Genomic DNA, 57671 nt, shown 5'->3' on the forward strand with positions numbered 1-57671 from the left:
TGCTTTCCTGTATATTTCTGTGCGGTTTTATCCCAGCCAACAGCATTGTAAAGTTTTTGTATTTCGGCTGTATAAAACTCTTTGGAATACTCAACATAAACAGAATCTTTATCCCCCTGGAATTCAGAAATGTTTTTGTGGCAGTTCATACACACATTAAGCGACGGAATACCTGAAGCTTTACTCACCCTTGCAGAAGAGTGGCAATATTTACAGTCTATACCATTATCGCCTGCGTGTATTTTATGAGAGAAATGTATTGGTTGTATTGGCTCATAACCCTGGTCAACGCCAATCTGCATAAGGTAGCCGTAAACAAAATAAGCACCCGTCAGCAATAACACTATAACTGTCACAAGAACAAGGAACTGGTTTTTAGCATATGCTTTCCAAAGAGAGATTGAAGGCTCATCTTTTATAATTTCAATACCGTTTGCTGCAGCCACTCGTTTTAATGTCCTGTTAACCAAAACAAGCATCACAATAAGCACTGCAAGTACTAAAACCAAAGCACCAAGTATGAGGTTATTAGAAATACCGCCTTCATTAGCAGCAACCTGCTGAGCACCCCCTGCAGCAGCAGGAGCAGCAGCCTCTTTTGGCTGGGAGGTATATGCCAATATATTATCAATATCCTGGTTTGACAGTTGCGGGAAAGGCGTCATTACCGAATTATTATTTTCAGCAAATAACTTAACAGCAACCGGATCTCCGGCCTTAATCATTGCACTACTGTTCCTTATCCAGCTATATAGCCACTCCCTGTCATGCTTATCCGCAACCCCCCTTAAAGCAGGCCCGGTTGCCTTGGCATCAAGCTTATGGCAGGCAGCACAAAGGGAATTAAAGAGCTCTTTACCCTTTGCAGGATCGCCCTCCCCGGCAGCAGGCGCAGCAGCAGCTTCTTGAGCGGGTGCGGCGGCGGCATCAGCCTGGTCTTGTGCATAAGTAACAGATGAAAATGACAGTGATAAAGCCAGGCAGAACATTAAAATTCCTGAAATCGAAGTATGGTTACCCACTTTTTTCATATTAAAAATGATTATCGACAATTTTGGTACGATTTTTTCTTGTACACCTTATAAAAACAGTATACTTTTTAAAAAACTCCCACAAAAATACGACTTATGAATTATTCTCAAACCTTAAATAAATCTTAAGGCATAATTTATAACAATTCTAAATAAATTACATTTGCATGCAAAAATAATTAAATTGTACTTTTGTTATAAACTAGCTTCATTATGAGAATTTTAAAATCAGACTACCTTAAATATACCTTTTTTATAGCACTTGCCTTTGGCTCAAAATGCATTGCACAGCAACAGGATGTTACCGTTGTGCAGGATGACAGGTTTACACAGCTTTTAGCCGAGAAAAGAAAGCTTAATCCTTCAATTATAGTTAATGACCGTTATAAAATCCAGATTTTTTACGGTGATAACGACAAAGCACGAAGAACACTGTCGGAATTTAAGCGTGATTTCAGGAACATGGAAGGCACTATAGTATATGAAAACAATACTTACAAAGTGTGGGTTGGCAGTTTTGACACCCGTATTGAAGCTGAGAAGAATATAGCCGACATCCGAAAAAAATATCCGTATGCCTTAATGATAAGGCCAAACAAATAAAAAATGAACTATAAAAAAGAAGCCCGCTCATTGAGCGGGCTTCTTTTTTATAAACCTTGAAACTTATAGTTTCTTCTTAACTTCAACTTCCTGGTAGGCCTCAATAATATCAAGTTGTTGCAAATCGTTATAATTCTTAATCTGCATACCACAGTCATACCCTTTTGAAACCTCTTTAACATCGTCTTTAAAGCGTTTCAATGTAGCCAGTTCACCTGTATAAATTACTACGCCATCTCTTATGAGCCTTATTTTCGAGCTTCTATAAATTTTACCATCGGTAACCATACATCCGGCAATAGTACCTACTTTAGATATCTTGAATATTTCACGAACCTCTGCTGTTCCTGTAACTTCTTCTTTAAGTTCCGGCGAAAGCATACCTTCCATCGCATCCTTAACATCATCAATGGCATCATAAATAATTGAGTAGTTCCTGATGTCGATTTCTTCCCTCTCGGCAAGTTGTTTTGCATTACCCATCGGCCTTACGTTAAAGCCTATAATGATAGCATCGGATGCCGAAGCAAGCAATACATCAGACTCAGTAATAGCCCCTACCCCTTTATGTATGATATTTATCTGTATCTCCTCGGTAGATAGTTTAGAGAATGAATCTGACAATGCCTCTACCGAACCATCCACGTCACCTTTAAGGATAATATTCAGTTCTTTAAACTGACCCAATGCAATCCTTCTTCCAATTTCTGCAAGTGTAATGTGCCTTTGTGTACGTACAGACTGCTCACGCATTAACTGCATACGTTTGGCTGCAATTTGTTTTGCTTCCTTCTCATCTTCATAAACACTAAACTTGTCGCCCGCTGTTGGAGCACCGTCAAGGCCAAGTATTGATATTGGTGTTGAAGGGCCGGCCTCTTTTATGTTATGCCCACGCTCATCATGCATGGCCTTAACCTTGCCATGATGTTTACCTGCAAGCACATAATCACCTATCCTTAATGTACCACCCTGAACAAGTACTGTGGCTACATAACCACGGCCTTTATCAAGAAAAGCTTCCACTACGGTACCTACAGCCGGTTTATCCGGGTTTGCCTTAAGGTCTAATATTTCGGCTTCAAGAAGTACTTTTTCAAGCAGTTCGTTTACACCTAAACCTGTTTTAGCAGAAATGTCATGGGATTGTATTTTACCACCCCAGTCTTCTACCAATAGGTTCATACCCGCAAGCCTTTCCTTAATTTTATCAGGGTTGGCTGTCGGCTTATCTATTTTATTGATTGCAAATATAATTGGCACGCCTGCCGCCTGTGCATGGTTTATAGCCTCTTTTGTTTGTGGCATTATGTCATCATCAGCCGCAATAACAATAATAGCTATATCGGTTACCTGCGCACCACGTGCACGCATCGCGGTAAAGGCCTCGTGTCCCGGTGTATCAAGGAAAGTTATTTTTTGGCCGTTTTCCAATGTTACTCCATAGGCACCTATGTGCTGTGTTATACCACCCGATTCGCCGGCAATTACATTTTCTTCACGAATGTAGTCAAGTAACGATGTTTTACCGTGGTCAACGTGCCCCATTACAGTAACTATAGGAGCCCTGTGTTCAAGGTCTTCCTCCCTGTCCTCAACAACCTCTTTAGATTCCTCTATATCGGTAGTTATAAATTCTACTTCATATCCAAACTCGTCAGCAACAATACTTAATGTTTCCGCATCAAGGCGCTGGTTCATGGTTACCATGATACCTAACGACATACATACCGATATCACTTTGGTAATAGGCACATCCATCATGGTTGCTACTTCACCCACGGTAACAAATTCAGTAACCTTAAGCACTTTGCTTCCTTCTTCCATCATTCGCTGCTCATCATCAGTCCTTTGGCGATGGCTTTCACGCTTATCCCTCCTGTACTTGGCCGCTTTTGACTTGCTGCCTTTACCCTGAAGTTTTTCCAGCGTTTCACGAATCTGGTTTTTAACCTCTTCCTCGGTAGGCTCAACCTTGCTTACAATAGCCGGACGTTTACCTTTATTAAAGTCAGGCTTGCCGCCAAACTTGCCACCAGGCCTGTTACCTTGGTTGTTCTGTCCGCCGCCGCCGGGCTGTCCCTGAGGTTTTGCTGTAATCCTCTTTCTTTTATTTTTATTACCTGCCCCCTGGCCCTGCTGGCCGCCGGCATTGCCTTTGGCATCTTTTTTAGGTTCTTCCTTCTTCTTTTTAGCCCTTTCAAACTGCGAAAGGTCTATGGTTTGCCCCGTAAAAGTAGTGCCCGAAAGTTTTTGGTATTGTGTTTTAATTTTATCGTCTTCGGCCTGTTGCTGTGCAGGAGCCTCTTTTTTTTCCTGCTGCTGCTTAGGCTGCGCAGGGGTTATTTTAGGCTGTTTTGCAGGCTGCTCTTTTGGCTTTTCTGCCACCGGCTGCTCCTTTTCCTTTTTCTCTACCGGTTTTTCTTCTGCTTTAGGTGCAGCAACCTCTTCCTGTTTAGCCGCAGCCGGAGTGTCTGAAGATGGCTCCTGAGCTTTTTTAGGATTAAGGTCTATTTTACCTACCGCCACAGGACCGGACAATGAAGCTTTTGCTTTTATTACTTCCTGCCTTTGCCTTTCTTCCTCCTGCTTTCTTTTTTCTTCCAGTTCACGTTCCCTTTCAATCCTTAACGCCTCCTTCTCCTTCTTTTTCTCCTCACTCACCTCAAGCGAAGCGGCTTTCTTACCCTTATCGGCAGAAAACTGATTGTAAAGGGCATTATATTCCTCACCGGATATCTTTGCATTTGGCGTAGCATCAATATTGTGGCCCTTATCCTTAAGGAACTCCACAGCCCTGTCCAGTGAAATATTTAATTCCCTTAATACCTTATTAATTCTTATTGCTCTTTCTTCAGACATATAATGTTTTTAGTATTTTCTTTTGTTGTGTTGTATAACAATTTATTTATACTTACTCTTCAAATTCTTCTCTTAATATCTTCATCACCTCCTGTATGGTTTCCTCTTCCAGGTCTGTCCTCCTAACAAGGTCTTCAACGTCCTGGTTAAGCACACTGCGTGCGGTGTCAAGGCCTATTTTAGCAAACTCCTGGATTATCCATTCATCAATTTCATCCGAGAATTCGGTTAATTCAACATCCTCTTCCATAGGGCTTCCCTCACGGATTACATCAAGCTCATAACCTGTTAAAAAGCCTGCCAGCTTAATATTATGCCCACCGCGCCCAATGGCCTTGGAAACTTCGTCAAGCTTAAGGAAAACCTCAGCCCTTTTGGCCTCTTCATCTATTTTGATAGAAGAAACTTTTGCCGGGCTCAACGCCCTTGATATATACAATTGCGTATTGGTAGTATAGTTGATAACATCTATATTTTCATTACCCAGCTCGCGCACTATACCGTGAATACGGGAACCTTTCATACCAACACAGGCGCCTACAGGGTCTATCCTGTCATCATAAGAGTCAACCGCAACTTTAGCTTTTTCACCCGGTATCCTTACTACTTTTTTAACGGTAATAAGCCCGTCAAAAACCTCCGGTATTTCCTGCTCAAACAGTTTTTCAAGGAATTTTTCAGAAGTCCTGCTCATAACAATCTGTGGCTTGTTGCCTTTAAGCTCAACGCTTTCAATAATACCACGAACGTTATCTCCTTTCCTGAAAAAATCAGATGGGATTTGCTTTTCTTTAGGCAAAACTATCTCATTTCCTTCATCATCCACCAAAATTACAGCTTTTGGGCGAACATGGTGCACTTCAGCAGTATAAATATCACCTACAAGGTCTTTAAACTGCTTGTAAAGGTTGGTGTTATCATGCTCGTGTATTTTGGAAATAAGGTTTTGGCGCAGTGCCAGTATAGCCCTCCTGCCTAGTTGGATAAGCTTCACTTCTTCCGAAACATCTTCGCCTACCTCAAAGTCAGGCTCAATTTTCCTTGCTTCGGAAAGTGAAATTTCAGAGTTCGGGTCTTCTACCTCGCCATCGGCAACCACTACCCTGTTCCTCCATATCTCCATATCCCCTTTGTCGGGGTTTATAATTATATCAAAATTATCGTCAGAACCGTATTTCTTTTTCAGTGCATTCCTAAATACATCTTCAAGAATCGCCATCAACGTAACACGATCTATAAGCTTATCATCTTTAAACTCTGAAAACGAATCGATTAATGCAATATTTTCCATGCCAAACTTCTTTAATTTTTTTAAAATGTAATTACTACAACTGCTTCTATAATATCCTGATAAGGTATTTCAGCCTTTTTCAGTACGGTTTCTTTTCCTTTGCCAACCTTTTTAGGCTCCCTGGCCTTCCATTCCAGGGTTATAAAATTAGCACCTGCCGCGGTAAGCTCTGCCTCAATTTCTTCGGCAGCGGTTTTAACCTTCAGCTTGCGCCCGATATTCTTTTTATACTGTCTTTTGTCCTTTAAGGGGCTGGCAGCGCCTGCCGAAGCCACTTCAAGGGAAAAATCTTCCTCTTCCCTGTCAAGGTTATGCTCTATAGCCCTGCTCACATCAATACAGTCCTGCAATGTTACACCATTGTCGCCATCCAGCGTTACAATAATCTTGTTAGAACCTGTTATTGTAAAGTCGATAAGGAACAGCGAAGGACGTTCATTCAGTGCATCTTCAAGCAGCTGGCCTACTTTTTCTTTAAACGTCATAATGCTATAAAAAGAGGGGACTTCTGTCCCCTCATTATTTAGTTTTTATTAAATAACTGCGCAAATATACTAATATTTTTTATATATTGAAAATCATTGGATAATGTAAAATTAATTCCTACCTTTATTGTGTTAAATTTCCAACCAAATTTTTGTTAAATTTCACATCTAAACCATGAAAAAAATTCTAGTCCCTACCGACTTTTCTGAACATGCGGAATACGCCCTAAAGGTAGCTTCACAAATTGCACGTAAAAATAACAGCGAAATATACCTGCTGCACATGCTGGAGTTGCCGGTACAGATAAGCAATGACGGTATAGGCGAAAGCAACGCAGTAGGCGCAAGCAATGACATACCAGAAGTTATGTTCTTTATGGAAAAAACCCGCGAACGCTTTGAGGAAATTTTAAACGAACCATATCTTGAAGGCATTACCGTGATTGAAGCCATACAATTTGAGAGGGCTTTTGACGGTATTATAAAACACAGCAAGAAACACGGTATAGACCTTATTGTTATGGGTTCGCACGGTGCCAGCGGCTTTCAGGAAATGTTTATAGGCTCAAATGCAGAAAAGGTTGTAAGGACATCAGACATACCTGTACTGGTAATTAAAAAGGAAGAAGCCGAATTTAAAGCTGAGAACCTTATTTTCGCCTCTAATTTTGCAGATGAAATTAAAAAGCCTTTTGCCAAGGTAGTTGAATTTGCAAACAGCTTTAATGCACACCTGCACCTTGTGTTTATTAACACGCCAAATGATTTCAGGTCAACCCATTCTGCCGAGAAATTAATGCAGGAGTTTGCTGCTAAATTCAGCATCAATAACTACAGCACACATATATATAATGATGTAAATATAGAGAAAGGAATACTGCATTTTGCCAACAGCATCAATGCCGATATTATTGGCATGTGCACACACGGCAGGCAGGGCCTTGCCCACTTTTTTAACGGCAGCATAAGCGAAGACCTTGTAAACCACTCTGTAAGGCCGGTGGTAACTTTCAAAATATAACAACAACTTAAAAGAATAAAAAAACCTCTCCAAATGGAGAGGTTTTTTTGTTGGTCCACTAGGACTCGAACCTAGAATGACTGAACCAAAATCAGTAGTGTTACCATTACACCATGGACCAATCTTGTTCTTTGCGGGTGCAAATGTAGCATATAATTTTTTTAAAGCAAATTTTTTAAAACAAAAAATATTAAAAAAAGATTTTTCCCGTTGTGTAAGATATAAACCGCTTTCTTTGTAAGAAACCTAACCAATTATAAACCAATACATGAACAGTTTAAACTTTAAAAAATGGAATCTTATACTAGGCTGGACAGTTTTTGCAACAGCTTTTATTGTTTACAGCCTGACTGTAGAGCCCACTGTTAGTTTTTGGGATTGTGGCGAATATATATCTACTTCGTCCAAGTTAGAAGTTGGGCATCCGCCGGGCGCTCCGCTTTTCCAGATAATCGGTGCCTTTTTTGCCATGTTTGCCCCATCGGCAAGTAAAGTTGCCTTTGCTGTAAATATGGTTTCGGTAACTGCAGGTGCATTCACCATTTTGTTCATGTTCTGGTCGGTTACCTTGCTGCTACGTAGTTTCATTCCAGACGCAGTTAAGAGTAAAAGCAATGCTGTAATGGTATTGGGCAGTTCCTTTATTGCCTGCCTTGCCTTTACATTTTCTGACAGCTTTTGGTTTAACGCTACCGAAACCGAAGTATACTCTATGGCATCATTATTTATAGCGTTATTGTTTTGGGCAGGGTTGCGCTGGGGTGAAGACATGCAAAAACCCGGCGGCAATAAATGGGTTTTACTAATAAGCCTGCTTACAGGGCTTTCTTTCGGGGTGCATTTCCTGGCACTGCTGGCCATACCATCCATAGGCCTTATTTACTATTTTAAAAATTATAAAACTGTAACGCTTAAAAATTTTATAATAGCCAATATAGCCATAGTGGCATTGCTTCTTTTTGTTTTTAAGCTGCTTATGCCTTATACACTGGCTTTATTCGCTAAAACCGAAATTTTTATGGTTAACAGCATGGGGCTTCCCTTTAATTCGGGGATAGTTTTTGTAACCCTTGCACTGGCATCTTTTTTCTTTTTTTCATTACGTTACACAAGGCGAAAAGGCCTGGTTTTATACAATACCATAACATTATGCATATTGTTTTTATTTGCCGGATTTTCAGTTTGGGTTATGCTCCCTATCCGCTCCAATGCCAACGTGGTTATTAACGAAAGCCGGCCGGATGATGCTGCCGATGTACTTGCTTATTACAATATGGAGCAATATCCTGAACAAAAACTGGTATATGGCCCGCTTTATACATCTGCTTATGCAGGCCTTGATAAAAACAATCCTTATACCGACAGCAAGCCAAATTATGAAAGGGACTATAAAACAGGAAGGTATGTTATTGTAAATAATTACAGGCACGCCTACGAGAATACTGACGGTGCGCATAAATCATTTTTACCGAGAATGGCAAGCGAGAGGCACGCTGCCAACTATATGGCAATTTCAGGGCCTCCTAAATTCAGCATAAATTACAATTATCCATTCGAATCCGAACTTGCCGCTTACGGAATAGATATCAATCAAATTTCTCCTGAACAGGCTACCGACGCAGCAGGCCAGCTTAAAAATGAATTGCAAAACATTATAGTTGAATTTAAAACAGCATACAGTGCAGGCAAGCTTGACGAAAATAGCTATGACAGCTTCCTTAAAAATTATGGCAAATACTTAACCATTGAAAAGCCCTCATTTACCGACAATATGGCTTTTATGTTCAGCTACCAGTTCGGGTATATGTACTGGCGTTACTTTATGTGGAATTTTGCAGGAAGGCAAAGCGATGTGCAGGGTAAATACAATAACGAAGGCAACTGGCTTAGCGGTATTGATTTTATTGACGAAATGAGGCTTGGCCCTCAAAACAGCCTTACCGACGATATGCTGGGCAACAAAGGCAGAAACCTGTATTATTTCCTGCCACTTCTTTTGGGGCTTATCGGTATTTTATATCATGCAAAAAAAGACCTTAAAAGCTTTTATATACTGCTTGCCTTTTTCCTTTTTACCAGCCTTGCGGTAAAAGTATTTTTAAATGAAAAACCTTTTGAAGTTAGGGAGAGGGATTATGTACTGGTAGGCTCATTTTATGTATTTGCCATTTGGATAGCTTTTGGGGTGTATGCAATTTATGATGTACTGAAAAAATACACCGGCAAAAAATATACAGGCCCTGTAGTGCTTGCAGCATCACTGCTTGCAGCACCGTTTCTTATGGCAAATCAAAACTGGGACGACCATAACCGCTCAGGAAGGTACACTGCCCTTGCCATGGCAAAAGCCTACCTCGACTCCTGCGAGCCTAATGCCATATTGTTTACCGTAGGCGACAATGACACCTTCCCGTTATGGTATGCACAGGAAGTAGAGGGTTACCGTACCGATGTGCGTGTGGTATGCGGCACTTATCTCTCGGCTGACTGGTATATAGACCAGATGAAGCAGCAGGCTTATGACTCAATGCCGCTGCCGATATCCTTCCTGCATGACCAATATGTGGATGGCACCCGCGATTATATTATCCATAACCCAAAGACAGAAGCAAGGATGGACATCAAAGATTTTATTACTTTCACACAGCTCGATGATGAAAGGGCAACTGTTGAATTTGAAAACGGTCAGCATGTAAACTACTATCCCACCAACAAAATACGCATACCTGTAAACCGCAAACAGGTGCTATCCCAAAAGGTGGTTGGGAAGGATAAACATGATTCTATTGTTCCGTATATTGATATAGACTTGCCCAATGCGGTAGGCAAGCACCGGCTGATACAGCTCGACATAATAGCCAATAATAACTGGCAGCGCCCAATTTATTTTACAGGTGGCAGCTTTGAAGATGAGGAATATATCTGGATGAAGGATTACCTTCAGCTTACAGGCATGACATATAAACTTGTACCGGTTAAAACACCTTACAATGAGGACAGCTTTTTGGATTTAGGCTATGTGGATTCCGAAAAAATGTATGATACTGTAAAAAAATGGGATTGGGGTAACAGTGGCAGCCCTGATATTTATGTTGACCCGGAAACGAAAAGGAATAGCTTTAATTACCGTAAAAACCTTGCAAGGCTCACCGATACACTCATAAGCGAAGGAAAAACAGAAAAAGCAAGGGACATAATTAATCTTGCAATGGAAAATATGCCTATGGAATCTTACGGATTGTATTTTTTGTATGAGCCGTTTGCCGAAGGTTATTATAAAACAGGCGACAAAAATAATGCAAGGCAACTGCTGGAAAAGCTGGCCGGCAAGTACAGGCAAAAGCTAAGCTACTATAAATCCCTAGGTGATCCACGCCAAAACCAAGCCTATAATGATATTATAGGCGATATAGAACGCTACCGCAACCTGCTGATAATAATGAAGCAAAACCATGACAGTGAGCTTTATGAAAAACACAGGATTGACTTTAACCGGTATAATGCAATGTTTAAACGCTTTAAAAGGGAGGATGCATAAAAATGGCGTTACAACTAAACCTTTTTTAAATAAAAAAATAGTTTCTTTGCATAAGTTAACCAAGACTGTTCAATATAAATGATAACTTTCAACTTTAAAAAATGGAACACCATTCTTGGCTGGTCTGTTTTTGGCATTGCCCTTTTAGTTTATTCCTTAACTGTTGAACCCTCGCTTAGCTTTTGGGATTGCGGCGAATATATAGCAACTGCCGCCAAACTTGAGGTAGGCCACCCGCCGGGAGCACCGTTATTCCAAATGGTGGGCGCATTTTTTTCGATGTTTGCGTTCAGCCCCGATAAAGTAGCATTAATGGTTAACATGGTTTCGGTATTTTCCAGTGCCTTTACCATCCTGTTCATGTTTTGGTCGCTTACCATTATATTGAAAAATTTAATCGAAAAGTTTTCAGAGTTTAATAACAATAACGCTGTTGCCATTTTAGGCGCAGCATTTGTAGGCTCGCTGGCCTATACTTTTTCCGACAGCTTTTGGTTTAATGCTGTGGAAGCTGAGGTTTATGCTATGGCTTCGCTGTTTATTGCCCTGCTTTTATGGCTTGGGCTTCGCTGGGGAGAAGAAATGCATACCCCGCGCGGCAACAAATGGCTTCTGATAATATCATTTGTTATAGGTTTATCCTTCGGGGTGCACTTTATGGCATTACTGGCATTACCCTCAATAGGATTTATTTACTTCTTTAAGAACTATGAAAAAATAACGGTTAAAAGCTTTATCATAGCCAACGTTATTATTGTTGCCATACTGCTTTTTATATTTAAGCTTTTACTGCCATATACTATGGCGCTGTTCGGTAAAACAGAGATTTTCATGGTAAACAGCCTTGGTATGCCGTTTAACTCTGGTACTATATTTATTACACTTGTAATTATTGCGTTCTTTTACTTCGGGCTTAAATATACAAGGGTAAAGCAACTACCGCTATACAATACAATATTATTATGTGTGCTTTTTATATTTATAGGGTTTTCCGCATGGCTAATGCTGCCGATACGCGCCAATGCCAATGTGGTAATTAATGAAAACAAGCCTTCGGATGCTGCCGAGGTACTTGCTTATTATAACAGGGAGCAATATGGCGAGCAAAAGCTATTTTACGGCCCTATGTTTTCTGATATTTACGCCGGACTTGACCCAGATAACCCTTATAAAGATGAAAAACCGAATTACCAGCGGGATTATAAAACAGGTAAATATGTAATCGTAAATAATTACAAAAACGCAAAGCAAAATAGCGACGACAGCCACAAAGGGCTTATGCCGAGAATGTGGAGTACCGACCATGCTGTTAATTACATGAGGTTTACAAAGCCTTTGGATTTCAGGATAAATCCTTCCTACGATTTTGAAAGGGAACTGATGAAATACGGCTTGCCGATTGACCGGATGAGCGATGAAGAACTGGGCATGGCAATGGCACAGGTAAGGAATGAGCTTGAAGGTGTAATTAACGAATTTAAAACATCCTACCGCACAGGCCAGGCCGACCTTGAAGAATATGACAGCTTCCTAAAAACTTACGGGCAATACCTTATTATAGACAAGCCTTCGTTTATGGACAACATGCAGTATATGTTTGAATACCAGTTTGGCTATATGTACTGGAGGTACCTGATGTGGAACTTTACAGGAAGGCAAAATGATATACAGGGCAGGTATGACAACATGGATGGCAATTGGCTTAGCGGCATTAAGTTTATTGACGAAATGCATCTTGGCACTCAGGATAACCTCCCGTCAGACCAAAAAAACAATAAGGGACGAAATGTTTATTTTTTCCTTCCGTTTATATTGGGGCTTATAGGGTTATATTACCATGCCACTAAAGACAAAAAGAGCTTTTATGTATTGCTTTCATTATTCCTGTTTACAGGACTTGCATTAAAAATATACCTTAATGAAAGGCCTTTTGAGCCGCGAGAGAGGGATTATGCACTTGTAGGGTCATTTTATGTATTCGCCATGTGGATAGCCATAGGTGTATATGCCCTGTATGACGGTATTAAAACCAAGCTGCAGCCTAAACTGGCAGCACCTGTTGTAATAGGTGTAACATTGCTGGCGGCACCTGTGCTGATGGCTTCCCAAAATTGGGATGACCATAACCGCTCCGGCAGGTACACCGCACTTGCAATGGCAAAGGCGTATCTTTCATCGTGCGATAAAAATGCTATATTATTTACTATTGGAGATAATGATACTTTCCCGCTATGGTATGCACAGGAGGTTGAAGGTTACCGCACGGATGTAAGGATTGTAAATACCAGCCTTTTTATGACAGACTGGTATATTGACCAAATGAAAAGAAAGGCTTATGAAAGCGAGCCGCTCCCAATATCTTTTACCCATGACCAGTACGTGCAGGGAACAAGGGATTATATGCTTTATGTTCCCGAAAGGAAAGACCGCTGGGATATAAAAACGTTCCTTTCGGTGCTTGCTTCGGAAGATGAAAGGGCTAAAAAGGAATTGAATAACGGGCATGAAGTTAATTATTACCCCACTAACAAAATACGCATACCTGTAGATAAGGAAGCGGTTATAAAACATAAAATTGTATCCCCAAAATTGTATGATTCCATAGTTCCTTATATAGATGTGGATATTAAAGGGGATGCCTTATACAAAAACCGCTTAATGATGCTGGACGTTGTTGCGAATAACAACTGGGAACGCCCAATATATTTTACCGGTGGAAGTTTTGGTGATGATGATTACCTGTGGATGAAAAATTATCTGGAACTGGACGGCATGGTGTATAAACTGATACCTGTAAAAACTCCAATTCCGGAAAATGGAAGCCCTCTTGATATGGGTTATATTGATACTGATAAAATGTATGACATAGTTTTGGGCTGGGACTGGGGTAACAGCAACAGCCCGGATATTTACCATGATCCTGAAACCCGAAAAAACAGTATAACCTACCGCACCAACCTGGCGAGGCTTACCGAGTCGCTTTTAAATGAAGGCAAAAAGGATAAGGCTAAAAAGATTGTTGACCTTGCAATGGAAAAAATGCCGGTTGAATATTTTGGATATTATACCCTGCTTGAGCCATATGCATCGGCTTATTATGAGTTGGGTGAGCAGGCAAAAGCAAGGCAGCTGCTTGATAAGCTAATTAAAAAATACCAGGAGAACCTTACTTTTTATAAAGGGCTTAAATACTCCGGGCAGGATGCTGTTCATATAGATATTGTTACCAATATAGAACGTTACAGGAGCCTGTTACTTATAATGAAAGATAATGGTGACACCGAATATTATAATAAGGCAAAACAGCAGTTTAACACTTACAATAAGATGTTTGAACGCTATAAAAGGGAAAATGAATAATATATAAACAATAATATTCAGTAAATTTGAAGGAGCAGTAATTTATACTGCTCCTTCCTTTTTCAGATAATCAATTTATGAAGCTATACTGGGTTAAAACACGCTGGTTTATAAAAAGGATATTTAGTGGTTACGTGTGGGATAGGCCAAACAACGGGAATAAAATATACCTTACATTTGATGACGGCCCTACCCCGGAAGTTACAGAGTGGGTACTTGCTGTTTTACAAGAGCACGATATTAAAGCTACTTTTTTTTGCATAGGCAATAATATTGAAAAGCACCCTGAAATTTTCAATAAGGTTGTTGCAGGGGGCCATGCTATAGGCAACCATACATTTAATCATTTAAACGGATGGAAAACCGAAAATGATGCTTATTTGAAGAATATTAAAGATACTGAGCAGATAATAAATAATACTACGGCTGGGGCAGTAGGGACAAAATTATTCAGGCCACCGTATGGCAAAATAAAAAAATCACAGGCAGCGGTGGTTAAAAGGGAAGGCTATTCTATAATAATGTGGGATGTTTTAAGTGCTGATTTCGATACTTTAATCACTTCTGAAAGGTGCCTTAATAATGTTGTAGAAAATACCCGCAGCGGCAGTATCATAATTTTTCATGACAGTGTAAAAGCATATAAAAATCTTGAATATGCCTTACCTAAAGCCATACAACAATTAAAAGCTAAGGGATTTTATTTTGATAAGCTGGCTTAAAGCTGCTCCTGTACAAGCCCTATAATGGTATTGGCATCAAGCTCACCGCTTTGCCTCCATACCATTTGGCCGCCTTTATATATCATTAGGGTAGGCAGCCCTTTAATGCGAAGTGCATCGGCCAGTTCCTGGTTTTTGTCCACATCAATTTTTATCACCTTTGCCCTGTCCCCAAGCGCTGCGGCAACATCCCTTATTACCGGGTGCATTGCTACCGACGGCTCGTTCCACTCTGTATAAAAATCAATTAGCACAGGAACTGAGGAGTTAATAAGTTCTCCGAATTTTGACATAAAAGCTAATTTAAATTGACTTTAAACCTAAGTTATGAAATAAAAATCACACAAATATAATAATTTTACCAACTTAAGCTATTTTTTCGCCTTTTTTTAGTTCCAGCACCGTTATTTCAGGCCATATCCCTACCCTTCCCGGATAGGCATGAAAACCAAAACCCCTGTTTACATAAATATACCTTCCAAGGTTTTCATACAAGCCTGCCCATTGTTTGTACTGGTACTGCACAGGGCTCCATTTTATTACTCCCGGTATCTCAATACCAAATTGCAATCCATGTGTATGGCCGCTAAGAGTAAGGTGGTAATTATTGGCATCGTCCTTCACTTCATATTCCCAGTGCGAAGGGTCATGGCTCATTAAAATTTTAAAATCTTCTGCTGTTAATCCTTCCGAAGCTTTTGGCAGGTCGCCCGCCTTTTTAAACCTGTGCCCCCAGTTTTCAACTCCTACCAGTGCTACCTGCTGCCCGTTTTTTTCCAGCTTAACATTCTCATTCAGTAAAAGTTTAAAATCAATTTGGCTGTGCAGATTTTTTATGGCTTTAAAATTATCTTCCTTTTCCTTTTGGGTTGGCCATGTTACATATTCGCCATAATCATGGTTGCCTAAAACGGAATATTTCCCAAAGGGCGGATTCTCAATTTTTTTGAAAGTGTCAATCCACGGGTTCATTTCCTCAGCGTGCGTATTTACAATATCTCCAGTAAATAAAATAATATCCGATTGCTGCTCATTAATAAGGTTTATAGCATGCTCTATCTCTTCCCTGTCATCAAAACTCCCGCTGTGTATATCGGATATTTGTGTAATGGTAAAACCGTCAAAACTATCGGGCAGGTCGGGAAAATAAACTGTTTGTTTACGCACTTTAAAGTTATACTTCCCTTTTGTCATTCCATACAGCAGCGATAAAAAAGGAATGGCAGCAAGCCCCAGTGCCGCCTGGCTTACAAACTTTCGCCTTTCGGGCAGGAAAGAGTCGGTACTGTTTCCCAGAAACTCCCTTATAAAACCACCTATAACCCTAAAAATATCTTCGCCAAGCATTATAGTGGCTATAACTATTTTAGGCAGGTAGGTTATAAGCAGCAGCCCAAGCGTAAAAAGGGTTTGCCTGGTTTGCCCCACACTCCTGTCAAATTGTGTGAAGGAATAAGCTATATATAAAATAATAAAGAAGGAAATTATTTGGTAGCCCCAAAGCAGCCACCGCAATTTAGTTACTGTTTTTATAGCCTGAAATGCATAAATTTCTATAACCGCCACAAAAACAAAAAAGAGTATCCAACGAAACATTCAGTGTTTTTTTCAAATAACGGATAAAGTTACTGTTTTGTTACATTACTTTTTTATCAGCATGTTAAATTAACATCTGTTAGGATGGCGCTGTAAACTTTAATATTTTGTTTGCAGGCTGTTTTGTAACTTTAAAAAAACAAAATATATTGAAATGAAAGCAATTACACTACTGGCCACATTAAAAACAGAAAGGGAATCCAACACACTTTCATTATGTGAATTTTTTAAAAAGCACCTGGCAGCGCATAATGTGGAGAATGAGATTATAAGGCTTGTTGATTATAACATTACCCCGGGCACCTATTCTGATATGGGAAATGGCGATGAATGGCCGGTAATACTTGAAAAGATTTTAAAAGCGGATATAATAATTTTTGCCACGCCTGTATGGTGGGGCGGACATTCATCGCAAATGCAAATGGTTATTGAAAGACTGGACGAAATACATGATGAGATATTGCAGGGCAAAAAATCGAAGCTGGAAGGCAAAGCCGGCGGAATAATTGTAAGCGGCGACAGTGATGGCGCGCAGCACATAATTGCCAATATTGCTAATTTTTATAACGCCATGGGTATTGCGCTTCCACCATTTGCCAGCTTTACCGTACTGTGGGAAAAATTTAAAAAGAGTGAAAGCCCAACAGAAAAGGAAATAAAAGAAAAGCTGGAGAAAGAATATGCAGAAACAGCAGAAACTATGGCAAGGCAGTTAACAAAATATGCCGGGTAGCCATAAACAGCCTTCTTAATGTGCTTTGGTTTGCTTATTTTTACAGCAAATAAATTTCCATGTCACAACAAAAACGACTTTTTCTTCTTGATGCTTACGCACTTATATTCCGTGGTTATTACGCTTTTATAAAAAATCCCAGGATAAATTCCAAAGGTATGGACACTTCTGCCATAATGGGATTTATGAACTCCCTGCTTGATGTTATTAAACGTGAAAGGCCCGACCACCTTGCAGTAGCATTTGACAAGGAGGGCAGCGTGGTAAGGACTGAAATGTTTGCCGATTATAAAGCCCACAGGGATGAAACGCCCGAAGCCATAAAAATAGCCATACCCTACATACAGGAAATATTGCAGGCCATGCACATTCCTGTAATTGAAATGGCAGGCTGCGAAGCTGATGACCTTATAGGCACTGTAGCAAAGCAAGCCGAAAAACAGGGTTACCAGGTATATATGGTTACACCAGATAAGGATTTTGCTCAGCTTGTTTCTGAAAATATATTTATGTACCGCCCCGCACGTATGGGTAACGGTATAGAAATTTGGGGCGTGCCGGAGGTACTGGAGCGTTTTGAAATTGAAAGGCCGGAGCAGGTGATAGACTTTTTAGGCATGATGGGCGATGCTGTGGATAATATACCCGGTTTACCAGGAGTGGGTGAAAAAACTGCCAAAAAACTGCTGAAAGAATACGGCTCTATGGAAAATCTTTTAGCCAATACCCACGAATTAAAAGGGAAAATGCGGGAAAATATTGAAGCTAATTCTGAGAAGGGATTAATGTCAAAAAAACTCGCTACTATTATAACCGACTGCGATGTTACTTTCAATGAGCATGATTATGAGCTTTCCAAACCTGACACTGAAAAAGTAGAAGCCATATTTAATGAACTGGAATTCCGCCGAATGGCAGAACAGTTCCATAAGCTTTTCTCACAGGGAGAGGATTTTGATGATATACCTGCACAGGGTTACAGCCCTACTAAAACCATAACAAAATCAGAACAGCAGTTTTCCCTGTTTGACGAAGGCGCAGCAGATGAGCATGCAGGACATTCTCCCGGTTTTTATAATACTATTGAAAATACCGACCATGTGTATCAGGCTGTTCAGGGTATGGGTATTAATTTCCTGATACGTGATTTGCTTAACCAAAAGAGCGTGAGCTTTGATACAGAAACTACCGGCATTTGTGCCCTTACGGCTGAACTGGTAGGATTGTCCTTTTCATGGGAAAAAGGCAAGGGCTTTTATGTTCCCGTACCCGAAAACCGTGAGGAAGCGCAGGAACTGGTAAATAAATTTATTCCATTTTTTGAAAATGAAGAAATTGAGAAGATAGGGCAAAACATAAAGTATGACCTTGAAATACTTGCTAATTATGGCATAACGGTAAAAGGAAAGTTTTTTGATACCATGATAGCGCACTACCTTATTAATCCTGACATGCGCCACGGTATGGATATACTGGCAGAAACATATTTAAAATACTCCCCTATGCCCATTGAGTCGCTGATTGGCAAGAAAGGCAAAGGGCAAAAATCAATGCGTGATGTTGAACTTGAGCGAATAAAAGAATATGCTGCCGAAGATGCCGATATTACCTTACAGCTTAAGCAGGTTTTTGAACCGATGCTGGAAAATACAGGAACGCGGGAACTTTTTGATAAAATAGAAATACCGTTAATGCCTGTGCTTGCCGATATGGAACGCGAAGGTATTAACCTCGACACTGCATATCTTAAAGAACTATCGGCTGAACTGTCAGGGGATATAAAGGCCCTGGAGCAGAAAATATATGAAACGGCTGGAGAATCTTTCAACCTTGCTTCTCCAAAGCAGTTGGGCGATATACTATTTGACAAACTAAAAATAGGGGGAGCCAAACAGAAAAAAACCAAAACAGGGCAGTATGCAACAGGTGAAGAAGTGCTTTCATATCTTGCACTAACCAACCCGATAGTACAGGATATACTGGACTGGAGGCAGCTTGTTAAACTGCAAAACACTTATGTTGATGCGTTGCCTGCACAGGTTGAGCCTTTAACCGGGCGGGTACACACTGATTATATGCAAACGGTAGCGGCTACAGGAAGGCTTAGCAGCAACAACCCTAACCTGCAGAATATACCCATACGCACAGAGCGGGGCAGGCAGATACGTAAAGCCTTTATTGCCCGTAATGAAGAATACACAATACTTTCTGCCGACTACTCACAGATTGAACTTCGCATTATTGCGGCACTAAGCGGCGACCCTGAAATGATACGCTCATTCCAAAATAAGGAGGATATCCATGCCTCTACAGCAGCGAAAGTTTTTAATGTTGCCCTTACCGAAGTGACACGCGAACAGCGAAGCAATGCCAAAACGGTAAACTTTGGTATTATATATGGTGTTTCTGCCTTTGGGTTAAGCAACCAGACATCCTTAAGCCGTTCGGAATCGAAAGACCTTATTGATGCTTATTATAAAACCTACCCTGCATTAAGGCAGTATATGAATGATCAGATAGAGTTTGCACGTGAAAACGGTTATGTGCAAACCATATCCGGCAGGAGGAGGTATTTAAAGGATATCAATTCCCAAAATGCCGTAGTGCGCGGTGCAGCAGAACGAAATGCTGTTAATGCCCCGATACAGGGAAGCGCGGCCGACATTATTAAAATTGCCATGATTAATATCCATAAAAAACTAACTGAGGAAAACTGGAAAAGCAAAATGCTGCTCCAGGTACACGATGAACTTGTTTTTGACGTTCATAATACAGAACTGGAACGCATAAAGCCCATTATAAAACATGAAATGGAAAATGCCTTTGTACTTGATGTTCCGTTAGAAGTGGAAATGGGTACAGGCAGAAATTGGCTGGAAGCACACTAAAATTAAAGATATTAAATAAATATGAAAAAAATACTCTACCCTTTTTTTGTATTCTTACTATCCTTTGCTGCTGTTGCACAGGTAAACCCCAGGTTACAGCGTATTGACAGCCTTATGAACCATTTTTATTCTAATGGAAAGTTTATGGGCTCTGTCACTATACGGGAAAAAGATAATGTAATATTCGAGAAAGCCTATGGTTTTGCCGATGTACAGAGTAAAACTGCAGCCAATACAAATACTAAGTATAAAATTGGTTCTATAACCAAAATGTTTACCGCATCTGTTATTTTCCAGCTCATTGAGGCAAAAAAGATAACACTGGCTACCAAACTTTCTGCATTTTATCCTGAAATTAAAAACGCTGAAAAAATTACAATTTCGCATCTTCTTGGCCACCAAAGCGGCATTTATAACTATACCAATGATGATGCTTTTAAAACCTATTGCACAACACCGCAAACAAAAAAGCAAATGCTGTCACGCATTGCATCTTATGAGCCTGTTTTTGAGCCAGGTGAAAAAGCGGAATACAGCAACAGCAACTATGTGCTGTTAGGCTACATTATTGAAGATATTACTAAAAAAACTTATGCTAAAAACATTGAGGACAGGATAACAAAGAAATTAAAGTTAAAAGATACTTACTACTATTCCAAAATAAACCCTGCCAATAATGAGGCTTACTCCTATTCTTATGAAAATAACGGATGGGAAAAATTTGAGGAGTGGGATGATTCGGTAGCTTTTGCAGCAGGTGCCCTTTCTTCTACCCCAAGTGACCTTATCGCATTTATAAAGGCTTTATTTGACGGAAAAATAATAAAACAGGAATCGCTCGAAGAAATGAAAAAACTTGAATCAGGCTACGGCAAGGGAATATTTGCATTTTCCTTTGGTGAAAGAAGGTTTTACGGGCATAACGGTGGTATTGAAGGCTTTGTTTCTTCGCTGGGATACTATCAAAAAGATGAATTGGGTATAGCAATTATTGCCAATGGTGCAAATTATGATATTAACGCTATAGCTATAGGCATACTCAGCATTTATTACAAAATGCCGTTTCCGTTCCCTAACCTGAATTTTGTAACTGTAAGCCCGGAAGTACTTAAAACCTATGAAGGTACATATGCATCTCCCGGAGTTCCTTTAAAAATAGAGATTAAATATAGCGAAGATAAGCTTATGGCACAGGCAACAGGACAGGGCGCCTTTGAACTTAATGCTGTAAGCGATAATGAGTTTGTTTATGATGCTGCTGGCATAAACATGGTATTTAAGGAAAATTCCCTTACGCTGAAACAAGGCGGTATGGTATTGTTGTTTACTAAGGAATAAGTTTGTTCTGAAAGTCCCTTAGCGATACTCATGTCATTTTGAACGAAGTAAAACCTTACACCATTCGGCATGAGGTTTTTACTTGGTTCAGAATGACAATTTAAATAAACTTTTTGTTATCATTATTACAATTTTCGGGTAGATTCCCTCTGCCTTAATTCGGTTTTAACAATACGGGTTTCAAATTGAGGCTCTTCACCTTCTTTCGCCTCAAGGCGGTCAATAAGCATATTGGCAGCAGCCTCGCCTATTTCCGGCCCATGCTGGCTTACAGTGGAAAGGCTTGGGGTTAGCCTGCGCGACCACACGCCATCGGCAAAACCTATAATATTAATATCATCCGGTATTTTAATACCCTTTTTTATGGCAACCTTCATAGCCATTACCGAGGCATGCTCATCCAGTGCAAAAATGCCGTCTATTTCCTTATTATCCAGTAATTCCTGCAATTTGCTGTCATACTCATCAATATTATCTGTACGTATTATAATAGCATCGTTCACTTTATACCCATTTTCTTTCAGGGCATATAAATATCCTTCAGCCCTTAGTTTCCCGACACTTAGGTTATCTATTGTAGAAAGCAGGGCTATATTCCTGCATTTTAACTTTATAAGGTGGTTAGTGGCATAAACAGCAGAATCAAAATCATCTACAATTACCTTATCACAGTTTACCTCATCCGAAATCCTGTCGAACATAACTATAGGCAAGTCGTCAGCAATGGCTTCTTTAAAGTGTTTAAATTCCTGCAATTTTTGAGTTTCCTCTGAAACCGATAATATAAAGCCGTCTATAGTACCGTTGCTTAACATATCCATTGCATGTATCTCTTTTTTTAGCGACTCGTTAGAGATACAGGTAATAACATTGTATCCCCTGTCATTAGCGGCTTTTTCAATACCACTAAAAACTTTGGCAAAAAAAGGATTTAGTATGTTGGGTATAATAACCCCTATGGTTTTAGACCTCCTGCTTTTAAGGTTAACAGCAATATTATTGGGCTTATAGTTTTTAAGCCTGGCAAACTCCTGCACTTTAATTTTTGTAGGCTCGCTTATTTCGGGGCTGTTGCTTAAAGCCTTAGATACTGTTGAAACCGAAACATTAAGCTCTTTTGCTATTTGTTTTAAAGTGGCTTTAGATTTCATAACCTTTTGTGTTTATACTGTAAAGAAACGAAAAAAATAAAATTTTAGCTACGAAAAAGTACATATTACCATGATATTCCCCGAAATACATCCATGGGGTAATAGCATAATAATCTGGCATATGTCACCCACATTAATTAGTAAAATGCAAAATATATGTTAAAAACATAACTATAACACATTCATGCTAAAACCATCTGCATTTGCTTCTCGTATATCATATAATATAAAAGCCAAGGCATTACTATTCATACATTATTAACCCTTAATATTTTAAATCATGAAAAACACAGTAAATGTAAAGGAAGTAAGTACAGGCAGCCTGCACAACAGGCGCAGCTTCCTTAAACTGAGCGGGCTTGCCGTAGCAGGCACCGGGCTTATTATTGCAGGCTGCAGCAGCGATGATGACGGCGGCAGGATAAAAGATGAGAACCAGCTTCCCGGCGTAAGAAACGGTGTTTTTGACCTTGGTGGAGGCGACATTGGCATACTTACCTATGCATATGCACTTGAGCAACTGGAAGCCGATTTTTATGACAAGGTAGTAAACAGCAATACTTTCGGCTCAACTTTTAATGCTGATGAAAGGGCTGTGCTTGAAGACCTGTATTACCATGAAGTTATACACAGGGAATTTTTTAAAGCTGCAATTTCAAGCCTTGTAAGCCCTGAAAGGGTACTGCCCGGGCTGGACTTTAGCTACAGTGGTGTAAACTTTGGCAACAGGGAGAGTGTATTGGGCACTGCTATGGCTCTTGAAGATACTGGTGTTTCAGCCTATAACGGCGCAGGTATGTATATAAGTGAAGCAAGCTACCTGCTTATTGCGGGAAAAATAGTATCAGTGGAAGCAAGGCATGCTTCTGCAATACGAAGCATCCTTAATCCCGGTACTGCCGACTTTGCCGGTGATGATATAATAAACGATGATGGACTTGAGGTGGCACAAAAGCCATCTGAAATAGTAACTAAAGTATCGGGGCTTGATTTTATACAAACCCCTTTTACCGCTAAATACCTTCCTTAATTATTAACTTAAAACTCATATCATGAATATTATAAAATTTATAGAATCTTTTACCAACGAAAGTTTCCTTAATAGTAAAAGTTCCAGAAGAGACAGTTTTGGCCAGTTTGGCACAGTAGGAAAAAATGCCGCCATGGCTGCCATACCGTTCGGCCTCGCCACATTTTTAGCACCTCAAAAAAGCAGTGCAGCAAGCACAACATTTTTTGGGCCGCAGGAAACTCCTATAGAAGCTTTACAACTTGCATTAATATTAGAATACCTTGAAGATGAATTTTACGCGACTGCCCTGGCCACTACAGGGCTTATTCCATCGGCACACCAAACCATATTTACACAGATAGCCAAACATGAAAAAGACCATGTGGAATTTCTTGTATCGCAGTTAGGAGATGCGGCTCCTGCAAGGCCGACATTTGATTTTACAGGTGGGCAGGGAAATCCCGGGGGGCCATTTAACCCATTTGGCGATTATGACACTTTCTTAGCTCTATCACAGGCATTTGAAGACACAGGCGTAAGGGCATACAAAGGGCAGGCAGGCAACCTCTTAGGCCAGCCGGCATTACTAAAGGCTGCCTTACAGATACATTCTGTTGAAGCAAGGCATGCATCCCAGGTAAGAAGGCTGCGCATGGAAAAAGGATGGATAGAAGGCGATGACAGGGGCGGGTTGCCGGAAGCAGCGCAAGCCGTTTATGATGGTGAAGATAATTCCATGCAGTTATTTTTTAATACATCCTCGGTATCAGGCATACCGTCAGCTGCCGGGCCGGAATCCTTTGACGAACCTTTAACAGGGGCACAGGCTACCAGTATAGCAAGTTTATTTATAGTTCCATAGTTTAAATTTAAAGTTAGTTGCAAAGCCCTTGATTGCCAAGGGCTTTTTTTATTATAGTTATTTAATATTTAATTAGATAAAAACTTTTACCATTTGTACAAAACATTATTTTTGCATGAATTTAGGATTAGCTATCCACATTTATTTCTATTTAAATAGTAACTATAACCCCTCTTAATACCAAACAACCATGAACAAATTTACTATTGCAAAATCTGTTTTGCTTTTTGTACTGTTGTTATCCTTCGTTGGCCTTAAAGCACAGGATATTGCCGTAAACGAAGTAATGTCATCCAACACATCCATTGTTGAAGATGAAGACGGTGACTTTGAAGACTGGATAGAATTGTATAATTATGGCTCTGTTCCTGTAAACCTTGAAGGTTATGGCCTTACTGACGATGCAGCCGAACCATTTAAATGGGTTTTACCTGAAGTTACACTTGAGCCAAACGAGTTTATAATTGTATGGGCCTCAGACAAAAATCGGGCTATAGCAGGACAGCCACTGCACGCTAATTTTAAAATCAGTGCTGATGGTGAAACAATTACACTTACACACCCAGGCGGTACAACTATAAACGAAGCACCCGCAACAACTTTGCAGGGCGATGTATCCACTGGCAGACAGCCCGACGGCACAGGTGACTGGCTTTTCTTTTATACTCCTACTCCCGGTGCTGCAAATACAGGAACAGCATTACCGGAGTTACTTGTCCCTCCCGTATTTTCGCATAATTCAGGGCTTTATAATGAAGCCTTTAACCTTGTTTTATCGCACAGCAACCCAAATGCTGTTATTGTTTATACTCTTGATGGTTCTGAACCTGCGTTGGATAACCTTGCCGGAACTGTTTATGAGTACAAAAATGCGTACAAGCTGGAGGCAACCGATGAACCAGGCCCGTTATTGACCGACTCATATACCTCGAGCACTTATAATGCACCTATAAATATTTATGACCGTTCTGCCGAACCTGACCAGCTGGCAAATAAAAATACACGCCAGCATCCGCTATACACCCCGGCAACTCCTGTAAGAAAAGCTACAGTGGTTAAGGCACGTACATTTATAAACGGCATAGGCTCTAAAACCGTATCTAAAACATTTTTTGTGTGGAGTGGCGGCAATCCTTATGAAATACCCGTAATATCATTGCAAATACAGGAAAATTACCTTTTTGACTATGAAGACGGGGTTTACACATCGGGAATTGATTTTGATACATGGAGGGCCAACAACCCTGACAATAACCAATGGTGGAGGCCGGAATGGTCTAACTACTGGAGGAGTGGCTCTGACTGGGAATACCCTGTACACGTTGAGTACTTTGAGCCGGTAACGCTTAACTCTGCACTGGATATCAATGCAGGGTTCAGGATTCACGGCAACAATTCAAGGACACTGGGTATTAAAAACCTGCGCCTTTATGCCCGCAGTGATTATGATGAAAAAGATGTTTTTGAATATGATTTTTTTGAAGATAAAATTCCCGGAGCCACAGTGCCGGATAATGATGAATATAAGCGCATAATGCTAAGAGGTGACGGTACCGGCGGCGCCATTGCTTATGATGTGGTTTTTAACCGGGTTATGCAGCCCGTATTTAACGGTATTGCCCGCATACAGCCTGCCATACATTTTATAAATGGTGAATACTGGGGGCTAACGGCATTAAGAGACCGCCTGGATAATAACCATTATGCGTTTAATTTTGACCTCGATGAGGATAATATTGTTCAGATTGACTGCCAGGGCAGCAACTGCGAACTTGATGAAGGTGATAATGCGGATTACCAGAGCTATATCAGCATGAGGGATTTTATAATACAAAATGATATGGCAGACGGGACAATGTTTGCACAGGCTGCCGATATTTTGGATATGCAATCTTTTATAGACCATATGGTTATTGAAATTTATGCTGCCAACGACAGCTACGAACGTAACTTTTGGAAAGTAAGGACTGCTGAAAACGACAATTATGGCGACGGGAAGTGGAGGCTGAACGTGCAGGACTTTGAAGCTTCCCTAAAAAGTAACATCAATTGGCTGGAACATTGGGCAAATATAAATAACTCAGCTAATGAAACACTTTTAGGGCATCTTTTGGCAAACAATGATTTTAAAACAGCTTTTATAAACCGCTTTGCCGATATTTTAAATACTGCCTTTACCACCCAGCGCTTTAACCTGATAGTAAACCAAACGTTTAATGAAATAGGGCCTTATCTGGCAGAAGACAACAACCGTTTCCCAAGGCAGTTTTTTTACCAGGAAGCAGAAAGGCAAAACCTTTTAAGCTGGGGTGTTAACAGGCCCGGTATTCAGCGTGACCAGATTAAAAACTTTTTTAATATATCAGCAACAGTTGACATAACAGTAAACGTTTCCGGAACAGATGCGGGTATCGTTAAAATTAACACCGTTACTATTGAGCCTTCAACCCCGGGTGTACCGGAAAACCCATATCCGTGGACAGGTATATATTTTAATGGAATACCTGTAACGCTTGAAGCTATAGCCGAACCCGGCTTTGTATTTTCACACTGGTCTGGAGACGTGAGTGGTACTGACCCTTTAATTACGGTTACACCAACAGCCAACATGCAGATACAGGCAAACTTTGAGCCAATACAAAACCAGGCGCAGGTAGTATATTTTTGGTTAATGGATTCAGATATTCCGAATAATACGCCACTGCAGAACCTGGAGGCTACTTATGCAAGTAATGGCCTTACTGCGATGTTAGCATATAACTCATGTCTTGAAGGCTATCCTTTCACCAATGCCGATGCCAACTGGCGTAAGGCTTCTATGGAGCGAAGAAATGCACCTACAGCCTTAAACTACCGCCCGGAAGCAAATAATGACATACCTTATTCCGATGGTATCATGAGAGGGATACAAATTAAACAGCCTTTTAAGTCAGGTTTGCTTGAAAACACCATCGAATTGCAAATACCTACAACTAATTTGCAAAATATTAAACTTTCGTTTGCTATAGAATCGGATGGGGCAGCACAAACACTTTTAGCCGATTACTGGGATGGTACGCAATGGACTGCAACAGGGCTTAATAATGCTTCAACAGCAATAAACAGCAATTATGAAGTAACAGAATTGGACTTTTCAGGTTTAACGGCCGCAAATAACAATCCTGATTTTAAAGTACGCCTGCGCTTTGACGGCTCCGATATGTTTACCGATGAGGGCAAAAGGGTTCATTTTAATAACATTGCCGTAGAGGGCGAAACCATTTTAGCTGCACCTTCCAATGAAAAGCTGGCAGATGCAAAAGTATATCCTAACCCTGCCAACACTGAAATTAATATTGCTGCCACAATTATAATGGATAAAGTAGTTTTATATAATTTATATGGTCAGGCTGTTTATCAGTCGGCTCCAAAAACCTATAACCAGCGTATTGATATAGGCAGTTTACCCACAGGCATTTATCTTGTAAAGATATACTCCGGCACTGCCGAAAAAACAATTAAAATTATAAAAAGGTAAAAGCCTGAAACAATAAAGCCACCAAAAGGTGGCTTTATTGTTATAATTAATTTTCGCTTGCAGTAATAAAAAAAGCCCCTGAAATTCAGAGGCTTTTTGTGCGGGTGATAGGACTCGAACCTACACACCGTGAGGCACCAGATCCTAAGTCTGGCGTGTCTACCAATTTCACCACACCCGCAGGAGTTAATTAAAACAAGTAGTTGTTTCATTAAGTGGGTGCAAATATACGCATAGTTTCCAACTTTCAAAGAAAAAACATAAAAATTTTTTACTGTATATTTTTTGTATTTTTGGCAAACAACCCTATATCATTAATTTTAAAATGGATAACATAAAAAGCTACGTTCAGCAGCATAAAGAAAAATTTATAAACGAACTTGTTGAACTACTTAAAATACCTTCGGTAAGTGCTGACAGCGCCTATTCGCAGGATGTAATCAATACCGCAGAAGCTGTTAAGGAAAGTCTTGAAAAAGCAGGATGCGACAAGGTTGAAATATGCGAAACGCCGGGTTACCCAATTGTATATGGCGAAAAAATTATAGATTTAAATTTACCTACAGTATTGGTTTACGGCCATTATGACGTTCAGCCGCCAGATCCTGTAGACTTATGGGACTCTCCCCCTTTTGAGCCTGTTATTAAAAAAACAGCACTACACCCCGAAGGAGCTATTTTTGCACGTGGTGCCTGCGATGATAAAGGCCAGATGTTTATGCACGTTAAGGCTTTGGAATATATGGTGCAAAATAATAATCTTCCCTGCAATGTAAAATTTATGATTGAGGGCGAAGAAGAAGTAGGCTCGCCAAGCCTTGGCTGGTTTGTAGAGCGAAACCAGGAAAAGCTTAAAAATGATGTAATCCTTATTTCAGATACAGGGATGATATCCAACTCGCAGCCTTCAATAACCACAGGGCTGCGCGGGTTAAGCTATGTTGAGGTTGAGGTTACCGGCCCTAACCGAGACCTGCATTCAGGTTTATATGGCGGTGCGGTTGCCAATCCTATAAACATCCTGGCTAAAATGATAGCACAGCTACATGATGAAAATAACCATATAACCATACCTGGGTTTTATGATAAGGTAGAAGAACTTTCCAGAGGGGAAAGGGATGAAATGGCCAAAGCACCTTTTTCGCTTGACGCTTATAAAAACGCACTTGATATAGAAGATGTATATGGAGAGTCAGGCTATACTACAAACGAACGCAACTCTATACGCCCTACGCTTGATGTAAACGGGATTTGGGGCGGTTATACCGGTGAAGGTGCAAAAACGGTGATTGCCAGTAAAGCCTATGCAAAAATTTCCATGCGTTTGGTGCCTGACCAGGACTGGAAGGAAATTACCGAACTCTTTACAAAACATTTTGAAAGCATTGCGCCAAAAGGTGTTCGTGTTAAAGTTAAACCACACCATGGCGGGCAGGCCTATGTAACACCTATAGATAGCATAGGTTACAAGGCAGCCGCAGCAGCTTATGAAGAAAGTTTTGGCATAAAGCCAATCCCTGTTCGTTCTGGAGGCAGTATTCCTATTGTGGCATTGTTTGAAAAGGAACTAAAGAGCAAAACCATCATGATGGGCTTCGGGTTGGATAGTGATGCTATCCACTCCCCTAATGAGCATTACGGGATATTCAACTACCTGAAAGGTATAGAAACAATACCGTTGTTCTATAAGCATTTTACTGAAATGAGTAAGTAAATAAATTTTTAAATCCGCCCTAAGAGGCGGATTTTTTATTTAAACCAAAACATATCAACCAGTTGCAACAATATGACAAAAAACGCGTTACATTTGTAATCATCATCAATCAAAAATAATCATCATGTTAAAACGTTTTTTCATCACCTGTTCAGGGGCAGATAAATCTATTATATACAGCTGTTCCAACGGCGAGCAAAATAAATATGCCGGTATAGGGGCAACAGTATTCTTTACGGCTCTTATGGCATGGATAGCCACTTCCTATGCTTTATATACTGTTTTTGATAATGTTTATACCGCAGCCTTCTTCGGTTTGCTTTGGGGATTCCTCATTTTTAACCTCGACAGGTTTATTGTTTCTACCATACGCAAACGCGACAGGTTCTGGCAGGAATTTATACAGGCAACTCCGCGTATCATACTTGCTGTTATTATTGCAATAGTTATTTCCAAGCCTTTGGAAATTAAAATATTCCAAAAGGAAATTGACACTGTACTTTTAAAAGAAAAAAATGCACTGGCAATGGCCAATAAAAAGCAGGTTTCCAATTACTACAAAAGTGACCTTGACAGAAATAAAGCCGGTATTGATAGCCTGAAATCTGAAATTGCACAAAAGGAAAAAGAAGTAAACAATTTATACAGCACTTATATTACCGAAGCTGAAGGCACAAGCGGCACAATGAAACTTGGCAAGGGCCCTGTTTATAAAGAAAAGAGAGAAAAGCATGATGCTGCTTTAAAAGAACTCGAAGCCCTGAAAACAAATAACCTGGCAAAAATTGCAGCTAAAGAAAAAGAAGCCGGGATACTGCAAGCACAACTGGACAAAAAGATAAACGAAACACAGCCGGTGATAGATAGTTTTGACGGCCTTATGGCACGTATAAATGCACTTGACAAATTACCATGGCTGCCATCATTTTTTATAATGCTGTTATTCCTTGCTATAGAAACCTCGCCTATTATTGCCAAACTGTTATCGCCCAAAGGTGAATATGATTTTAAGCTGGAGGATAGTGAGGAAGCATTAAAAACGAACCTTGCACAAAATAACTACCAGCGGGAATTGCTGCGCAGCACAGATGCGGGTATTTATGATGACGTGTATGCCGAAATAAGAAATGATAAAGAGCTATACAACTATAAAAAGAAAAAGGCTGTAGAAATGCTGGAAATGCAGGCTGACAGTTTTGCCAACAAGCAGAAAAGCGTTATGTAATTTTTATTCCCTGAGTAATTCAATTTCTGCCTGTAGCTTTTTTGTAAGGCTTTTAAAAATCAAGTCGTAGGATAAATCTATCAGTTCCCGTAAAAGCCTTGCGGGAACATCTTTATTTACACTTACAGTATTCCAGTGCACTTTGCTCATATGGTAGCCCGGCTTTACACCTTCATACTCTGCCCTTAGTTCCAGTGCCCGTTCGGGGTCGCATTTTAAATTTACTGATGGCTCATTGTTCTCCCATCCGCTTAATGAGGATAAGGCAAACATTTTACCGCCAACCTTAAAAACCAATGTATCTTCATCAAATGGAAAATGCTCTGTAACGCCTTTTTTGGCAAGGCAGTAATCGTAAAAGTCTTTAATATCCATAAACTTATATAATATAATACAAAACCGGCTTGCTTGGGCTCGCATCATTTTCAAAGGAAGCTATCTGCAGGTTCAGCAGGTATTCCCCATCTTTTACCTCATCCGGAATGAAAACCATTTCGGTTATTGTAGCTTCCAGCCTTGCATCATTATTAAGGTTATTTATATCCTTTACATTCCAAAAAGCTTTATGTGCTTCAAGTCTTCCTTCATCTTTTTCCCTGTCCACGCTGGGGAGGTCAGTCAAAAGGTGCATAACTCCTGATTCTTTTAAATATAAAGCGGCATCTGCTGTAAAATAAGGTGGATTTGTATTACTGTAGTTCCTTGATTTTTTGCCGGTATCATTAGGCAATGTGCGTACTATAACCGCTTCAGCATTTTTACCTCCTAAAGCTACTTCCAATTGCTGTTTTGTAATTACATAATCACCTCCCTGCATAATTGGTGTAACGGAAATAAGCTGCGCGGTAAAAAAGAACTTTTTCAATGCCTGGTTTATACTGTAAAACTCTTTGGTAATATGCCCAAGGCACTCGGTATGCGTGCCATGCCCATGCGGATTAAATGAAATAGTATTAAAATTTGTTGACGCCCCCTTACTTACTTTGCCTATCCAGTCGCCCATTTTTACAGGCTCAATAACAGGTTTATCAATATACCATGCCAAAGGGTTGGTATCAGTATCGGTTAAAGGTATAGATATATCAACAGGACGGGAAAAATCTGTTTCAAAAATCCTGCCCTCATAATTTACGGTAACTTTCATTTAAAAGAGTTTACTCCTTCAAATTTAAAAAAAACAGGTCGCTGGCAATGCCATCTGCCAAAAATTTTCCCTTACGGGTTGTGGTTATTGTATTATCCTGAACCGACACCAGTCCTTCTTTTATAAAGACAGCCGACTCCTTTAAAAGATAATCAGCATACAAACTTCCGAATTCATTATTAATACGTTCTACAGATATTCCCCAAATGGTACGTAACCCTGTCATAATGTATTCATTATAACGGTCGGCTGTAGTAAGTTTTTCTTTTTCAAGGGGTGGCCTGCCCTCATTAAGCGACTTAAGGTAAAGCGTATTATTAGCAATATTCCAACTGCGGTAATAACCGTCATAGCTATGTGCCGAGGGGCCTATGCCTATATATTTTTTGCCCAGCCAGTAAGCAGTATTGTTTCGGGAAAAGTAGCCTTCCCTGCCAAAATTGGACAGCTCATAATGAATAAAACCTTTCGCTTCAAGATTCTCTATAAGCAGTAAAAACTGTTCGCGGGCAGCTTCATCACTGGGTTGTGGTATCACTCCTTTTTTCACAAAAACATCCAATGCGGTTTTTGGCTCAACAGTAAGGGCATAACTGGAAATATGTGGAATACCGAAAGACAAGGCTTTTTCTATATTTTTTATCCATCGGCTGTTATCCATACCGGGTATGCCATAAATAAGGTCTATGGAAATATTATTAAAATAATTACACGCAATGCTAAGGCAGGCTTCAGCCTGTGCAGCGTTGTGTGCCCGGTTCATAAGTTTCAGGTCTTCTTCAAAAAAAGACTGTACCCCAATACTAAGCCTGTTTACAGGTGTTACTGCCAGCCCTTTAATTCTCTCCTCCGAAAGATCATCTGGATTGGCTTCCAGTGTTATTTCGGGATTAATACAAACCGTATGGTTTTTATAAACGGTTTCAATGAGGTACTGAATATCCGCATCAGAAAGCACAGAGGGGGTTCCTCCGCCAAAGTATATGGTTTCAATTGTTTCCTGATGCAACTCATTTTTGCGCAGGCTTATCTCCTTGGCAAGTGCATTTACCATCTCATCCTTTTTCTTCATCGAAGTGGAAAAGTGGAAATCGCAATAATGGCATGCCTGCCTGCAAAAGGGTATATGTATATAAATGCCCGCCATGGCGCAAAGCTACAACCTTTTAACCATATAAAAATAAAACCTGCAGGGGTTGCTCCTGCAGGCTTTAAACCCAAATCTCAAAAAACTAAAATTATTATGGTGTAGTCTTACTGCTTAATAAATTTTGAGGAAACATTCCTCTTTTCCGATTTAAGCTGTATAATATAAGTCCCGGCTTTTAATGATGATACATTAAGCACGCCAGTTTTTAAATTTTTCTTTTCCATTATTACCTTGCCCTGCATATCAATAACAGTAATTGTATCCCATTTTTGCTTTGTTCCCAAATGCAGGTTGTCATTTACAGGGTTAGGGAAAAACAGGGTTTCTCCGGCAGGTTCCGGCAACTCATGCTGCAGGGTTGTTAAGGTTACTTCCTGTATTGAAAAATCAGCAAAAAGCACCTGCTCATCCCTTATCATTTCCGGGCTTAATAAGCTGCGGTATATACCCCATTTCGGGCGTATGCCATCGGCGTCTTCCCGCCAGGTCCTTATGTTCGGGTTATTATAACTTAATAAAACTGAATTATCGCTTACACGTTTAATGCTAATGGAATAAGTACCATTTTCAGCATACTTAATGGTTTCAGTAACCTCAACCCAGGTACCTTTAAAATTGCTGAGCGGTGCACTGGCAATTTCAACCGAAGCTATACTGTCAGAATGCATTACCTGTAATTTTTCATTACTGCCGCTCTTCCTTGGTATCAGGGAAAACACGGGAATACTTTCGTGAGGCCCGCCATACGCTTTTATCTGGTGTATGTGTGTAAATTTATTAGATGCCTTAAAACCGCTGTCCAGCTTAAACTTCCATGTGTAAGTTACAGTTTCGCCATATGTACCTATAAGGTGCGCCGGCGACTGGTTATAGGTTTTAATTTCATTTCGCTGGCGGTCAAATTTTATGCAACGGTCGTTATCAGGCTCTACATGAATATGGAATTTAAAAACATACTTATTCAGGTCATTATCCCAAACTTCCTCAATGTGGCGGCCAAATTCAGGGTGGGCGCAATCGGGTGTTTCAATAACATTATAGCCTGGTGCAAGCACGCTGTTAATAAGTTCATAGGTATCGCCCGGCCCGTCGGCGGTTAGGGTAACAAGCTGCGCCTGTGCAGCAGTGCCCAGGAACATTAAAGGTAAAATTTTAAATATTTTCATATCGTTCTTATTTTCTCCATTTTTTAAATGCATTTACAGATAGTGCTGCAGCCTTTGTTATAGCTTCGGCATCATATTTACCTTGCTGGTTTTTTACAAAAAGCTGTGAGCCAAGCCCAACACAGTGTGCCCCTGCCAAAAACCATTCCTTTAAATTACCTTCTGTTGGCTGCACACCTCCTGTAGGCATAATATTTACCCAGGGGCATGGTGCCTTTACTGCCTTAATAAAATCAGGGCCGCCCACCTGTTGCGCTGGGAAAATTTTTACAATATCTGCCCCAAGGCTTTCAGCATAGCTTATTTCAGTAAGCGAACCGCACCCAGGCATCCAGGGTATTTTTCTCCTGTTGCAGGTTACGGCTACCTCTTGATTAACTATAGGTGCAACCACAAAGTTTGCCCCAAGCTGTATGTACATGGAGGCCGTACCGGCATCTATAACCGAGCCAATACCTAAAATAAGTCCTGGCAGTGCTGTTTTTGCCCAACCCACCAATTCCTCAAATACCTTATGTGCACCTTCGCCCCGGTTTGTAAACTCAAAAATCCTTATACCTCCATTGTAAACGGCTGTAAGCACTTCTTTGCAAACATTTATATCCGGATGGTAAAAAACAGGTACAATACCAATTTCATCAACCGTTTTTAAAACCTCGAGTTTTGTAAATCCAGCCATATCTATCTTTTTAACCTGCCGGAGGTATTACCTTCGGCAATCTGCTTAATTTCCTCGGCATCCGCCAGGTTGGCGTCGCCCTCTATTGTATGTTTTATGGCGCAGGCTGCATTGGCAAAAGCAACGGCTTCCTGTGCAGTATAATCATTAAGTTCGGCATATATAACACCTGCTGCAAAAGCATCGCCTGTACCTATCCTTTCCACTATATGCGTAATTTCTATCGGGTTACAGTTATAAACTTTGTTATCGTCCCATACACGGGCCTCAATACTGTGCCAGGAAGCATTTTTACCTGTCCTGGTTTTATCATACACTTTTTTTATCTGCGGAAATTCTTTTTTCATGGCGGCACATCCCTTACTAAAATCCTCATCAGAAAAAGAAAAATCAGTTCCCAGTAACTCGTTAAACTGCTCCGCCCCTCCAATAAACACATCTGTAAAGGCTACCAGTTCACGAAGCGTTTCATGTGCCTCCCTTCCATATTTCCATAACCCCATCCTGTAGGCCGGGTCGCACGAAACAGTTACACCCATTTCCCTGGCTGTTACAAGCGCCTGTTTTAAAGCCGTATAATTATTTTCAGAATGTGCAGGTGTTAGCCCCGTCCAGTGAAACCACTTTGCTCCCTGAAAAATCTCCCTCCAGTTTATATTGCCGGGGTTCATTGCCCTGAAAGCAGAATGATTCCTGTTGTAGCTTATAACGCCTGAGCGCACTACCGAACCCGGTTCTGAAAAATAAAGGCCAAGCGGTTCTTCACCCTGCTGGATATAGGAAGTATCAACCCCATGCCCGCGCAAATAATTTATAGCTGCTTTTCCTAAAAAATCGGCTGAAACCCTGCTTACATGCAACGTATCAAGCCCCATTACGGAGAGGGAAACCGAAACATTTGTTTCGGTACCTCCGTAATATATATCAAGCTGGTTTGCCTGTACCACCTTTTTATATCCGGGTGGGGAAAGGCGCGCCAGTATTTCACCATAGGTGACAATTTTCTTCATTATAATTATTAACTAAAAGCGGTACCGCCGTTAACATCTATATTATTTCCTGTTACAAAAGAAGATTCTGAAGAGGCAAGGTAAGCCACAACATCGGCAACCTCTTCTGCTTTACCTTCCCTTCTTAGTGGTGTGGCAGCAGCAACATTAGCCCTTACCTCAGGCTTGGTGAATGTATCATGGAATGCAGTGGCAATCATACCCGGGCAAAGTGAATTTACACGAATGCCATGTGGGCCAAATTCCTTGGCAAGTGAACGGGTATAAGTCATAACGCCACCTTTTGCAGTAGCATACATAGCTGCGCCGGGCCCGCCACCGTCACGGCCTGCCTGCGAAGCGAAGTTTATGATGGAAGCCCCGCTTTTCATCATCGGCCTGAAAGCTTTTGTTACCAGGAAAACCGACTTAAGGTTAACATCTATAAGCGTATAAAAGAAAGACTCATCCATTTCCTCTATGGTTTTACGGGCAATAAGCCCTCCTGCCACATTAACTAAAACATGTACTTCTTCACCAAAGGCTTCCCTGGCTTTGCCTGCAAGGGCAGCAACATCTTCCTGCTTGGTCATGTCACCCTGCAATATAACTGCTTCGCCACCAGCCTCTTTTATTAGCCTTAATGTTTCTTCCCCGTCTTCATGGCTAAGGTAATAATTAACCACAACTTTAGCTCCTTCTTTTGCCAGCTTTATGGCTACTGCCCTGCCTATATCGCGGGCACCGCCTGTAACAACGGCTACTTTTCCTTGTAATTTCATTGTAACTTAATTTATATAATTTAATTTATTCTCTAACCTGTTTTATTTTTTTAATGAAGGTGAATACCGAAAGTACCCCCAGCGGCACAAAGGCTGCAATAATTATAAAGGCCGGAGTATAGCTTGTTTTGGTTATAACCGGTATAAGGAAATTCATTATGATTACCGATACCACACCTATTGTTCCGCCAAAGCCTGCCAGCGTTCCCACCGATTTCCTGTTAAACAGGTCGCTTGGCAGTGTCTGCACATTGCCAATGGCAAACTGGAACCCAAACAACACAAAGGATACTATTACCACAAATTTTAAAGGGGTATTGCCCAAAAATATAGTAGCCAATAATCCTAAAAACATGATGACACCCGCTATAATTATAGCGTTTTTCCTCCCCTTATCTACAGAATGGGTACGGGCTATAACATTGCCCGCATACCATCCCCCGGCAATACTACCAAGTGCTGCGCCTACATAGGGCACCCATGCAAAAAGCCCAATCTGTTTTACATCAAAGCCATATGTTTTTTGAAGGTAAAGCGGCATCCAGCCTACAAAAAGCCACCATATGGGTTCGAGGAAAAAACGGCAAACCACCACACCCCATGCTTCCCTGTGTGACAATATTTCTTTTAATGAAAGCGCAGGTGCTGCTTTTGCTTCCGCAACTTCGTTTGCAGGGTTACCGCCCGTTATATGAAGTTTTTCTTCTTCCGTTATCCACGGGTGCTGTGCAGGTTGCTTTTTATTAATAATCAGCCAGGGAATAATCCAAACTATACCCATGCTCCCTATTATAATAAAGGTTGTTTTCCACCCGAAACCGGCATACATAAAGGCTATAAACGGCGGCGCGATAACCGAACCTATTGAAGCCCCTGCATTGAAAATACCCTGGGCTACCGCCCTTTCTTTCATGGGGAACCACTCGGCATTGCTTTTTACGGCACCCGGCCAGTTACCTGCTTCGGATATACCCAATAGCAACCTTACAAAAGCGAGCGAATACAACCCCCTTACAGCAAAGTGAAACAAAGAGGATAATGACCATATAAAAATGGCAATAACATACCCCATGCGGGTACCTATCTTATCAAACATTTTTCCTGATACCGACTGCCCTATGGCATAAGCTATCATAAATAAATTGAGTATTAATGCATAATCGCTGTCATCCATACCCAAATCCTTCCCCATTGCAGGCCACATAATAGACAATGCGGAACGGTCAATATAATTAATGATGGTTGCTATGCCTATAAGGGCAATTATCCACCAGCGCAATCCTTTAATCTTCATTTGTAATTATTAAGTGGCCTAAAGCCTGTTTATTATTTTACTACCTTAACAGTTTTGCTACTACTGCCTGCTGTTACGGTTACCATATAAGTGCCTTTTGCCCATAATGATGTATCTATTGCAGTACCGGTACTGCCCGGTGATAACTGCATAACCTGCTGCCCCAAAAGGTTTGTTACCCTTATGCCTGTTATACTTTCCTGTGCGGTAAGGTTAAGCACATTATTTACAGGGTTGGGATAATAGCTAAATCCTTTGATAGTGTTTTCTCCCGTGCCCATTGTGCCCTCATAGGTAAGCTCAATATCATCAATAGCACCCCAGCCTACTGTAGATGGGTCGTTAAGGTTGTTTGACCTGAACGTAAATACCAGATATTTTGTACCGCCTGCCGCTTCTGCGGGTAGCGGCACATTTATTTCGGTAAAGTCGGCTAAAGCACCGGTAGTTGGATACCTTTCGCCAAACTGTGATGAGGACGGGGTATTACCGGTAGAAGGAGCATCATCTGTTAAAGAAAGATACAGGTAATCATTTGGCCCTGTTGAAGGGTCAATAAATACAACCTCCTGTTTGTATTTAAAGGTAAGCTGCATGTTAGCCGCATCATCCGGAAGGGTAATCTGCCTGTAAAAATGCACTGTGCGCCCTCCGGCATTTGTACCCACACTGGTAGGCGATGCACCAATAAAAGCACACCTGTCGCCATTATAGCCCGGCTGCGCCGAACCTACCTGCCATTTGCGGCTGCCATAGCTTGCATTCTGCACATCCCAGCCGTTACCTTCAAAAGTATCAGCATTTTCAAAACCGCCATCTCCGGCAGGGTCAATAACAGTTATAGTAGATTGGGCTTTTGCCTCAACCCCTAAAAACATCAGCGCAAAGGCTGAGAAAAGAGTAATTTTTTTCATGGTCAATAATTTTTATGTTTGTTAATTATCTTTATTTACAATAATCCATAAGCAGTTTATCCTTCCATAACTTTCTTTCCCCTGCCTTTGCTTTCCTGCCTATTTTAAAAAATCTTCCCTTATTGGGCTAAAAACATCTATAAGCATACCTGCCTCAAGGCAAACTGCGCCATGCAGCACATTTGGTGCTATATAAAATGCGTCGCCCTGCTGTAGTATTTTCTTTTCACCGTCTATGCTTACTTCAAATTTTCCTGAAACCACATAAGATGTCTGTGAGTGGTAATGCTGGTGCAGGGGCCCTATACCTCCTTTTTCAAACATTACCTTAACCATCATTATGCTTACGTCATATCCTGTTATCTGGCGTTTTACTCCTTCGGCTACAGGTTCCCAGGGGTTTTCGCTTTCAACAAAAAATGCATCAGTCCTTAATTCCATTTTTTAATTTATTAGTAGTTTATAATTTCCGTTCCAACTATATTTTTTCCCGCCAAGGGTTAATGTATGTGCCGTATTGGCTTTAGCCGGTTTGTTGGCAAACATTAATATGTATTCTTTATTATTTTTAAATGTTACCGATAATGCAGTATAATTCTTATCGTTATGCAACAGCTTTATAGCGGTTATTTTTGAATGCGGATCCTGCACCGATTCAAGTTTCGGGTCAAAACTGCCATGAGGCTCTATCACACTAACAAAAGTGTAATTGTCTTTACTGTTTACCCGAACCATATACCCCGACTCTGCACGCAGGTTAAACTTCGGGTCGTTAGCCCCGGCCTTTGTAAAAACAAGCTGCGTATCTGTATCTGTTACAGTTGATATGGTATAAAACCTTGAGTCGTTAAGCCAGGTGAATTTTGAAATCCCGTTATTACCCTTGCCTTCGGCCAACTTCCATAAATGCTGGTAACCATTGGCTGAACCTAAAACGCTTAATGAGCTGGTAAAGGGAGTATATTCAAAATCGGTTTCCATTATATGCCCGCTGTACATAAAGTTCAAGTCATATTTATGTTTTTGTTTTGATTGCAAAGAATATACATCAATAACAAAAGGTACATCTCCCCCCACAACTGCAACTGTACGCTGCATATTTGTATCAGGATAAGCATTTTCTTCAACAGCGCTTACAATTTGTATCGCTTCAGGCTTTGCTATATCGCTAAATATAAGTTGCGGACTGTGCTCCTCACCTTTTTTCCATTCAGCACCATAATGGGATGTTTCATCTACAACAACAGTATTGTGTGCTACCGATTGCTGTGCATAACTATGGTTTTCATCAAGGTACCTGCCCCCACTTTTAGATTCTACATTCAGGAAACGGGCAGCGCCATAGTCCTGCAATATTTCTTTATCATTATTATACAGTAGTATGCCAAGCCTGTCAAAATGGCCATGCCCCATACCCTGCGATGCAAATTTATATACCAGCGTAAGCTGCTCGCCTTTTTTACTGGTATCTGCCCTTAGCAGTGCAACACCGCCCGATTTACCATCAGCGCCATCTGAAATAATAGCTGATTCCTTTATATATTTTGCTTCTTTTGAAAGGTTTTGCACCGCTTGTGCTGCAGCAAAGCCAGCACCTGCCATTACCACCTGACCCTGTTCCTTTATTACCGGAAGCAAAGAAGCATCATTATAGTATTGGTAGGCAATATCGGCTGCAAAAACAAGCTCTTCGCTTAGGAAGTTTTTTTCTTTTAACGAGTCGTTAAACGGAAAGAAATAGCCATTTCCATCGGTTAACTGGAAAACTGTTTTTACAGCTTTACCCAAAACCCTGTCCTTGAATTCAAAAATTTTAATTTCTGGCTGATTTATATTTATTGCCTGCGCAAAAACCATAAACGGCTGTAATGCGTAACGCTGGTAATAAGGCCCTTCAGAGTAATAGCCATCCGGTGAAAACAACAGTTCAATTTGCTTTATAAAGCCGGATTTTCCATCTTTGGCAGAGCCGTAAAGGGCACGGTCAACCATATCTTTATCTTTAAGTACATAACCTGTCATGCCAACACCAGCCACAGCCCATGTGCCATGGTTATGTATTTTATTAAAAGTATCCTTGCCGCCTTCACTCTCACTCAAAAAGGCAGCCATGCTCCTGAAAACATCGCGCTCAATTATTTCGCGGTTGGCAGCACTGATATCTGCCTTTACTAAATCGTAGGCCTGTATGCCGTGAACTAACCAAACACAGTCATTCAGGCCCTGCCAGAACAATTTACCGGCATTTTGTGTTTTTTTACGCTGGGGATGCAGCGGTAAACCCGGATACATTTTGGCATATTGTAAAAGCATGTTTTCTACAAACTTTGCATAAGCCTTTTCTCCGGTAACCCTGTAGGCAACTCCTGCTGCATACATTTCCCTGTAATTTCTTTTATGCTTTTCATGGGTGTAGCCCCCGCCGTTATCGGCGGGTAGCGGTACCTCAATTTTATTTTTAAGTGCCTTATCGGCAGTTTTCCTTATTTTATCAAATGACTTTTCCAGTATTTTGTACTCCTTTAAATGGCTGCTAATATTTTGTGCATCCGTTTTGGAAAGTAATAATACAGGGTCATTTTGTGCAGTTACCAAAGTAGTTGCAGCAAAAAAAGATAAGGCTATTAGTTTTTTAAAATTCATTATAATTTAAAATCCGGTTAATTGAACATATCGGTAACATCAACAGCCCCGGCTTCTGTAAGTACTGCATCAGTAATCATAAACCAGTCTGCATTTACCTCAAGTGGAACGCCTGCCTGGTTATCGCTCAGGTAGTTCATCCTCATATAATTGCCGCTTAAAAAGTCTGAAGCCGTTACACCCGGGAAAAGGTCGCGCAGCCTAATGGCTACAAGCTGCCAGTCGCTGCCGGTGTTATAATGTACCAGCTTCCTGCTTGAAGAAGAAGTCATATACAGCCTTAGCGTTGGGGTTGTATTATTGGTGTTAAGCCAGAAATGCAGCACAGGATTGTCATTAAATGCCCCTGCATCAAAAACAGTTTTCCATGTGTCGTTATCGGAGAATGTAAAGCGCATGTAGGCTATACTGCTTCCGTTATTATTAGGCGAAAGTATTTCGGCATGGTAGTAATTGCTTCCTCCGGGAAACGGTGGCTGCGGTAATGAACCGTTTAGCGTGCTCACCAATAAATGGCTGGAAACACTTGATGTGGATGAAATAACTTCCGTACCATGGTTTTCAAAATTGAAATAGGTTTCAATATCCCTGTTAATATAGGGTACGGCATTGCTTACTATCTGCTCGCCCTCACCGTAATTAAGCGTTATTGCATAAGAACCTGAAGCAAGCGATGCAGGCGGATTAAAGGTTAAGTTGCCCGGAGCAGTTGTAAAATCAGTTACCTCTGTAGTACCTAATAAAACTGATGTAATCAAATTCATATTCTGCCCGGTTATAGTGGCAGGATTATTTTTAATTATTGCCGAAGGGAATGATGATACTACAGGCAGCGGTATGTAAATAGTGAAACTTTCTACCAGTACTATGGTTTCCTCTCCGCTTGTGGTATTGTAAGTATAGCTAAGCTGCATGGGGCTTTGGTTATTATTGGGTGTCCTTACAATAATTGTCCTGTCATCCTGCAGTTCAATAACGCCGTCCACATTGCCAAAGCTTACTTTAGTAATAACCTGCAGGTTTTCCCCTTCTATAGTAATGGTTTCATTTACTGTAGTCTGGTCAGGCAGGGTAGACTCTATAACCGGAACCGGATAAGTAACAATAAGTTCCTCTGCCGACTCCGCCACTTTATCAGAGTTGGTTTCCAGCCTTATTATGCCGTTAACGGCGTTGGCAGGAACACGTATAATCATAGTTTTTGCATTTTCCCGTGAATAGATTTCTGCTTCGGCATCACCTATGTAAGCACGGGTTACAAAGTTCAGGTAAGTACCCTGTATGGTTACCAGCCCCTGTATTGGTGCAGTACCGGGCGAAAAGCTTTCTATAGTAGGCTGTGCACCCAGTATTTCCTCAAAGGTTTTATCCACTTCAATATCGGCATCGCAGGCTAAAACAAACACTGCAAGTGCCATACACAAAATGCCTGTTATTTTTTTGTATAATCTTGTTTTCATAATTGTAATGTTTTTAGTTTTTTTCCTGTAAAACACCTATATCCCTGCCATCAGTACCTGCATTTTTAAGCGGTGATTTATCTTTAAGAATAAACCTTTCCTTATCAGAATAATTAGGATTTTTATTAATCAGGTTTGATGAAACTGCTTTTGATGTTAACTTTACCTCTCCTGAATTGTAAACCGCAGAATTGCTTATGCTGTTGCTCTTTCCATCAAGCCTTACCGGGTTGATAAGTAATGGGTTTTCATAAAATACACTATTTTCTATTGTAACGGTAACTATACCTTTGGTAAGCAAAACCTGGTCTTTATCCCTTGAGCCTGTTTTACTGAAAACACAGTGGTTTACATATAGGTTGCCTCCCAGCGTAGATTCGTCATTGCCGCCACGGTAATAATGCAGTACCCATTGTGTAAAGTCAGTAAATACGGAGTTTTCAAATATTATGTTTTCTGCATTATACTTTCCTTTATCATCCTTTTCATAAGAAAGGTTAAAGCCCCTGAAATTATTTTTAATGATACTGTTGCTCACCTTGATTGTATCAGCCAGCGTACCTTTATTAGCTTTAAACACTGCGCCTCCTTCAGAATTGGTAAAGCCCGAAATCAGTGAATTGTCTATATACAGGCTGTAATTGCCCGGTGTATCTTCAGATGGGGAATTGATTGCATATTTTACGTCTGTATTTTCTTTGCCTGAAAGGGCAATTTTATTAAACGTAAGCCTAGCGCCTGAGTCAACCTTAAACATGTAATTGGCTTTCTTTTCAGGTTGTGCCGTAAAAAATATGCGGGTTTTTTCGGCTCCTTCTCCCAAAATGGTAATATCTGACTTAATTACCGCAGAACGTTCCATTTCATAATCACCTGCCGTTAACTTAAGAGTTGTTTTACCTTTCGCTTTTTTAATGGCTGCTTCAAGAGTACCTTTGCCCGGCTCTACAGTTATGGTTTCAACAGCAATCGTTTTTACTTTTTTTGTTGTGCTGGCATCCCAGCTTACTCCTGTTTTAGCATCCAGTGCGGCCTTAAATTTTTTACTGTCTATATTTTGGCCTTTAGGTATGTAAAGTTGGCCCTGCTTTTCCCAGTTAAGTTTTTTCGCAGTAAAGCCCTGTGGTAGTTTTGCATTAGGCGCATCTGCAATATTGTCTTTAAATGTTATGCCATCCATTTTATCATAAAATGTGGCAACAGCATCTTTTTCCGTATAAATAATATTGCCCTTAATACTACTGTTTACAGGCGGCAGTGTCCTTTCGGCATCGCTGCCTGCCCCAAGCTGAAACGGAGAGCAGTTATAATAAATATTGCCAACCACCTGTGCATCTTTCACCTGGTTGTAGCGGTTAAGCGCACTATTCGGCACACCGTTCATAACTACTAACGGCCCGCGAAAATCAGTACCTGTAAGTTCTCCAAAATAATTATTCCTTACAATATGGCCTTCATTGATAACACGCACACCACCGGTATAAGGTTGGTTGTTGCCTAAAAAGACATTGTCCTCAACAATACAGTTATTACCATGGCGCATAACCAATGACCCCTGCGATTCAAGGAAAAGGTTATTCCTGTATATATTATTGCAGGATTTGTTGGAAACCACCTCAACCTCGCCATTGCATTTTTCAAAAGTATTGAGCTCTACAAGGGTGTTGGATTGATACATGGAGTTGGTACTTGTACCTATCCTGATGGTTTCGCCACCGTTGGAACCCAAAGGCGGGCGTTCGCCAAAATAATTATGGTCTATCCTGTGGTTATTATTGTGGTTTTCCTCGCCTTTAAGCCAAACCACCATAGTACATCCCTGGTTGGTTTTTCCTGAAACCGTGCAGTGGTCAACCCTGTTATTTTTACCCCAAAGCTCAATCCAGTGGTTGGTGTCTGACTTCGCCTCGGGGTTATAATCTGTAATAGCACAATTAGTAAGCCTTGAATTGTTAGCTATAGTTTTATCATTTTTAAAGCTTATTACATATTTCTTATCAGAATAGCCGTCTTTAAACCAAAGCCCGTTTACAACAAGGTATTTGCCGCCCATTTCTAACGAGGATTTACCCGTTAAGGCTACTTTGCCTGGGGTTTCAGCCTCAAGGTAAACAGAGTCTTTTGCAGTGCCGTTTGCATTAAAGGCAATTACACTGTCTTTCCAGGTGCCATTAGCCATAATAATCCTGTCCCCCGGCTTTACATTTACCATTGCAGAATTAAGCTCGGCCATATTGGCAACTTTAATATTTGCCGCGCCTGCGGTTTGCAGCCCCGCAATAAGCAAGGCAGCAAAGGTTTTATATATATTTTTTTTAGAATTGATCATAATTAATATCCTGTATTTTGAGCAATGCTTGGGTTAAGGTCTATTTCATACTGCGGTATAGGCAGGTATAGCTGGTAGTGCTGCAGTGCCGGAGTATTAAATGCCGGATGGTCAGGGTCATTATACTGAAACTCAGTGGCAAAATGCTGGCTCATTACCGTTATGGCACGCCCGCTCCTCACAAGGTCAAACCAGCGATGGTTTTCAAAAGCAAATTCCAGCCTCCGCTCATTTTCAAGAGCCAGTTTAAAGTCAAAATAAGTACTAACCTGGTCAAATGTCAGTGCGGCAGCAGCGCCAAGCGAACGTTTGCGCACATCATTAAGATAACCTAAAGCCTCGGCATCAGGCCCGCTCTGCTCATTAATAACTTCTGCCAAAAGTAAAAGCGCATCGGCATAACGGGTTATAATCCAATCATTGCCGCTATCATCAACTACATTAAACTGCGAGTTATATTTTATAACATGCCTGTCGTCATTTACCACACCCTGAAAGCCAATCCACTCATCAGCCATTGAAGCTGCCTTGCGCGGGTCGCCTGCAGGATAAGCATCCGACATGCTTTCGGTTGGCACGTTAAGCCCGTCGCCATTACCAAAAACCACATAATTATCACTTTGCAGCGGCGAAAAGAAGTTAGGGAAGGGAGAGCCAAGGCCCACACCACCCGACTGATAGCGTACTGCAAAAAGTATTTCGTTATTATATTCATTACCAATATCAAAAACCGAAGCGTAATTATCCAAAAGGCCGTGTGTACCGGTAACTACATCGGTAAGTACTGTCCTCGCTTCTGTAAGGTCGCCTGCCGCCTTGCGGGTAAGCAATGCTTTGCCCAGCAGTGTTTTTGCAGCATCAATAGTAACCCTGCCTAAATTAACGCCTGCTTGCTCCGGTGGCAGCAATTGCGAAGCCTGCCTGAAATCTTCTATAAGAAAATCATACACCTCATTTTGCGGGCTCCTGTCCATTGTTTTTGCCTCCTTGCCGGATATTGGGCGCTCCACAAGGAAAACACCCCCCCAAAGGCGCACAAGGTTAAAATAGGCATGCGCCCTTAAAAAACGTGCTTCTCCCTCATAAGTATTACGCTCTGTTTCATTGGTTACCACATCAAGGTTTTGCAGCACTATGTTGGCAAGATTGATTGTCCTGTAGCATGCCCTCCAGTACTCCTCTATATAAATGTTTTGCGATTGTGCCACATGCCTGTCAATTTCACGTATGGGCAAATCTTTAGATTCAGAAGAAACAGGGTTCATATAAGTATTGTCGGAGCGTAATTCGGTAAGCATCCATTCCCTGTTCTGCATGCCGTAAAGGCTGTTATATATAGCTATTACAGCAAGGTTAACTTCTTCGGGGGTTTTGTAAAACTCATCAACCCCTATTTCCGAAATCGGCTGAAGGTCAAGCGTTTCTTCACAACCTGTTATAGCTAACAGGCCTGCAAAAAACAAAACTTTAAGGTTAAACAGCTTTATATTTTTCATTTTCATAATTTTTTAGAAATTAACATCAATACCAAGTGCAATTGTCCTCTGTACCGGGTAAGCCCCGCGCTGGTAGCCGGAAATAAGCGGTGAAGCATACAATCCGCTTGTATTTAAGGCTTCAGGGTTAAGGCCGGTAAAATCTTTTGCCTTCAGGTATAAAAGGTTTTCAGCTGTAAGATAAAAGCGCGCCTTGGCAAGTCCTATTTTTTGGGTAACATCTTCAGGGAGTTTAAAGCCTAAAGTAACTGCGCGTAATGAAAGGTATGATGCATCCTGTATAAGATAATCGGTATTTTGCCATGCACGCCCCAGGTTTTCCCTTGGCTTGCTGGCCGGCACACCTTCGCTAAACCAACGTCCCTGTACAAATTCTTTTTGCAGGTATCGTGTTTCATTATAATAGCCATCGCCGTAAAACACCTCACCACCCACAGAACCCTGAACAAGGAAATTCATGTCAAAATTCCCGTAGGTAAAGGAGTTGTAAAAGCCCCAGGTAAAATCAGGGAACGGGCTGCCCAATGTAGTACGGTCATCAGCGGTAATTTCGCCATCACCGTTCAGGTCAGCCACACGTATGCCTCCCACAGCATCGTCTGAAGAACTCGGGTTGTTAGCCAATTGTTCGGCAGACTGCCATACCCCTATCATTTTATACCCGTAAAATTGTATTGCTTCTTCGCCTACGCGGGCTATATACTGCTCATTTCTTTCACCCTGGCTTATAAACTGTGCCTCGCCTCCCAGTGAAATAAGTTTGTTTTTGTTGGCGGCAATGTTAAATGACGGCCTCCATGTAAACTTGCCCGCCTTAATATTGGCTGAAACCTCAGCTTCAATACCACTGTTTTGTATTTTACCAATGTTATTAAAAAACTGGTTGTGCCCTGTTGCAAATGATACATTCTGCTGAAGTAAAAGCCTGTCGGTTACAGAGTAATAATAATCAAACGTTACATTTAATTTATTGCCGAAAAAACCTGCATCAACCCCTGTATCATATTCATATGTCTGCTCCCAGCTTATCGCAGGGTTTCCTAGTACCGAGCCTGTTTCCCCAAGTCCTGATGTTACACTGCCTGTACCACCGCCTAAAGAATAATTTGCGGCATACAGAAGATTGGTAAATGAGTAGTTTGGAATATTGTTATTACCTGTTACACCAAAACTTGACCTTATTTTAAAACGGTTGATAAATTCAATATTGTTTTTCCAGAAGTTTTCTTCGCTCACATTCCATCCTGCAGAAACCGAAGGGAAAAAACCATATTTATTTTCAGGGCCAAATACCGATGATCCATCGGCACGTGCCGCAACTGATAAAAGGTATCTGTTTTTATAAGAGTAGTTTACCCTGGCAAGGAATGAAAGCAGGTTGTCTTCCTCTTTGCGGGTGAATGTTTGCTCAGCATCAATAAGGTTAGCCGCATTTAATGTGGCTATATAGTCCGATGAAAACTGCGAGCCATACATATTGGAGTATTTGTAGTTTGTTTTCTGGTAGGTTATACCACCCAAAACGTTAAGGTCATGGTCGCCTTTAGTCCAGTCCCATGTAAGGGTGTTTTCCGTTAGCAGCCTTACACGCATGGTACTGTTATCCTGCCCTAATGCCTGCCCTGTATATTCTGCTTCTGAGCTTCTGAAACGTTCATAATTGGAATAATCAACATTTACACCACCCGATGTCCTGAAACGTAATTTTTTGGTAATCCTGTAATCAAGGGCAAAGTTGGTAAGCATCCTGTAATCGTGCTGATACCTCTGGTCGCTTTCCAACCTTGAAATAGGGTTATTATTATTGGTTCCCCATAATGAAGCGGTAAAATCCTGCGGAACACCATCCTCATCTATATAATTAAAATTGACATTTTGAAAATGCCTTCCATGTGCATAGCTTCCTAACGGATAACCTGTAAGCCCGGAAGTATATTCCGTATGCCTTACGGGAAGAAAAGTGTAAGTCCTTGCAAAATCGGTGAATGATACGCTCGACCTTCTCCTTTGGGTATAAGACGGCCTTACATTAACATCAAGCGTAAGCTTATCCGATAGTTTGGTTTTAACCCTGGACTGAAAATTTACCCTCCTAAGGAAGTTGTCTTTCAGCAAGCCTTCATCATCAATGTACTGCCCTGATATATAATACGTAGTACCATTTTTACCACCTGATACATTTAGCTGGTAATTTTTTATAAGTGCCGGGCTGCGCTGCCCTTCCCTCTGCCAGTCAACCTCGCCGTGCCTTGCCACTTCGCGCATACCCTTTTCACGTGTGGTAAATGCTATTACAGCCGGGTCGCGCCCTTCCTGAGAGGCCAGGTAGTTTTCATTAATCTGGCGTTCCCTGCGCAGCATGTCGGTATATTCAAATGTGTTTAAAAGGTCAAGGTTGTCATAGGCTGACTTTACACCAAAATAAGTTTTAAACTCATAGGATGTTACCGAATCTGAACCTTCTTTTGTAGTTACCAGTATCACACCATTGGCGCCCCTTGAGCCGTATATAGCTGTAGAACTTGCGTCTTTCAGTACTTCTATAGATTCTATAGTGCTTGGGTTAATAAATTCAAGCCCGTTTTCTATGGGAAAACCATCAACTACAACAAGCGGGTTGCTGCTGGCACTAATAGAGCCAAGCCCCCTTATCCTTATCTGTGGTGCCTCGCCTACTTCGCTGGTTATGTTTTGTATCTGCAAACCTGCAATGCGGCCCTGTAAAGCCTTGTCCACCCGCGAACTGGTTACCTCATCAAGATTTTCATTTTCAAGTTTGGAAACTGAACCTGTTATTGACGATTTTTTTTGTGTACCGTATCCCACAACTACCACTTCGTCAAGTTCGGTAGATGCACCTTTCATGGTTATGGATACCTCCCTTTCGCCATTAAGGATAACAACCACCGTTTCCATCCCCAAATAGGAAACCTGCAAAGTTTCTTTGCCTGTAACCTCTATGGAAAAATTTCCGTCAAGGTCGGTGCTTACAACTTTTGTAGTGCCAAAAACAGTTACGTTGGCACCCGGAAGCGTCTGGTTATCATCGGCTGAATATACCGTACCTTTTAAAATGTACTTATCCTGCGCAAATAATACAGACGTAACCAATAAGGCTGTAAAAAAGAATAGTGTTTTAAGTTTCATAAACTAACATTCAATATTTTTGGTTAATACTTACTGCCGGCCCTGCCGCTTAGGTATGGCAAAGCCCTTTTGGCGCAGATAAATAACCCTCACTTCCCCAAGCGATATTTAGTTATCCTGCCATTACCGTCTAAAAAAATGCACGTTGAATTTACAACTGCATGGTGCCGCTATTCATTATTGTTTCCGTTTGGCTGCAATATTCATAAAGCAGTTTAAAATGGTGCTGCAGATAGTGCCTTGCCGCCACGGGGTTTTGATTTTTTATAGCTTCAAAAATCTGCAGGTGCTCCATGATATTATCACTTGCCATAGAGCTTTTGCAAACATGGTATTTTTCAAAATTTGTAATTATTTCGGGCGTTATAATAAGCATTAGCGTATTCATTACCGAATTGCCGCTTGCCTCCGAAATTTTAAGGTGAAACATTAAATCTTCCTCAACCGCATTTTCATTACGTTCCACTTTATTCTGGTAAGCTATTAAAGCCTCCTCAATTTGTATAAGGTGCTGTGTGGTGCGCCTTTCGGCTGCCAGTGAAACAATGTTTGTTTCCAGCATTATCCTTGTTTCAACCAACGATTTAAAATCAGGCTTTTTTAGCTGAAGTATATCGGTAAACATACCGCTAAGTGCAGGCACGCCAAGCTTGGCAACAAACGTACCACTTTGCGGAAGCGTTTTAAGTAAACCGTAAAACTCCAGCTTCTGGATAACTTCCCTTACATTGCCCCTGCTTACACCCAGTTCTTCAGAAAGTTTCCTTTCAGAGGGAAGCCTGTCACCCGGCTTTAACTTTTGCGAAGTAATGAGATCCCTTATTTTAGCTATAATCTCTTTTTCTTCTGCTTTAAAAGTGCCTTCAAGTCCAAATTCATTCATTTTTAAACTAAATTGGTTGACCAAATATACGAAAATTTAAATATCTCCAAATTATTGGTTATTTTTTACATATATTTAATTTTTAGAGAATATTTATTGAATATATTTTAATTAATTTTTAATTATAAGCAATATCAATATAGATTTTAAGGCATTTTTAACAATCCGCTAAAACGTTTTCGGTAAATTATTAATCAAGATTTTTATAATTATGCCCAATTACTGCCCAACCAATTATAATTATTAACGTATTATTTACTAAGCATAAAGGGTTTATTTAGTATTTTTGCAGTTAACAATTACTTACAGGTTTAATATTCTAACATTCAATATTGTAGCTAAACCCTCACTTCCCCAAGCGATGCAAGTTACTCATGTAAATAATATAAACCTGTAATACAAGGAGCCTTTATAAAGGCTCCTTTTTTTATGCGACACAACTTTAGTTATGATATATGTATAAATACATGCATAATATTGATATGAATACAATTAATCACCGCAATAATTAAAAATATATTAACGTTATTGTTTTTGGTTGACCAATTATATTTATATTAGCACCCAAACTATAGCGTAATTATGAAAAGAATAATATTATTTATGCTTGCCCTTGTTTTTGGGCAGGCTTATGCAAAAGTTACACTCCCTAAATTCTTCTCCAGCCATATGGTATTGCAAAGAGAAGCTCCCATAACCATTTATGGTTGGGCAGATAAGGGCAAAACTGTGAGTATTGAATTTGCAGGTAAAACGTTACAGGCAAAAGCCGATAATAAAGGCGAGTGGAGTATAACTTTCCCTGCCATGCAGGCCGGGGGGCCATATACCGTAAATATAACCGAGGATAATAAAATTATATTTAATGATGTATATATAGGTGATGTATGGTTTTGCTCAGGGCAGTCGAACATGGGGTGGAAACTGGAAAATGCTGTAAATGGCGAGCAGGAGCTTGCTAACGCCAGCCATGAAAAAATAAAACTACTTCAGGTTTCCAGGACTATGGCTGGCATACCGCAAAATGATATAGAAAAAGGTTCCTGGGCTACGAGTTCTCCGCAAAGTGCCGAAGGCTTCTCGGCAGTAGCCTATTTTTTTGGGCGTGAGCTTTATAATAAATACCAGGTACCCATAGGGCTCATCAATTCATCTTGGGGAGGCACAAACATTGAAGCATGGCTAAGCGCCGATGTTATGGGAAAACATCCTGAAGCGGCAAAAACAATAGCCAAAATGAAAGGTATTGATTTTAGCAATGTAATGAAAGATTACAAGAAAGATTTTGATGCCTGGAATAAAAAAGCCGATAATGACGATGTGGGTTTGAAACAGCAGTGGTATAACAAAGATTATGACACTAAATCGTGGAAAAATATTGAGCTGCCGGTATATTGGAAAAAAGCGAAAGTTGAGCCCAATGATGGTATAATATGGGTAACCCGCGAGTTTACACTTACGGAAAGAGACCTTACAGAAGATGAGCTTACCCTGAGCATAGGGCGTGTGGATAACGAAGATATTACTTATATAAACGGCAACAAAGTTGCCGAAAGCACCAATAAAGACCTTGAGCGCGTTTACAATGTTGCAAAGGAAAATTTTACGCCAGGTAAAAATATAATTACCATACGTGTTAAAAATTCTGGTGATGTTGGCGGTTTCAGGAGCGATGCTTCAGCATTATACCTGCAAACGCCTTCAAGGAAAATAAGCCTGGCAGGCACATGGCGGTATGAAGCAGGCACAAAAGATATTGAACCCGTGCCCGTAAGGCAGCACCCCACTATTTATCCTACTTCATTATATAATGGCATGGTTGCCCCGTTTTTCGGTATAAAAATTAAAGGTATAATTTGGTATCAGGGTGAGGCCAATTCTAAAAACGCTGCTGAATATGCATCGCTTTTTAAAGCAATGATAACCGACTGGAGAAACCACTGGGGGCAAGACTACCCTTTTATATTTGCGCAGCTTCCCAACTACGACAACCAGAATGGCAGGTGGATAACACTACGCGAATCGCAAAGCAAGGCACTTGAGCTTAAAAATACAGGCATGGTTACACTTATTGATGTGGGCGAAGATGATAATATACACCCTATTAATAAACAGGAACCGGGCAGGAGGTTTGCCGTTGTGGCACAAAACGTTGCCTACGGAGATAAACTGCCTGCAAGTGCGCCGGTTTATACAAGCTACAAGCAGGATGCAAATGCAATTTTTGTTACTTTTAATGAAGCAGGGTTTGAATTGAAAGGCAATACTAACGCCTTAAGCGGATTTACAATTGCCGGAAGCGATAAAAAGTTTTATCCCGCAAATGCCAGCCTGCAAAGCGATGGCAAAACTATAAAGGTTTGGAGCGATAAAGTACAGAAGCCTGCTGCTGTGCGTTACCTATGGGCAGACGCACCCGGCAAGGTAATGCTTTATAATAAAGACGGCCTTGCAACGCCACCATTCAGGACAGACAATTGGTAATATTTGGAATAAAAAATAAAGGCTGTTTAAATATAAACAGCCTTTATTTTATGCGGCTTTCATTTTGTTTTACAAACGCTTCCCAGCCCGAGTAACTTTTGCCTGCCACGGTTTTCCCTGAATTAAAAAAATGGCATACCGCTGCCGCGAGCCCATCGGTACTATCCAGGTTTTTTGGCAACTCCTTTAATCCCAAAAGCTGCTGCAGCATTTTTGCAACCTGCTCCTTGCTGGCATTACCGTTGCCTGTAATTGCCATTTTAATTTTTTTAGGCTCATATTCGGTTATGGGTATCTGCCGGGATAAACCCGCGGCCATAGCCACACCCTGTGCCCTGCCGAGCTTTAGCATAGACTGGACATTTTTACCAAAAAAAGGAGCTTCAATGGCTATTTCATCAGGATGATGGGTTTCAATAAGTTCTATGGTACGCTCAAAAATCACCTTCAGCTTTACGTAATGGTCGTCATATTTGCTTAATTGCAGTTCATTGAGCTGCAAAAACTGCATATTTTTATTTACAACCTTAATGAGCCCAAAGCCCATTATTGTTGTACCGGGATCTATACCTAATATTATGCGTTCTAGTGCCAATCAGTATTATTGTACATTAATTATTACAGGAAGTATAAATTGTGTGGTTACAGGCACACCCTCCTTTTGCGCCGGCTCAATTTCGGGAAAACCGGTCAGCCTTGCTTTTATCAGGCTGTCAATGGCCTTTGTATTATAAGCAGTACTGTCAGCCGGGAACATGGGTTCAAATTTAAGGCTGGCATCCGAAAACACAGTAACTTCAACATCAATGGTATCTGCTTCAGGATAAAGCACAGCCAAGGTATCTGCTGAAAGTTTTTCCTGAATAATCCGGGCCATGGTTTCAAAAAAACATTCCTTTTTTTCTTCCTTATCCAGTATCGGCCCACATTCTGCTATTGAAGGATAAGCACTTACCTCGTTCCAGTTGATACGGGCAAGCTGCTCCTGCAATAATTCATCTTCATCAGGCACTTTGCCTTCAAAAAAATTGCATGATACGCCAAGAAATATAAAAATCAGTGCTGCAATTCGCTTCATTCCTGTAAGGAGATTTAGCCAAAAATAAGCAAAATATTTAAAGCTGAACCTATTAATTAAGCCTAAGTTTTATGGGTGCGCCAATTGTACAACAATCAAAATAATTGTTACGGCCCATGCATGTAGTAATATTTCTACATAAATTTGTAACTTATTGTATAGCAAGTAACAAAAATATATATTTATATTTGCATTCCCGTTTTTGCCCTCTAAAATACTTTATTCGTTTTTAGAATAAACGGTGATTAGTATAACAAATTGAAATTATTATTAACTAATTAAAAACGTTTGATTTAAAAATATTTTTTACCCTCAATACCCCTAAATTAATTTAATATGCTGAATAAATTACACAAAAGTGCAATTGCTTTTGCAATTGCATTGTTATCCTTTGGTATAACCTATGGGCAAAGCCCAACGCTTCCCGCAAAAGGCTTTAATGTTTTTACCGAAACCAACTTAACGCTTATCACTAATGAGTCTGAAGGCCCTATAGCCTGCGGCGGAGATTTAACCATTGCAGGAAACTACCAGGCAGCACTACACAGCGCAGGAAGCTTTACAGTAAATAATGTAAAGATTGGCGCCCTGATTAACGGCAAAGTAATTTACCAGTCGGGCAACTCATTACAAATACACCAAAATGCCTATGTAAAAATAGGAAATGGGCAAGGCTCCTACGTTTGGTATTATGACCAGAATAATGCGGCTTCGCCAATAAGGGTAACTCCTTCCTCAAATTACGACTCTTCTCCTAAAATTATGTTGCAGACCAACTCCAACCAACTTGGGGTGGGCGTTAACAACAATCCTGTTATACAAGGAGGATTGCTTGATTTTTCACTTGCTTTCCAGGAAATGAGGGCTACATCATTAAGCATTTCACAATGTACTGACAATGCACAGCTAACTAATGCAAATGGCCAGCCAATACCCAATAACAACCTGCCGAACCAAATAAAAATTAACCTGCAGAATGGTATTAATTACCTTAATATAAAAGGTTCGGACATGAATAATGTGCAGGTATTTAATTATAACCAGCAGCCAAGCGCATCAAAAATTTTAATTATCAACGTTGATGCACCCGGCACTTTTAACTGGAATGTATGGAACCAGACAGGTATAGGTTTTCAGCAATGCCCTTACGTACTTTACAATTTTTATAATACAACACAGTTAAATATTTCCGGAAACGGTTCGGTTGAAGGTACCGTATATGCACCTTTTGCCAATGTAAACAAAACAGCCAACCAGTCGAACATCGAGGGTCAGGTTATAGCCAAATCATTGGTTCATGGTGGCGGTGAAATGCACTATGCTGCATTTACACCATCGGTAACAGGTTGCGCGCCGGTTCCTGGAACGCCGCCTACAGCAGCGTTTACACCTAATAATACTTCACAGTGTCTTGTAAATAATGAATTTGTTTTTAACAACACTTCCAATACCGGAACGGCAGTACAGCCGGAAGCCCCTATAACCTACGCATGGGATTTTGGCGATGGCACTTCCAGCACCGATATGAACCCTGCAAAAGTTTATACCACAGCAGGCACTTATACAGTTACACTTACTGCAACCAATACTTATGGTACAGATACAAAAACACTGCAGGTAATGGTTTACCCATCTGTTGATGCTGTTGTTACACAATCAACCGTAAGCTCAGGGCAAGGCTCAGTTACCAAGCAATTTGTGCTTACAAACAGCAATAGCTTTGGTAATTTTTCATGGTCTTTACCGGGAACAGGCACAAATTTATTTGAAAACCAAAGTACTGTAAACTTTAGCTTTACTGCGGCTGGCTATTATGAAATAACAGTAAATACAACTGACAATAACGGCTGTATAAACACTACCATTATACCTGTTGTAATTGCTTCTGATGAAGTTAATACAGGAAACGAGGGTGGTTTGGAAAGCGAAAGCCTTGGCGATGCTTTATCTAAAAGGTATGTACACCGTAAAATGAAAAGCATCCCTACAGCTATAACAAAATCTGAAGCTACATTATATAATAAGAGCAGGATGATTGCGCTGGCATCGGCTAATAATATAGCCGCCCGCGGAAAAAGCAAGCAAATGCTTCTGGAAATGTTCCCTACCCAAATGGTAAATGGTGATGCAGCCCACGTAACATCCCCTACAGATATTTTAGATTATACCATAGCGGAAGAAGTATTGAGTGTTGACTTTTCTCAAAGCAACAAAACCAAAGGTGTTGTATTAGGAGTAAGGACTAGCAATAAAGTTTATAACCACACTAAAGCATCTTGCGACAGGCTGCGCGGTGCTGAAATTTTAAATGTGAAAACAGTTAAGCTAAACGGTTATAAATTCCTTATGCAGGCTATAAAGCAAAGAAACGGCGTTACTGAATATGCTATTTCATTTGCTGTAGGCAAAAATACAAACGATGATTTTTACACGCTGCAAAGCAACTGGTTTGTAAAGGAATATACCGCATCAAACGATGTGTATAACTTTCAGGTATGGTCAACAGTTCCTGAAAACACCGAAAAGCTGGTGAAGGATATTTTACAAAACCTTATATCTTTTATACCTGTTCAGCAAACTGAAATACAGAAGCTGCCTAAAACCTACGCTTCAAAAGTATCAAGGGAAGGGCTTGATATAGTTGTAAAACTGAAAAGCACAGAAAAAAACCAAAGCATTGAAATTGCAATGGATGAAGTATATACGGAAACCAACGGCTTTGCTTTAAGGTACAATCCTTTTATTTCAGAAAAAGAGCAAACTGTACACCTTGAAATAAAAGATGGTTATGAATATGACGGCTTAATTAAAGTGAATGGCGTGGTACAGGATGCCTTTTACCATGCAGATGGTAACTGGGGCCTTGATTATGATTCAAAATACACTACAATTAACAATTATCAGGTATTTAATAATTTTGACAGGGAATATAAAGAAGGGGAACTGGCTGTACACAGAAATGTAAAACTACAGGCGCACAGCGAATATGATTACTTAACATTATATAAATCATTACTGCCCGGGCAATTGCCTGATGACTATACAGGCTACCAGTATCTTTCATTTAAAGCCAAAGGAAGCGGC

Annotated in this window: 40 protein-coding genes and 2 tRNA genes (1 of these 42 running past the window's edge); 15 read left to right on the forward strand and 27 right to left on the reverse strand. The window is 40.6% G+C overall.

Features of this window, described 5'->3' with window-relative positions:
• Window positions 1-1031 (reverse strand): c-type cytochrome (locus tag GSF09_RS03805; protein ID WP_159799613.1); only part of this gene is annotated, 1031 nt, incomplete at its 3' end.
• A gap of 213 nt (window positions 1032-1244) precedes the next feature.
• On the opposite strand from GSF09_RS03805, the gene GSF09_RS03810 reads away from it, so the two are divergent.
• Window positions 1245-1634, forward strand: a complete 390-nt coding sequence (locus GSF09_RS03810; RefSeq protein WP_159799614.1) for an SPOR domain-containing protein — start codon at window positions 1245-1247, stop codon at window positions 1632-1634.
• A 63-nt stretch (window positions 1635-1697) separates the two neighbouring features.
• Here the strand turns inward: GSF09_RS03810 and infB are convergent, their stop codons facing one another.
• Genes infB through rimP form a run of 3 tightly spaced genes read right to left on the reverse strand, consistent with a single transcriptional unit; the run spans window position 1698 to window position 6272 of the window.
• A complete protein-coding gene (gene infB, locus GSF09_RS03815) occupies window positions 1698-4496 on the reverse strand; it encodes a translation initiation factor IF-2 (RefSeq protein ID WP_159799615.1) in 2799 nt (932 codons plus the stop codon).
• A gap of 52 nt (window positions 4497-4548) precedes the next feature.
• Window positions 4549-5787, reverse strand: a complete 1239-nt coding sequence (gene nusA / locus GSF09_RS03820; protein WP_159799616.1) for a transcription termination factor NusA — start codon at window positions 5785-5787, stop codon at window positions 4549-4551.
• Between the two features lie 20 nt (window positions 5788-5807).
• Window positions 5808-6272: a ribosome assembly cofactor RimP gene (gene rimP, locus GSF09_RS03825; protein WP_159799617.1), complete on the reverse strand. Its 465-nt coding sequence runs from the start codon at window positions 6270-6272 to the stop codon at window positions 5808-5810.
• 175 nt (window positions 6273-6447) lie between these two features.
• Here rimP and GSF09_RS03830 point away from each other — a divergent pair, with 175 nt between their 5' ends.
• Entirely contained in the window at window positions 6448-7293 is an 846-nt protein-coding gene (locus GSF09_RS03830; RefSeq protein ID WP_159799618.1) for a universal stress protein, read from the forward strand.
• A 50-nt stretch (window positions 7294-7343) separates the two neighbouring features.
• On the opposite strand, the gene GSF09_RS03835 is transcribed toward GSF09_RS03830, so the two are convergent.
• Window positions 7344-7414: transfer RNA gene (locus GSF09_RS03835), tRNA-Gln, on the reverse strand.
• Between the two features lie 147 nt (window positions 7415-7561).
• Between GSF09_RS03835 and GSF09_RS03840 the strand changes: the two genes are divergently transcribed.
• The 3 genes from GSF09_RS03840 to GSF09_RS03850 all read left to right on the forward strand — a co-directional run bounded on the left by GSF09_RS03840 (window position 7562) and on the right by GSF09_RS03850 (window position 14913).
• Window positions 7562-10831, forward strand: a complete 3270-nt coding sequence (locus GSF09_RS03840; protein WP_159799619.1) for a DUF2723 domain-containing protein — start codon at window positions 7562-7564, stop codon at window positions 10829-10831.
• 78 nt (window positions 10832-10909) lie between these two features.
• Window positions 10910-14191 carry a DUF2723 domain-containing protein gene (locus GSF09_RS03845; protein WP_159799620.1) on the forward strand — a complete coding sequence of 1094 codons (3282 nt, stop codon included), beginning with the start codon at window positions 10910-10912 and terminating at the stop codon, window positions 14189-14191.
• A gap of 77 nt (window positions 14192-14268) precedes the next feature.
• Window positions 14269-14913 carry a polysaccharide deacetylase family protein gene (locus GSF09_RS03850; RefSeq protein WP_159799621.1) on the forward strand — a complete coding sequence of 215 codons (645 nt, stop codon included), beginning with the start codon at window positions 14269-14271 and terminating at the stop codon, window positions 14911-14913.
• Here the strand turns inward: GSF09_RS03850 and GSF09_RS03855 are convergent.
• Window positions 14910-15206 carry a co-chaperone YbbN gene (locus GSF09_RS03855; RefSeq protein ID WP_159799622.1) on the reverse strand — a complete coding sequence of 99 codons (297 nt, stop codon included), beginning with the start codon at window positions 15204-15206 and terminating at the stop codon, window positions 14910-14912. The two genes, GSF09_RS03850 and GSF09_RS03855, sit on opposite strands and share 4 nt — an antisense overlap.
• Before the next feature lie 73 nt (window positions 15207-15279).
• Window positions 15280-16509 carry a metallophosphoesterase gene (locus GSF09_RS03860; protein WP_159799623.1) on the reverse strand — a complete coding sequence of 410 codons (1230 nt, stop codon included), beginning with the start codon at window positions 16507-16509 and terminating at the stop codon, window positions 15280-15282.
• Between the two features lie 154 nt (window positions 16510-16663).
• Here GSF09_RS03860 and GSF09_RS03865 point away from each other — a divergent pair, with 154 nt between their 5' ends.
• From GSF09_RS03865 to GSF09_RS03875, 3 genes are read left to right on the forward strand one after another with little or no spacing between them, the layout of a single operon-like run.
• A complete protein-coding gene (locus GSF09_RS03865) occupies window positions 16664-17242 on the forward strand; it encodes a flavodoxin family protein (RefSeq protein ID WP_159799624.1) in 579 nt (192 codons plus the stop codon).
• 59 nt (window positions 17243-17301) lie between these two features.
• Window positions 17302-20130, forward strand: a complete 2829-nt coding sequence (gene polA / locus GSF09_RS03870) for a DNA polymerase I (protein ID WP_159799625.1) — start codon at window positions 17302-17304, stop codon at window positions 20128-20130.
• Window positions 20131-20151: 21 nt separating this feature from the next.
• Window positions 20152-21468 (forward strand): serine hydrolase, encoded by a 1317-nt coding sequence (locus tag GSF09_RS03875; protein ID WP_159799626.1) that lies wholly within the window; start codon window positions 20152-20154, stop codon window positions 21466-21468.
• A 125-nt stretch (window positions 21469-21593) separates the two neighbouring features.
• On the opposite strand, the gene GSF09_RS03880 is transcribed toward GSF09_RS03875, so the two are convergent.
• Window positions 21594-22619: a LacI family DNA-binding transcriptional regulator gene (locus GSF09_RS03880; RefSeq protein WP_159799627.1), complete on the reverse strand. Its 1026-nt coding sequence runs from the start codon at window positions 22617-22619 to the stop codon at window positions 21594-21596.
• A 280-nt stretch (window positions 22620-22899) separates the two neighbouring features.
• Between GSF09_RS03880 and GSF09_RS03885 the strand changes: the two genes are divergently transcribed.
• From GSF09_RS03885 to GSF09_RS03895, 3 genes are all read left to right on the forward strand, one after another.
• On the forward strand, window positions 22900-23649 hold the full coding sequence (locus tag GSF09_RS03885) for a ferritin-like domain-containing protein (protein ID WP_159799628.1): 750 nt from the start codon (window positions 22900-22902) through the stop codon (window positions 23647-23649).
• A 22-nt stretch (window positions 23650-23671) separates the two neighbouring features.
• Window positions 23672-24493, forward strand: a complete 822-nt coding sequence (locus tag GSF09_RS03890) for a ferritin-like domain-containing protein (protein ID WP_159799629.1) — start codon at window positions 23672-23674, stop codon at window positions 24491-24493.
• Window positions 24494-24683: 190 nt separating this feature from the next.
• Window positions 24684-28010: a CotH kinase family protein gene (locus GSF09_RS03895; protein WP_159799630.1), complete on the forward strand. Its 3327-nt coding sequence runs from the start codon at window positions 24684-24686 to the stop codon at window positions 28008-28010.
• Window positions 28011-28109: 99 nt separating this feature from the next.
• Here the strand turns inward: GSF09_RS03895 and GSF09_RS03900 are convergent.
• Window positions 28110-28191: transfer RNA gene (locus tag GSF09_RS03900), tRNA-Leu, on the reverse strand.
• Between the two features lie 144 nt (window positions 28192-28335).
• Between GSF09_RS03900 and GSF09_RS03905 the strand changes: the two genes are divergently transcribed.
• Complete coding sequence (locus GSF09_RS03905; protein WP_159799631.1) at window positions 28336-29724, forward strand: dipeptidase; 1389 nt, start codon at window positions 28336-28338, stop codon at window positions 29722-29724.
• Between the two features lie 124 nt (window positions 29725-29848).
• The gene (locus tag GSF09_RS03910) at window positions 29849-30949 is read left to right on the forward strand and encodes a DUF4407 domain-containing protein (protein ID WP_159799632.1); all 1101 of its coding nucleotides are present in this window, start codon (window positions 29849-29851) and stop codon (window positions 30947-30949) included.
• 3 nt (window positions 30950-30952) lie between these two features.
• Here GSF09_RS03910 and GSF09_RS03915 read toward each other — a convergent pair whose 3' ends face one another.
• The 16 genes from GSF09_RS03915 to GSF09_RS03990 form a co-directional block, all read right to left on the reverse strand.
• Complete coding sequence (locus GSF09_RS03915; protein WP_159799633.1) at window positions 30953-31324, reverse strand: MmcQ/YjbR family DNA-binding protein; 372 nt, start codon at window positions 31322-31324, stop codon at window positions 30953-30955.
• Window positions 31325-31328: 4 nt separating this feature from the next.
• On the reverse strand, window positions 31329-32093 hold the full coding sequence (locus GSF09_RS03920) for a cyclase family protein (RefSeq protein ID WP_159799634.1): 765 nt from the start codon (window positions 32091-32093) through the stop codon (window positions 31329-31331).
• 10 nt (window positions 32094-32103) lie between these two features.
• Window positions 32104-33240, reverse strand: a complete 1137-nt coding sequence (hemW, locus tag GSF09_RS03925) for a radical SAM family heme chaperone HemW (protein WP_159799635.1) — start codon at window positions 33238-33240, stop codon at window positions 32104-32106.
• A gap of 107 nt (window positions 33241-33347) precedes the next feature.
• Entirely contained in the window at window positions 33348-34409 is a 1062-nt protein-coding gene (locus GSF09_RS03930) for a T9SS type A sorting domain-containing protein (RefSeq protein WP_159799636.1), read from the reverse strand.
• Between the two features lie 7 nt (window positions 34410-34416).
• Entirely contained in the window at window positions 34417-35088 is a 672-nt protein-coding gene (locus GSF09_RS03935) for a bifunctional 4-hydroxy-2-oxoglutarate aldolase/2-dehydro-3-deoxy-phosphogluconate aldolase (RefSeq protein ID WP_159799637.1), read from the reverse strand.
• 2 nt (window positions 35089-35090) lie between these two features.
• A complete protein-coding gene (locus GSF09_RS03940) occupies window positions 35091-36098 on the reverse strand; it encodes a sugar kinase (protein WP_159799638.1) in 1008 nt (335 codons plus the stop codon).
• An 8-nt stretch (window positions 36099-36106) separates the two neighbouring features.
• Window positions 36107-36859 carry an SDR family NAD(P)-dependent oxidoreductase gene (locus GSF09_RS03945; RefSeq protein WP_159799639.1) on the reverse strand — a complete coding sequence of 251 codons (753 nt, stop codon included), beginning with the start codon at window positions 36857-36859 and terminating at the stop codon, window positions 36107-36109.
• Between the two features lie 25 nt (window positions 36860-36884).
• Window positions 36885-38153, reverse strand: coding sequence for an MFS transporter (locus tag GSF09_RS03950; RefSeq protein WP_159799640.1), 1269 nt, complete (start codon window positions 38151-38153; stop codon window positions 36885-36887).
• 32 nt (window positions 38154-38185) lie between these two features.
• Window positions 38186-39067, reverse strand: a complete 882-nt coding sequence (locus GSF09_RS03955) for a T9SS-dependent choice-of-anchor J family protein (protein WP_159799641.1) — start codon at window positions 39065-39067, stop codon at window positions 38186-38188.
• A gap of 99 nt (window positions 39068-39166) precedes the next feature.
• A complete protein-coding gene (locus GSF09_RS03960; RefSeq protein ID WP_159799642.1) occupies window positions 39167-39508 on the reverse strand; it encodes a cupin domain-containing protein in 342 nt (113 codons plus the stop codon).
• 3 nt (window positions 39509-39511) lie between these two features.
• Window positions 39512-41710 (reverse strand): alginate lyase family protein, encoded by a 2199-nt coding sequence (locus GSF09_RS03965; RefSeq protein ID WP_159799643.1) that lies wholly within the window; start codon window positions 41708-41710, stop codon window positions 39512-39514.
• Window positions 41711-41727: 17 nt separating this feature from the next.
• Window positions 41728-43170 carry an IPT/TIG domain-containing protein gene (locus tag GSF09_RS03970; RefSeq protein ID WP_159799644.1) on the reverse strand — a complete coding sequence of 481 codons (1443 nt, stop codon included), beginning with the start codon at window positions 43168-43170 and terminating at the stop codon, window positions 41728-41730.
• Window positions 43171-43183: 13 nt separating this feature from the next.
• Window positions 43184-45499 carry a polysaccharide lyase 6 family protein gene (locus GSF09_RS03975; protein WP_159799645.1) on the reverse strand — a complete coding sequence of 772 codons (2316 nt, stop codon included), beginning with the start codon at window positions 45497-45499 and terminating at the stop codon, window positions 43184-43186.
• A gap of 2 nt (window positions 45500-45501) precedes the next feature.
• On the reverse strand, window positions 45502-46995 hold the full coding sequence (locus tag GSF09_RS03980) for a RagB/SusD family nutrient uptake outer membrane protein (RefSeq protein WP_159799646.1): 1494 nt from the start codon (window positions 46993-46995) through the stop codon (window positions 45502-45504).
• A 12-nt stretch (window positions 46996-47007) separates the two neighbouring features.
• The gene (locus GSF09_RS03985) at window positions 47008-50142 is read right to left on the reverse strand and encodes a TonB-dependent receptor (protein ID WP_159799647.1); all 3135 of its coding nucleotides are present in this window, start codon (window positions 50140-50142) and stop codon (window positions 47008-47010) included.
• A 151-nt stretch (window positions 50143-50293) separates the two neighbouring features.
• Window positions 50294-51025 (reverse strand): FadR/GntR family transcriptional regulator, encoded by a 732-nt coding sequence (locus tag GSF09_RS03990; RefSeq protein ID WP_159799648.1) that lies wholly within the window; start codon window positions 51023-51025, stop codon window positions 50294-50296.
• Window positions 51026-51607: 582 nt separating this feature from the next.
• Here GSF09_RS03990 and GSF09_RS03995 point away from each other — a divergent pair.
• Entirely contained in the window at window positions 51608-53509 is a 1902-nt protein-coding gene (locus tag GSF09_RS03995) for a sialate O-acetylesterase (protein WP_159799649.1), read from the forward strand.
• A 43-nt stretch (window positions 53510-53552) separates the two neighbouring features.
• On the opposite strand, the gene ruvC is transcribed toward GSF09_RS03995, so the two are convergent.
• Both ruvC and GSF09_RS04005 read right to left on the reverse strand, forming a co-directional pair.
• On the reverse strand, window positions 53553-54104 hold the full coding sequence (gene ruvC / locus GSF09_RS04000) for a crossover junction endodeoxyribonuclease RuvC (protein WP_159799650.1): 552 nt from the start codon (window positions 54102-54104) through the stop codon (window positions 53553-53555).
• Window positions 54105-54110: 6 nt separating this feature from the next.
• A complete protein-coding gene (locus tag GSF09_RS04005) occupies window positions 54111-54587 on the reverse strand; it encodes a hypothetical protein (RefSeq protein WP_159799651.1) in 477 nt (158 codons plus the stop codon).
• Between the two features lie 336 nt (window positions 54588-54923).
• Here GSF09_RS04005 and GSF09_RS04010 point away from each other — a divergent pair, with 336 nt between their 5' ends.
• A protein-coding gene (locus GSF09_RS04010; RefSeq protein ID WP_159799652.1) for a collagen-binding domain-containing protein crosses the window boundary here: on the forward strand, window positions 54924-57671 show its 5' portion. It continues 531 nt past the right edge of the window; 2748 of the gene's 3279 nt are visible here — the first part of the coding sequence; the start codon lies at window positions 54924-54926; the stop codon falls past the right edge of the window.

The sequence above is a fragment of the Flavobacterium sp. MK4S-17 genome, from assembly GCF_009848495.1.
Classification (GTDB): domain Bacteria; phylum Bacteroidota; class Bacteroidia; order Flavobacteriales; family Flavobacteriaceae; genus Flavobacterium.

Coding starts and splice junctions, on each gene's coding strand:
- GSF09_RS03810 (WP_159799614.1), top strand. CDS start 1,245: ATGAGAATTTTAAAATCAGACTACCTTAAATATACCTTTTTTATAGCA.
- infB (WP_159799615.1), bottom strand. CDS start 4,496: ATGTCTGAAGAAAGAGCAATAAGAATTAATAAGGTATTAAGGGAATTA.
- nusA (WP_159799616.1), bottom strand. CDS start 5,787: ATGGAAAATATTGCATTAATCGATTCGTTTTCAGAGTTTAAAGATGAT.
- rimP (WP_159799617.1), bottom strand. CDS start 6,272: ATGACGTTTAAAGAAAAAGTAGGCCAGCTGCTTGAAGATGCACTGAAT.
- GSF09_RS03830 (WP_159799618.1), top strand. CDS start 6,448: ATGAAAAAAATTCTAGTCCCTACCGACTTTTCTGAACATGCGGAATAC.
- GSF09_RS03840 (WP_159799619.1), top strand. CDS start 7,562: ATGAACAGTTTAAACTTTAAAAAATGGAATCTTATACTAGGCTGGACA.
- GSF09_RS03845 (WP_159799620.1), top strand. CDS start 10,910: ATGATAACTTTCAACTTTAAAAAATGGAACACCATTCTTGGCTGGTCT.
- GSF09_RS03850 (WP_159799621.1), top strand. CDS start 14,269: ATGAAGCTATACTGGGTTAAAACACGCTGGTTTATAAAAAGGATATTT.
- GSF09_RS03855 (WP_159799622.1), bottom strand. CDS start 15,206: ATGTCAAAATTCGGAGAACTTATTAACTCCTCAGTTCCTGTGCTAATT.
- GSF09_RS03860 (WP_159799623.1), bottom strand. CDS start 16,509: ATGTTTCGTTGGATACTCTTTTTTGTTTTTGTGGCGGTTATAGAAATT.
- GSF09_RS03865 (WP_159799624.1), top strand. CDS start 16,664: ATGAAAGCAATTACACTACTGGCCACATTAAAAACAGAAAGGGAATCC.
- polA (WP_159799625.1), top strand. CDS start 17,302: ATGTCACAACAAAAACGACTTTTTCTTCTTGATGCTTACGCACTTATA.
- GSF09_RS03875 (WP_159799626.1), top strand. CDS start 20,152: ATGAAAAAAATACTCTACCCTTTTTTTGTATTCTTACTATCCTTTGCT.
- GSF09_RS03880 (WP_159799627.1), bottom strand. CDS start 22,619: ATGAAATCTAAAGCCACTTTAAAACAAATAGCAAAAGAGCTTAATGTT.
- GSF09_RS03885 (WP_159799628.1), top strand. CDS start 22,900: ATGAAAAACACAGTAAATGTAAAGGAAGTAAGTACAGGCAGCCTGCAC.
- GSF09_RS03890 (WP_159799629.1), top strand. CDS start 23,672: ATGAATATTATAAAATTTATAGAATCTTTTACCAACGAAAGTTTCCTT.
- GSF09_RS03895 (WP_159799630.1), top strand. CDS start 24,684: ATGAACAAATTTACTATTGCAAAATCTGTTTTGCTTTTTGTACTGTTG.
- GSF09_RS03905 (WP_159799631.1), top strand. CDS start 28,336: ATGGATAACATAAAAAGCTACGTTCAGCAGCATAAAGAAAAATTTATA.
- GSF09_RS03910 (WP_159799632.1), top strand. CDS start 29,849: ATGTTAAAACGTTTTTTCATCACCTGTTCAGGGGCAGATAAATCTATT.
- GSF09_RS03915 (WP_159799633.1), bottom strand. CDS start 31,324: ATGGATATTAAAGACTTTTACGATTACTGCCTTGCCAAAAAAGGCGTT.
- GSF09_RS03920 (WP_159799634.1), bottom strand. CDS start 32,093: ATGAAAGTTACCGTAAATTATGAGGGCAGGATTTTTGAAACAGATTTT.
- hemW (WP_159799635.1), bottom strand. CDS start 33,240: ATGGCGGGCATTTATATACATATACCCTTTTGCAGGCAGGCATGCCAT.
- GSF09_RS03930 (WP_159799636.1), bottom strand. CDS start 34,409: ATGAAAATATTTAAAATTTTACCTTTAATGTTCCTGGGCACTGCTGCA.
- GSF09_RS03935 (WP_159799637.1), bottom strand. CDS start 35,088: ATGGCTGGATTTACAAAACTCGAGGTTTTAAAAACGGTTGATGAAATT.
- GSF09_RS03940 (WP_159799638.1), bottom strand. CDS start 36,098: ATGAAGAAAATTGTCACCTATGGTGAAATACTGGCGCGCCTTTCCCCA.
- GSF09_RS03945 (WP_159799639.1), bottom strand. CDS start 36,859: ATGAAATTACAAGGAAAAGTAGCCGTTGTTACAGGCGGTGCCCGCGAT.
- GSF09_RS03950 (WP_159799640.1), bottom strand. CDS start 38,153: ATGAAGATTAAAGGATTGCGCTGGTGGATAATTGCCCTTATAGGCATA.
- GSF09_RS03955 (WP_159799641.1), bottom strand. CDS start 39,067: ATGAAAAAAATTACTCTTTTCTCAGCCTTTGCGCTGATGTTTTTAGGG.
- GSF09_RS03960 (WP_159799642.1), bottom strand. CDS start 39,508: ATGGAATTAAGGACTGATGCATTTTTTGTTGAAAGCGAAAACCCCTGG.
- GSF09_RS03965 (WP_159799643.1), bottom strand. CDS start 41,710: ATGAATTTTAAAAAACTAATAGCCTTATCTTTTTTTGCTGCAACTACT.
- GSF09_RS03970 (WP_159799644.1), bottom strand. CDS start 43,170: ATGAAAACAAGATTATACAAAAAAATAACAGGCATTTTGTGTATGGCA.
- GSF09_RS03975 (WP_159799645.1), bottom strand. CDS start 45,499: ATGATCAATTCTAAAAAAAATATATATAAAACCTTTGCTGCCTTGCTT.
- GSF09_RS03980 (WP_159799646.1), bottom strand. CDS start 46,995: ATGAAAAATATAAAGCTGTTTAACCTTAAAGTTTTGTTTTTTGCAGGC.
- GSF09_RS03985 (WP_159799647.1), bottom strand. CDS start 50,142: ATGAAACTTAAAACACTATTCTTTTTTACAGCCTTATTGGTTACGTCT.
- GSF09_RS03990 (WP_159799648.1), bottom strand. CDS start 51,025: ATGAATGAATTTGGACTTGAAGGCACTTTTAAAGCAGAAGAAAAAGAG.
- GSF09_RS03995 (WP_159799649.1), top strand. CDS start 51,608: ATGAAAAGAATAATATTATTTATGCTTGCCCTTGTTTTTGGGCAGGCT.
- GSF09_RS04005 (WP_159799651.1), bottom strand. CDS start 54,587: ATGAAGCGAATTGCAGCACTGATTTTTATATTTCTTGGCGTATCATGC.